Here is a 50575-nt window from a genome sequence, read left to right as displayed (position 1 = left end):
GGTTGCTCACGTGTTACTCACCCGTTCGCCGCTCGAGTACCCCGAAGGGCCTTTCCGCTCGACTTGCATGTGTTAAGCACGCCGCCAGCGTTCGTCCTGAGCCAGGATCAAACTCTCCAAACAATGTCTTGTCCGGAAAACAAATCCGAGCTATCCGTCAAAAAGACGGGGTCATGCATGTATCTCATGCACTGGCTTTTAACACACTGTTGAGTTCTCAAGAAACGGACGCGTACATCTTCGCTCAGGCCTTCTGGCTTTCGCTCGGAGGCGTACCGTTCGTTTTCCTAAAATTTACCGAGTTTGCCGTTTCCTGTCAAATCCGAGGATTTGCTGGGAGCCGGTCATACCTGGCTAGGATGGTGCACCCCGTTTCCGGGGCAACCCTCTCAACTTACCGTGTCATCCAGAGCGTGTCGAATCAACCGATTTTCCGGTGGGTTCAACGCACCCGACGACGACCTCATGCGAGAGCATGCCGAAGCAGCTCCGCCGAGTGGCTCGTCATTTCAAGGGGCTTGCGCGGGGGCCCGTCCGCCTGAGTGGCGTCCGGCTCGCTCCCGGCGCGAACTGAAAGACTAGGTCGCGATCCGCGCCACGTCAAATCGCCTCGCCAAGCGGGCTGTCATCACCCGGCGGAGCAAGGCTTGCCACCGCTCAGCCAGGCGGGCTCGTCACCGCCCGGCCAGGCGGGTCCGCCACCGCCCGGCCGGACAGGCTCGTCACAGTTGCTGGGCGGCGCGGGCGATGGCCTCACCGCACCGAGCCAACAGGTCCCGCAGAGTCTTGCGCTCCTCGGCGCTGAACTCGGCCGCGATCGCCCGCTCGACCACCACGGCCCGCTCGTCCGCCGCCTCCAGCGCCGCGCGCCCAGCCTCGGCCAGCCGGGTCTCCAGGACATTGCGGTGCCAAGGGTGGGGCGAGCGCTCGATGAGTCCGCGCTCCTCCAGGTTCTTCAGCACAACGGTCATGGCCTGGGGCGTCACCAGGCACGCTCGTGCCAGCGCGGCGCCCGAGATTCCGGGGTTGTCGGCCAGCGTGAACAGGGCAGCGTACTGGGGAACGGTCAGCCCCGCAGGCCGGATGGCGGCCTGCTTTGCGGCGATCAGTGCCTGCTCGGCGCGCTTGATGTCCAGTCCGAGGCGTTCGTCCGCATGCATTCCCATGCCAGGAATGGTACAACATTGATGGTTATCAAAGCTTTGATAGCCACCCCACAACGATGCCTGAGAAAGAGGCGTGATGATTCCCGAGAGCCACCTGGACCTGCTGCACCGGCCGTTGTTCGCCCATCTGGCGACGATCGGGCCCGACGGGGCGCCCAACGTGAATCCGGTCTGGACGATCTGGGACGGAGAGCACTTGCGGTTCACGACCACGATGGACCGCCGCAAGTATCGGAACGTCATGGAACATCCGCAGGTAGCGGTCTCCATCAACGATCCGGAGAAGCCGTACCGCTATGTGGAGATCCGTGGCGTGGTCGAGCGGGTCGAGCCCGATCCGTCGGGCGACTTCTTCGACGTGCTGGCCAACCGCTACGGCCTGGAGTACGAGCGCCCGGTCGGCGATGCCGAGCGACGAGTGGTGATTGTTATGAAGCCGACACGCACGACCCAGCAATAGCCGGCCGAACGCGTATCCTGCCCCGGTGACCACAGCCGCCACACTCGCTCCCCCCACCCGCCCCGCCGAACGGCTCCGCACGTCCACCCCATGGTGGATGGCATTGCTCGCCGGGGCCGCGGCATTCACCGGGACGGGCTCCGCCACCCTGAACGGCGACGAACTGGCCACCATCAGCGCCGCTTCCCGGTCGCTGCCGGGCATGTGGGAGCTGGCTCGCCACATCGACGGGCACTTCCTCCCGTACTACCTGTTCATGCACCTCTGGGCGAAGGCCGGCACGGCGGAGCTGTGGTTGCGGTTGCCGTCGGCGGTGGGGATCGGCGTGGCGGCCTGGTTCCTGGTCGACCTGGGCAGGCGGCTGCACAGCGCACGAGCGGGGGTGACCGCGGCCGCCGTCTTCGCGATCCTGCCCTCGGTGTCCTACTTCGGGGCCTTCGCCAGGCCGTACGCGCTCGCCGCGGCCGCCGTCGTGTTCTCGTTCTGGGCGCTGCACCGGGCGATCGAGCGGCCGGGCGGAAGGCGGTGGGTGCTGTACGGGATCGCGGTCGCGCTCGTGTGCTGCACCCATCTGTTCGCGGTGCTCGTGTTCCCCGCTCAGCTGGCACTGGCGCGCCGGAGCTGGGTGGTGCGCATGCTGGCGGCGCTGTCGCTCGGTTGTCTGCCTGCTGTCGTGCTGGGGTTGGTCGGGTTCGGGGAGCGGCACGCGATCAGCTGGATTCCACAGCGCGGGCCGGAGGTGTGGCTGAAGTTCCCGAAGATGGCGGCGGGGGCGAACGGGCTCGGGGTGATGTTGTTCGCGATGGCGCTGGCCGGTGCGGTGCTGCTGTGGAGAGCCTCGCGCGGGCCTCGGACCGCGGCCCCGCGAACGGGCGGCCTGCCGGCGGAGGCGCGGGTGACTGAGCGGGCGCGGGTCACCGACCAGGCATGGATGGCTGACAGGGCGCAGGTCACCGACCAGGCGTGGATGGCTGACAGGGCGCGGGTGACTGGCCGGGCGTGGGTGTTCGCGCTGGTCGGCTGGCTGGTCCTCCCTCCCGTGCTGCTGCTCGCCGTCTCGCAGCTCGTGACGCCCGTCTATGTGGATCGGTATCTCTTCGTGACCGCGCCCGCGCTGGCGCTGCTGGCCGGGCTCGCCGTGGCGTCCCTTCCCCGGCTCCACGTGGTTGCCGCCGCGGTGGTCGTGCTGCTGGGGTGCGCGCTGTCGTTCCAGGAGCATGTGACGGTACGCGAGGAGAACGGGCGGTTCGAGAACATCCCGTGGGCGCTGCGCGTCATCAAGGCCGAGCCCGATGACGCGATCGTCTACGGGCAGAGCCAGCTCCGCACCGGTTTCGAGTACTACGCCGACTCCGCGATGCCCGTGGACGTGCTCAAGGCCGGCGACGTGCCCTCGCCGGACGGATTCGGGTATCCCGAGCGGTCCGACGTGGACGCCGCCTTGCAGGGGCGGGACCGGGTCTGGGTGGTCTGGCGCGGAAGCAAACAGTCGGCGATTCCACGGGTGGCGGAAGTGCAGAAGGCGGGGTTCCGGCTGAGCCTGGCCAAGCACTCCGCTGATCTGCCGGGGCTGACGGTGGCGCTGTTCACCCGCCGGTGAACGCGAAAGCGGGCCCTTCCACTTCGGAAAGGCCCGCTTCTGTGCAAGAGCTAGGAGCCGGCGACCTCGACGCCGCCGATCGACTTCTTGCCGCGCCGGAGCACCATGAACCGCCCGTGCAGCAGGTCGTCCGAGATCGGCACGTACGCCTCATCGGTGATCTTGACGTTGTTGAGGTACGCCCCGCCCTCCTTCACGGCACGCCGGGCCGCCGACTTCGACTCCACCAGCCCGCTGTCGGCGAGCAGGTCCACGAACGGCACCCCGAGGGCGGGAATCTCCGCCCTGGGCACCTCGGCCAGCGCGCCTTGCAGGGTGGCGGCCGACAATTCCTCGAGCGCCCCCTGACCGAACAGGGCCTTGGAGGCGGCCACCACCGCGGCCAGCTCCTCCTCCCCGTGCACCAACGTCGTCAGGTCCTCGGCCAGCGTGCGCTGTGCCTCCCTGGCGAACGGGCGGTCGGCGACGGCCTTCTCCAGCTCGTCGATCTCCTCACGCGAGCGGAACGTGAACACCCTCAGGAAACGGATCACGTCGCGGTCGTCGGCGTTCAGCCAGTACTGGTAGAACGCGTAGGGAGAGGTCAGCGCCGGGTCGAGCCATACGGCGCCGCCCGCGGTCTTGCCGAACTTGGTGCCGTCGGCCTTGGTGATCAGCTTGCCGGTCAGGGCGTGGACGTGAGCGCCTTCGACGCGCCTGATCAGGTCGACGCCGGCGGTGATGTTGCCCCACTGGTCGCTGCCGCCCACCTGGAGCTCGCAGCCGTTGCGCCGGTAGAGCTCCAGGTAGTCGTTGGCCTGCAGGATCTGGTAGCTGAACTCGGTGTAGCTGAGCCCCTCGCCGCCGAGCCTGGCCGCGACGGACTCGCGAGCGAGCATGCGGTTGACCGGGAAGTGCTTGCCGACGTCGCGCAGGAAGTCGATGGCCGACAGCCCGCCCGTCCAGTCGAGGTTGCTGACCAGCGTCGCGGCGTTGGGAGCCGGCTCGAAGGACAGGAACTTCTCCACCTGGACCCGGATGCGCGACACCCACTCAGCCACCACCTCGGCGGTGTTGAGCACCCGCTCGGTGCTCTTGCCGCTGGGGTCGCCGATCAGACCTGTCGCGCCGCCGACCAGGCCGATGGGCTTGTGACCCGCCCGCTGGAAGCGCGTGAGGATCAGCAGCGTGGCCAGGTTGCCGACGTGCAGCGAAGGTGCGGTCGGGTCGAAGCCCGCATAGACCGTGATCGGACCTTTCGACAGCACGTCGCGCAGGGCGTCGATGTCGGTGGTCTGCGCGAGGACGTCGCGCCATTCGAGTTCATCGAGAATGTCGGTCACGGTGCCGGCTTTCCATTGAGACGTTGGACATTAAGTATGACAAGCGTGCCCGATCGCCTGGGTTGACCGCCACTTGGATACGCTCTGTCTCCATGTGGAGGGTCCGTCGCGAGCTGGCCGTTTTCAAGATCTTAGGGGCTCTGGCGTGTGCCGGGCTCGCCGTCTACTGGTGGTTCCAGGGCGACGTGCGCGGCGTGATCCTGGCCGTTCCCGCGGCCGTGCTGATCGGCGGGATGGGGCTGCGCGACCTGCTCGTCCCCGTACGGCTGGCCGCCGACGAGAGCGGGATCACCGTGGTGCACGGGTTCGCAGGCAAGCGGCACGTGCCCTGGGAGGCGATCTGGGAGATCAAGGTCGACGTACGCAGGCGGTGGGGGCTGCGGAGCGAGATGCTCGAGATCGACACCGGCGACAACCTGCACATCTTCAGTTCTCACGAGCTGGGCACCTCTCCCACGGAGGTGGCCGCGGCGTTGCGGCGGCGCGGCACGTGAGGGCGGTACGGCGACACGGTCGGGTCGCCGTCGATCCAGAACCGCCACGGGGTGTCCTTGGCGGTCGAGATGCCGGTGCGCGGGCCTGACCTGATCGAGGCCGGGTCGGCCGGGCGGCCCTCCAGCACGGCCGCCGCTCCGTGGGGCACGCCGGTCAGCCGGTGGCCGGAGGCGAAGGGGGCCTCGCCGGGAAGCGCCCGCGAGGCGTCCCCGATCGCGTCGAGGCCGTTGTGCTCGCGGAGCAGGCCGAGCACGACGGCCAGCCTGGCGGGGCCGCGCGCCAGGTCCCGATCGGGGATCGTCCTGCCGCGTGCCGCTGCGCCGTCGCCCCTGGAAGAGCGGCCGTTGCCCGTGGCGGAGCGCCGGGCGCGGGCCTCCTCGATGCCTGCCACCACCTCGCCCGCCCGCAGCAGCACGGCCGAGCCGAAGCCGTCGGGCAGGCACACGAGGTTCGCGCAGAAGTGCATGCCGTACGTGAAGTACACGTACAGGTGGCCCGGGGGGCCGAACATGACGGCGTTGCGCGGCGTCTTGCCCCGGTAGGTGTGGGCGGCCGGATCCTCGCCGGGGCCGCCGTACGCCTCGACCTCGGTCAGGCGGACAGCGACGATGCCATCCACACTGCCGTGCACGAGCACGCGCCCGAGCAGGTCGGGCGCCACCTCGTGCGACGGCCTGTCGAAGAAGCTCCGCGGCAGCGCGGCGGGGCTCAGCTCCCCGCTGCCCATGCCGCCTGCGCGTCGACCGCCTCCCTGAGCGCGATGAGCTGGTCGCGTACGCGGTCAGGGGCGGTGCCTCCGTGGGCCTTGCGGGCGGCCAGGGCGCCGGGCACGTTGAGCACGTCGCGCACGTCGGGCGTCAGGTGCGGCGACACCTTGACCAGTTCGTCGTCCGTGAGCTCGCCCAGGTCCTTGTCGTTGACCTGGCACCACACCACGAGATGGCCGACCGCCTCGTGGGCCTCGCGGAACGGGACCCCGCGGCGTACGAGCAGCTCGGCCAGGTCGGTGGCCAGCGCGAAGCCGTCGGGGGCCGAGGACTCCAGCCGGGCGGTGTTGACGCGCATGGTCGCGACCAGCCCGGCCACCGCGGGCAGGACCAGCAGCAGGGTGTCGACCGCGTCGAAGACGGGCTCCTTGTCCTCCTGCAGGTCGCGGTTGTAGGTCAGCGGCAGGCCCTTGAGCGTGGTCAGCAGCGACATCAGGTTGCCGATCAGGCGTCCGGACTTGCCGCGGGCCAGCTCGGCGACGTCGGGGTTCTTCTTCTGGGGCATGATCGACGAGCCGGTGGAGTAGGCGTCGTCCATCTCGATCCAGCGGAACTCCTGCGAGGCCCACAGGACGATCTCCTCGCCCAGCCGCGACAGGTGCACGCCGATCATGGCCGCGTCGAACAGGAACTCCGCCGCGAAGTCGCGGTCGGCGACGGCGTCCATCGAGTTGGGCGCGGCGGCCGAGAAGCCCAGCTCCTCCGCCACGGCCTGCGGGTCGAGCGGCAGCGACGAGCCCGCCAGCGCCCCCGCGCCGAGCGGGGAGATCGCGGCGCGCCTGTCCCAGTCGGTCAGCCGGTCGATGTCGCGGGCGAAGGCGTGCACATGGGCCAGCAGCTGGTGACCGAACGACACCGGCTGCGCGTGCTGCAGGTGCGTCATGCCGGGCGCGGCCGTCTCGGCATGCTGCTCTGCCTGGGCCATGAGCGCGGTTTCCAGCTCGACCAGGCGCGAGACGACCGTGCGGGCGTGGTCACGCAGATAGAGGCGCAGGTCGGTGGCGATCTGGTCGTTGCGTGAGCGCCCGGCGCGCAGCTTGCCGCCGAGCGAGCCGAGCCGCTCGAGCAGGCCGCGCTCCAGCGCGGTGTGCACGTCCTCGTCGGCGACCGTCGGCCGGAACTCGCCCGCCTTGCAGGCGCGCTCCAGGTCGTCGAGCGCGCCGATCATGCGCTCGAGCTCGTCGTCGCTCAGCAGCCCCGCCCTGTGCAGCACGCGCGCGTGCGCCCTGGACGCGGCCAGGTCGTACGGCACGAGCCGCCAGTCGAAGTGCACGCTCACCGACAGCCGGGCCAGCGCGTCGGACGGGCCGCTCTCGAAGCGCCCACCCCACAGCCGCATCGGCTTGCCATCACTCACCGTCATCTCCTTCGTGTCCCCCCGGACCATAGTGCAAGTCACCCCTTCTTTGCGTCTCGCGCGGCGGCGATCTTAGAGGTACGGGGTGGCGGCCGAGGTATCCGGGCCGCCGGAACACGCCAGTACCGCTCTTTCCGGCATTTCACTTTCTCCAGGTACAAGTCTCGATGCTTGGCGCTCAGCCGCGCCGGTCGGCCATCTTCAGCAGCGCGTCCGCGACCGCCTGGCCGCCTGTCGGATCGCGGCTGATGACGAGGATCGTGTCGTCGCCGGCGACCGTGCCGAGGATCGACTCCCAGTCGGCGTGGTCGATGGCGGAGGCCAGGAACTGGGCCGCGCCCGGCGGGGTTCGCGCGATGACCAAGTTGGCCGAGGCCTCGGCACTGACCAGCAGCTCCTCGGCGATGCGGTGCAGCCGCGCGGCCGGGGACTCGCCGGTGCCCAGCCTGGTGAGCGGGATCCGGCCGCCGCCCTCGCCGGGCAGGGCGTACACCAGGGAGCCGTCGTCGGCGCGCAGCTTGAGCGCGCCGAGCTCGTCGAGGTCACGCGAGAGCGTGGCCTGGGTGACCTCGACGCCGCTCTCGGCGAGCAGCTTGGCGAGCTCCGGCTGGGAGCGCACGGCCTTCCGCTGCAGCAGGTCAGTGATCTTCGCCTGCCTGGCCGCCTTGGTCATCGGGATCGTCATGAGTCCTTCGGCCTCATGACGGAGTCGCTGTGCTTACTGGTGCCCTCGCTCCGCGAGGTCACATGTGTCACCAACCAGTGGAGGAGTGCCTTCTGGGCGTGCAGCCGGTTCTCCGCCTGGTCCCACACGGCGCTCTTCGGGCCTTCGAGCACCTCTTCGGTGATCTCGTAGCCGCGGTAGGCCGGCAGGCAGTGCAGCACGATCGCGTCCGGCGCGGCGTGCTCGAGCAGCTCGGAGTTCACCTGGTACGGCTTGAGCACGGCCACCCGCTGCTCCTTGCCGTCCTGGCCCATCGACACCCACGTGTCGGTGGCGATCACGTGCGCCCCCTGGACGGCGGCCACCGGGTCGGACAGCGAGATCACCGAGCCGCCCGTCCTGGCCGCGATGGCGGCCGCCTGGTCGAGGATGACCGCGTCCGGCTGGTAGCCGGACGGGGCGCCGATCCTCACGTGCATGCCCGCGGTGGCGCCGCCGAGCAGGTAGGAGTGGGCCATGTTGTTGGCGCCGTCACCCAGGTACGTGAGCGTGACCCCGGCGGTCCTGCCCAGCTTCTCCTGGACCGTCTGCAGGTCGGCGAGGATCTGGCAGGGGTGGAACTCGTCGGTGAGCGCGTTCACGACGGGCACCCGGGAGTGGGCGGCCATCTCGTCGATGAGCTCCTGACCGGTGGTCCGCCAGACGATGGCGGCGACCTGCCGGTCGAGCACCCTGGCGAGGTCGGCGGTGGGCTCGCCGCGGCCCATGAGGACGGAGACGTTGTCCACGACCAGCGGCAGCCCGCCGAGCTCGCCGATGCCGGTGTGGAAGGAGACGCGGGTGCGGGCCGACGGCTTGTCGAACAGGACCGCGACGGTCTGCGGGCCCTCGAACGGGCGGTAGCCGAACCGGTCCTTCTTCATGGCCGCGGCGAGCTCCAGCACCTGGGCCTGCTCGGCGGGCGTGAGGTCGTCGTCTCGCAGGAAGTGTCTGATGTGCGCCGAGTCCGCGCCGTGCCTGATGCTCATTTGGCCGCCTCCGCGAGGATCGCCGGGTACGCGCCCACGAACGTGTCGATCTCCTCCGCCGTGACCACCAGCGGCGGCGCGATGCGTACGGCGTCGGGCTGGAGCGCGTTGACCAGGAAGCCGGCGCTCTGGGCGGCCTTCTGGACCTCGGCCGAGCGGGGCTCGCTCAGCACGGTCGCCAGCCACAGGCCGCGCCCGCGCACGCCCTTCAGCAGCGGGTGGCGGATCGACTCAAGGCCGTTGCGCAGCCGCGCGGAGGCCGACTTGACGTGGTCGAGGTCGAGGTTGTCGAGCACGGCCAGCGCCGCGGCGCACGCGACCGGGTTGCCGCCGAACGTCGAGCCGTGGTCGCCCTTGGCGAACAGCTTGCCGGCGTCGCCGAACCCGATGCACGCGCCGATCGGCAGCCCGCCGCCCAGCCCCTTGGCCAGGGTCAGGATGTCGGGGGTGACGCCGTCGGCCTGGTGGGCGAACCAGTGGCCGGTGCGGCCGATCGCGGACTGGATCTCGTCGGCCACCAGCAGGGCGCCGGTCGAGTCGCAGATCTCGCGGGCCGCCTCGAAGTAGCCCTCGGGCGGCGGCACGACGCCGGCCTCGCCCTGCGTGGGCTCCAGGAACACCGCGATGCAGTCGCCGGTCACGGCCTCCTTGAGCGCGCCGGCGTCGCCGTACGGGACGAAGCGCACGTCGATCGGGAACGGGCCGAACTGGTCGCGGATCGACGCCTTGCCGGTCAGCGACAGTGCGCCGATCGTGCGGCCGTGGAAGCCGTTCTCGGCGGCGACGAAGTAGGAGCGGCCCTCGCGCTTGCCGTACTTGACCGCGAGCTTGTACGCGGCCTCGTTGGCCTCGGTGCCGGAGTTGGCGAAGAAGACCTTGGCCGGGGCGTTCAGCAGGCCGAGGAGCTTCTCGGCGAGCAGCACCTCCGGCTCGTGCAGGAACAGGTTGCTGGTGTGCGCGATCTTGGCGACCTGCGCGGACACGGCCTCAACCAGGGCGGGGTGGGCGTGACCGAGCGAGCTGGTCGCGATGCCGCCGATGAAGTCGAGGTATTCCTCGCCGTCCACGTCCCAGACGCGGGTGCCCTCACCTCGTGCCAGCGCGACCGGCGGGACGCCGTAGTTGGGCATAAAGGCCTGTTCGAACCTCTGACGCAGGTTCATCAGGGCATCACCATCGTTCCGATTCCCTCATTGGTGAAAATCTCCAGCAGCAGTGAGTGTGGCACGCGGCCGTCGAGCACGTGGGCGTGCGGGACGCCGCCCTTGACCGCGGTCAGGCAGGCCTCCATCTTTGGGACCATGCCGCTGGACAGCGTGGGCATGAGCGTCTCCAGCTCGTCGGCGTTCAGCTGGTCGATCACGTCGGTGTCGTCGGGCCAGTTGGCGTACAGGCCCTCGACGTCGGTGAGGACGATCAGCTTCTCCGCCTGGAGCGCCACGGCCAGCGCGGCGGCGGCGGTGTCGGCGTTCACGTTGTAGATCTCCCCGTCGTCTCCGCGCGCCACGCTGGAGATGACCGGGATGCGCCCGTCGTCGATCAGGGCGCGCACGGCGCCCGGCTCCACCTTGATGATCTCACCGACCTGGCCGAGGTCCACGGGCTCGCCGTTCACGATCGCGTGCTTGCGCACGGCCGTGAACAGGTGGGCGTCCTCGCCGGACATGCCGACGGCGAACGGGCCGTGCCGGTTGACCAGGCCCACGATGTCGCGGTTGACCTGGCCGACCAGGACCATTCTGACGACCTGCATGGCCTCCGGCGTGGTGACCCGCAGCCCGGCGGTGAACGTGGACTCGATGCCCAGCTTGTCGAGCGCGCTGCTGATCTGCGGGCCGCCGCCGTGCACGACGACCGGGCGCAGGCCCGCGTGCTGCAGGAAGACGACGTCCTCGGCGAAGCCCTCCTTGAGCGACTCGTCGGTCATGGCGTTGCCGCCGTACTTGATGACGACGGTCGCGCCGTGGAAGCGGGTCAGCCAGGGCAGCGCCTCGATCAGCGTCTCGGCCTTGGTCTGCACGGTGGTGGCCCTCATGAGGAGTACGCCGAGTTCTCGTGCACGTACTCGGCCGTCAGGTCCGTGGTGTGCACGGTCGCGGTGTGCGGGCCGGCCGACAGGTCGATGGTGATCGTCACGTCCCTGGGGCGCATGTCGACCTTGGAGCGGTCGTCGCCGACCGCGCCGCCCCGGCAGATCCAGATGCCGTTGATGGCCACGTTGAGGCGGTCGGGCTCGAACACCGCGTCGGTGGTGCCGATGGCGGCCAGGACGCGGCCCCAGTTGGGGTCCTCGCCGTGGATGGCGCACTTGAGCAGGTTGGAACGGGAGACCGCGCGGCCGACCTTGACCGCGTCCGCCTCCGAGTCGGCGCCGACGACCTCGATGGCGATGGCCTTGGAGGCGCCCTCGGCGTCCACCAGGAGCTGCCTGGCCAGGTCCGCGCAGACCTCAAGCACCTTCTGCTCGAACTCGGCGAGGTCCGGCTTGACCCCGGAGGCGCCGCTGGCCAGCAGGAGCACCGTGTCGTTGGTCGACATGCAGCCGTCGGTGTCGAGGCGGTCGAACGTCTTGGCCGTGGCCTTGCGCAGCGTGGCGTCGAGCTCCTCGCTGGTCAGGTCGGCGTCCGTGGTGATCACGCAGAGCATGGTGGCCAGGGCCGGGGCGAGCATGCCCGCGCCCTTCGCCATGCCCCCGACCATGTAGCCGCTCCCCCGCCGGAACGAGATCTTGGAGACGGTGTCCGTGGTGCGGATGGCGTCCGCGGCGGCCAGGCCGCCGTCGCGGGAGAGCTGGGTCGAGGCGGTCTCGACACCGGACAGCAGCGCGTCCATCGGCAGCCGCTCGCCGATCAGGCCGGTCGAGCAGACCGCGACCTCGCCCGCGGAGTCCTCGAGCACCTCGGCCACCTTCTCGGCGGTGGCGTGGGTGTCCTGGAAGCCCTCGGGGCCGGTGCAGGCGTTGGCGCCGCCGGAGTTGAGCATCACGGCTCGCAGCCGCCCGCCCGACAGCACCTGCTGCGACCACAGCACGGGGGCGGCCTTCACGCGGTTGGCGGTGAAGACGCCCGCGGCGGCCCTGCTGGGCCCGTCGTTGACGACGAGGGCGAGGTCGCGGGCGCCGCCGGACTTGATCCCGGCGGCGATACCCGCGGCTCTGAAACCGAGTGGAGCAGTAACACTCACGGAGAGACTCCTGTCAGGGGAAGGCCCAGCTCTTCCGGCAGGCCGAGTGCGAGGTTCACGCTCTGGACCGCGCCTCCGGCCGTGCCCTTGGTGAGGTTGTCGATGGCGATGACGGCGACCACGCGGCCCGCGCGCTCGTCGAGCGTCACCTGCAGGGCGGCGGTGTTGGCGCCGTAGGTCATGGACGTGGCCGGCCAGACGCCCTCCGGCAGGAGCTTGACGAACGGCTCCGCCTTCAGCGCGACCTCGTACGCCGTCCGCAGCGACTCCTTGGTGACGCCGGGCGCGGCGGGAGCGGTGCAGGTGGCGAGGATGCCGCGGCTCATGGGGGCCAGCGTCGGGGTGAACGAGACCCGCACCGGGGTCCCGGCGACGGCCGACAGGCCCTGCTCCATCTCGGGGGTGTGCCGGTGCACGCCGCCCACGCCGTACGCGCTGACCGAGCCCATGACCTCGCTGCCGAGGAGGTTGGGCTTGAGCGACTTGCCCGCGCCGCTGGTGCCGCTGGCGGCCACCACGACCACGTCCGGCTGGGCCAGCCCCGCGGCGAAGGCGGGCGACAGGGCGAGCAGGACGGAGGTCGGGTAGCAACCGGGGACCGCGATGCGGGTGGCCGACTTGAGGATCTCCCGCTGGCCGGGCAGCTCGGGCAGGCCGTAGGGCCAGGAGCCGGCGTGCTCGCCGCCGTAGAACTCCTGCCAGGCGGCGGGGTCGGTGAGCCGGTGGTCGGCGCCGCAGTCGACCACCACCGTCTCCTCGCCCAGCTGGGCGGCGACGGCGGCCGAGTGGCCGTGTGGCAGGGCCAGGAAGACGACGTCGTGGCCGGCCAGCGTGTCAGCGGAGGTGTCCTCGATGACGCGGTCGGCCAGTTGCGGCAGGTGGGGCTGATGGGCGCCGAGGCGGCTGCCCGCGCTGGACGCCGCGGTGAGCGCGCCGATCTCGAACTCGGGGTGGCCGAGCAGGATGCGCAGCAGCTCCCCGCCCGCGTAGCCGCTGGCTCCCGCGATCGCTGCCCTCATCAGAACCCCTCCTGCATGTTCATGCATAACACCTCATGACCTTGCTGTTGAAGATAATGCACTGCAGAGGATGAATATGCAAGCTGGGGTGCACAGCCGCAGTCCGTTGCAAGTGAGCGGCAGATGGGCTGGGAGACGATCGGCGCATGACCGAGTACTTGCCCGATCTTTCCTTCGCGACCCCTGCGAAAAGTGGGCGCTGTTCGACGCTGGAAGATCTTGCTCGGGCTGCTGCGACTCAGCCATGGAGTCCGGATGACACTTCGTACGCGATCCGTCAGGCTGAGCACGGCGGAACGGACCACGCACGGGATGCGTGTCGCCGCCCGGGTGCGAAAGCCAGGGACCAGCGCCTAAGACCGTTCGGGGCGCGCCGGTGCGCGGACTCGCTCACTGCGAAGGAACGGCGTGATCATGGAAGGGCGTGCGCAGGGGACAGCGGGCCGCCGTGGCCGGGGGATTCCTGGTCACGGCGGCCGGAGCCGCGCTGGCGATGATCGAGATGGTGGCTGAGCTGTCAGCGCAGGAAGGCCGCGGCCACGCCCGCGTCCACCGGGATGTGCAGGCCCGTGGTGTGGGTCAGGTCGTTGCCGGTGAGGGCGAAGACGGCGGCGGCCACGTGCTCGGGCAGGACCTCGCGCTTGAGCAGGGTGCGCTGCGCGTAGAACTCGCCGAGCTTCTCCTCCTCCACCCCGTAGACGGCCGCCCGGTTGGCGCCCCAGCCGGAGGCGAAGATGCCGGAGCCGCGTACCACGCCGTCGGGGTTGATGCCGTTGACGCGGATGCCGTGCGCGCCCAGCTCGGCCGCCAGCAGCCGCACCTGGTGCGCCTGGTCGGCCTTGGCGGCGCCGTACGCGACGTTGTTCGGGCCGGCGAAGACGGCGTTCTTGGAGGAGATGTAGACGATGTCGCCGCCCATGGCCTGGTTGATCAGGACCCGGGCGGTCTCGCGGGCGACCAGGAACGAGCCCCTGGCCATCACGTCGTGCTGGAGGTCCCAGTCGTCCAGCGTGGTCTCGAGCAGCGAGCGGGACAGCGACAGGCCGGCGTTGTTGACGACCAGGTCGACGCCGCCGAACGCCAGCACCGCCGCGCGTACCGCCTCGGCGATCTGCTCCTCCGAGGTGACGTCCACCGCGACCGCCACCGCGACGTCGGACACCCGGTAGGCGGCCGCGCCGAGCTCGGCGGCGACCTTCTCCGCGGCGGCCAGGTCGCGGTCGGCGACCACCACGCAGGCGCCCTCCGCGGCCAGGCGGCGGGCGGTGGCCGCGCCGATGCCCGAGCCGCCGCCGGTGACCAGCGCTACGCGGGTCGCCAGGGGCTTCGGCTTGGGCATGCGGCGGAGCTTGGCCTCCTCCAGCTCCCAGTACTCGATGCGGAACTTCTCCGACTCGGGGATGGGGGCGTAGGTGGAGACGGACTCGGCGCCGCGCATGACGTTGATGGCGTTGACGTAGAACTCGCCGGCCACGCGCGCGGTCTGCTTGTCCTTGCCGAACGAGAACATGCCGACGCCCGGCACCAGCACGATCGCCGGGTCGGCGCCCCTGATGGCCGGGGAGTCGGGGGTGGCGTGCCGGTTGTAGTAGGCGGTGTAGTCGTCGCGGTAGGCGGCGTGCAGCTCGCGCAGCCGTTCGACGGCCTGCTCGAGGGGCGCGTCCGGCGGCAGGTCGAGCACCAGCGGCGCGACCTTGGTCCGCAGGAAGTGGTCGGGGCAGGACGTGCCAAGCGCGGCCAGGCGCGGGTGCTCGGCGCGGGAGACGAAGTCCAGCACCTCGGGCGTGTCGGTGTAGTGGCCGACGACGCGGACGTCCATGGAGGCCAGGCCCCTGATGTAGGGGAACAGGGCGGCGGCGCGCTCGTGGCGCTCCGCCTCGGGCAGGGTGTCGTAGATCACCGAGCCGAACGGGTCGGGGCGGCCGTGCTCGGCCAGGTACGCCTCGGCGGTGCGGATGATCTCCAGCGAGCGCGACTCGCACTCCTGCGACGTCTCGCCCCAGGCGGTGATGCCGTGGCCGCCGAGGATGCAGCCGATGGCCTGCGGGTTGGCCTCCTTGATGGCGGCGATGTCCAGGCCGAGCTGGAACCCGGGCCGCCGCCACGGCACCCACACCACCCGGTCGCCGAAGACGCGCCTGGTCAGCTCCTCGCCGTCGGCGGCGGTCGCGAGCGCGATGCCGGCGTCCGGGTGCAGGTGGTCGACGTGCCCGGCCTCGACCAGGCCGTGCATGGCGGTGTCGATCGACGGCGCGGCCCCGCCCTTGCCGTGCAGGCAGTAGTCGAACGCGGCGACCATCTCGTCCTCGCGCTCCACGCCCGGGTAGACGCCCTTGAGCGCGCGCAGCCGGTCGAGGCGGAGCACGGCGAGCCCGGCCTGCTTCAGCGTGCCGAGGTCGCCGCCGGAGCCCTTGACCCAGAGCAGCTCGACCTCCTCACCGGTGACCGGGTCGGGCGCGGCGCCCTTGGCCGAGGTGTTGCCGCCCGCGTAGTTGGTGTTGCGCGGGTCGGCGCCCAGGCGGTGAGAGCGTTCCAGCAGTTCTTTCACGACATCCATGATTGCTCAGGCCCCCCAGCCGGCCTGGGTACCGCCGACGCGCTCGGCGGCGATCTTCTCGAAATATCCGGACTTGGCGTACGCGGCCATCGGGTCGGGCGCCAGCCCCGACTCCTCCCGCAGCTCGGCGAGCAGCGGCCGCACGTCGGTGTTGTAGGCGTCCATGAACACGGCGTTCGCGCCCAGCACGTCGCCCTCGGACTGCGCGGCGGCCAGCGCCTCGCGGTCCACCAGCAGGGCCTTGGCGGTGGCCTCCTGGACGTTCATCACCGAGCGGATCTGGCCCGGGATCTTGGGCTCGATGTTGTGGCACTGGTCCAGCATGAACGCCACGCCGGCCTCGGGGTCGAGGCCGCCGCCGCGGACCACCTCGAACATGATGCGGAAGAGCTGGAACGGGTCCGCCGCCCCCACCATGAGGTCGTCGTCGGCGTAGAAGCGGGAGTTGAAGTCGAACCCGCCCAGCTTGCCCTCGCGCAGCAGGAACGCCACGATGAACTCGATGTTGGTGCCCGGCGCGTGGTGGCCGGTGTCCACCACGACCTGCGCCTTGGGGCCGAGCTTGACGCAGTGGGCGTACGCGGTGCCCCAGTCGGGCACGTCTGTGGCGTAGAAGGCGGGCTCGAACAGCTTGTACTCCAGCAGGAAGCGCTGCCCCTCGCCGAGCCGGTCGTACACCTCGGCCAGGGACTCGGCCAGGCGGTCCTGGCGGGCCCTGATGTCGTCCTGGCCCGGGTAGTTGATGCCGTCAGAGAACCACAGCTTGAGCGTGTCGGAGCCGGTGGCGTCCATGATGTCCACGCACTCCAGCAGGTGGTCGGTCGCCTTGCGGCGCACCCGCGCGGCGGGGTTGGTGACGCTGCCGAGCATGTAGTCGTCGTCCTGGAAGACGTTGGAGTTGATGGCTCCGATGCCCACTCCCAGGTCACGGGCGTGCCTGGCCAGGTCGGCGTAGTCGTCCACCTTGTCCCACGGGATGTGCAGGGCGACCGTGGGGGCGACACCGGTGTAGGCGTGCACCTGGGCGGCGTCGGCCAGCTTCTCGTACGGGTCGCGCGGCACCCCCTGCTGCGCGAACACCTTGAACCTCGTGCCGCTGTTGCCGTACGCCCAGGACGGCGTCTCGATGTGCTGCGCCCGCAGCGCGGCCTTGATGTCAGTCATTACTCCCCGATCAGTCCAGGTGGAACACTTCGGTCAGCGGCGCCATGCCCTCGTCGGGGCGGCCGTCGAGGTCCTCGAAGAACGGCGCCATCTCGGCCTGCCAGCGGGCGTTGACCTCAGTCTCGGCCATGGCCTTCTTGGCGGCCTCGAAGTCCTCGGTCTCCAGGTAGCCCACCAGCAGGCCGTCGTCTCTGAGGAAGAGCGAGTAGTTGTGCCAGCCGGTGCGCGCGAGCGCCTCTCGCATCTCCGGCCAGACGTCCCGGTGGCGTTCGCGGTACTCCGCCAGCCGCTCTGGGCGGACTTTCAGCAGGAAGCAGACGCGTTGCAACTGACGCTCCTCTTCTGGTGGGTGCTTCAAAACGTTTTAATCCTTCGTGCAGGAAACTATGATTCCTGGTGCTCGCTGTCAATGCGCCCCCGGCCCCGGCCCCGGCGGGCTGCCGGGACCGGGATGATGACACGTTTTAATCTGGACCTTCGTGGCTCATGTGACGAGCTTGTCGCCGACCAGGGCGAGGTTCTGGATGGCGGCCAGGCCGTACAGGGCCGTGGTGTTGGTGGAGACCCAGGAGGCCTCGTCCGTCGGGTTGAGCGTCGTCGCGACCTTCTCCGACTTCCACGGCAGGCCGGGCGCGTAGCCGTCCCCCTTGGCGAACTCCGTCCACGCCCGGGCCGCGAGGTCGTCGCGCTTGAGCCGGACCGCCGCGTACGCCGTGAGCCGGGAGTGCCCCTGCTTGAGGATGAGGTTGCCGAAGTTCGCGCCCGTCTCGGCGGCCTGCTCGGCCTTGGTGGCGTTGAACAGGCGGCAGTACTGGAGCCAGGCCCGCTCGAAGTCGGGCATGTCCACGAGGTCGATGAGCTCGGCGCAGATCTCGACCTGTCCGAACATCGCCGAGAGGTGCGACACCGCGACCTTCTTCGCGGCGGGGGCGAACTCGCCGGTGTTGATGTTGTAGAGGCCCTCCCCGGTGACGAAGCCGTTGGGCATCGCGGCGATGGTGCGCATGGTGGCCTTGAGCTTCTTCTCCGCCACCGGGTCCCCGCCGCGTTCCCACTCGGTCAGCCAGGCGGCGGCCAGGCCGCTCCAGTCGGTGCCCAGCCCGATCGCGAGAGCCGTGGGGTCCGGCGTGTACGGCTCCGTGCGGATCTTGCGTAGCGGGTCGATGGCCAGGAACGTCTTGTCGGAGTCCACCAGCGCCCGCATGAGGTCACCGGTGCGCTCGTCGGCGGTCAGGAAGTAGAAGATGCGCCGGTAGACGGCGGTCGAGATGCGCTGCTGCTTGGCGCTGCACCCCCAGTGCTGCACGTTGTGCCTGGTGCCGAGCCCGGCCCACGGCCCGAGGTGGTAGACGTCCACCTCGCCGGTGTGCCGGGTCATCGCCTCCGCGAACCTGAAGATGTCGGAGCGCCCCGAGCGCAGGTACGCGTACCAGAGCCACAGGTCGGGCGAGAGCTCCGAGTTGTCCCAGGCGTAGCCGCCGACGTCGTAGCGCCACACATGCCGGTCCTCGTCGAAGGTGTGCATGATGTCGCCGTAGTCCCAGAAGCCGTACCAGTGACGCTGCTCGACCTGCTTCGTGTAGTAGCCGAAGAGGAAGTCGAGATGGTCCTCGATGGTCTTCTTCTGCGGCGTCGACCGGTCGACCGGGCTGAACAGGCCGCCGAACACCTTGGCCGCCGCCAGGTGCGCGGGCGGCGCGACGATCAGCGGCGGCGTCCGCACCGTGTCCGCCATCGCCCCGAGCCGGGCGGCGTCGGGGGTGGCGGCCAGCGCCCAGAACGTCAGCTCTGTCGTGCGCGCGATGCCGAGGGGCGTGCCGAAGCCCGGCTCGTAGTCCTCGTAGGTGATGTTGAGGCCCTCGATCTGCTCCGGGTACGTGTCCTGCCCCATGCCGTCGTGGTAGAAGCGGGTGTCCATCGGCCCGGCCTCCGGCGACCAGAGCCAGACGGTGACCTCGGCCTCGTCCGAGGCGGCTCCCCTGATGTCGAGCTGGGTGGGGTGCCGCTGCCAGAAGTCGCGCATGCCGAACGCGAGGCCGCCGCTCGTCCCGCCGACGTACCCGAAGCCCGAGGCCCGCTTGCCCTGGTCGACGGCGACCCAGCCGTACCCCTTCTTGGTGCGCTTCTTGAGCGTGAAGCCCTCCGAGGAGAGCTGGGCGAGGGTGTAGTCGCCCCAGTCGGGGATGAGGTGGACGCGGCTGCTGACGCGGGTGTCCCAGGTGGCGATGTCCGGCAGCCGCTGCCCGGCCACCTGCGCCTTGCGCACGGCCGCGCCCGGGTCGCGGCGCAACCCCGTGATGCCCTTGACGGCCTCGGCGAGCTGGCCGTGCCCGTCACCGACGAACCGGATGTGCCGGTTGTACGGCTCGTCCCGCATCGGCACGTGGAAGCGCGCGCCCAGCCCGGCGACGAAGTCGTGCTGCCCGTCGCGGTCGAACACGAACGTGTGGACCATCCGGACGGTCTCCGCCCCGGCGTAGAAGTAGAGCCGGATCGTGAACGGCAGCCACGACTTGCCCTTCTTCGAGGTGTGGCGGCCCTCGATCCGGACGACCGCGCGCACCGGCCCCGACTGCTCGACCTCCACCTTGGAGATGTCGCTGAGGTAGGAGTCGACCTCGACGGTCCGGTCGTCGCCGTCGTCGATCTTGCCCTGCCTGAGGCTGACGAGCTGCCCCTTGCGGGCGATCTCGGTCTCGCCGCGCCAGATCTGGCTGATCAGCTCGCTGCCGCTCTTGCGTACGCGGGCGCGGATCACGCCGGTGTCCACGTCCACGTACTGCTTCTCGTCCTTGACCGTGACCGGCTTGGCGGAGGCGGCCGCGGCGCCCGGCCGCAGCGTGTACGTCTCCGCCGCGGGCGCCTCGGGACCGAGCGCGTGGGCCGTCCACTTCAGCGTCCCGTCCGGCCAGTACGCCAGCGGCCACGTCTGCACCGGCACGGCCGTGCCGTCGGCCGCCGTGAGCGCGAACGCCTGCTCCTTGGCCACCGCGCCCTTCGGCCACGGCACGCCCCAGGTGGTGCCGGGGACCTCGGCGGGCTTGTCCTCGAGCCAGCGCAGGGTGACGTCGGGGACGGCCAATGCGGCCCCGGTGGCCGACAGGGCCGGCGAGTCCAGCACCGAGGCCAGCGGGACGGCGGCTCCGGCCGCAGCTAACCCCTTCAACGCATCGCGTCGTGAAATTTCGGACATGGTGTGCTGTACCTCCGTGCGGTAACTGGGGGGTGATGAGGTGGTGCCGCTTCCTCGGAGGGAAGCGTGCTCCGCCGGCTCAGGGCGTCAGGCGGGAACGACGCGGACGTCGCCCGCCGCCACCGTGACGGGCTCTCCCGCGGGCGGCGTCACGACCGCGTCCTCGCTGGTGTGGTTGATGGCGAACAGGTAGGAGCGGCCGTCGGCGTGCGAGCGCCGTACCACCTCGACCCCCGCGGGGGCGTCGGCGGCGGGAGCGGCCCCGGCCTCGGCCACGACGGCGGCGATGACCTCGGCCAGGCCGCCGTCGTCGAGCCTGGTGGTGAGGTAGTGCGCGAATCCCTCGCCCCACTCGTTGCGGGTCCAGGCGGGCTCGCCGGTGACGTACGTGTCGAGCACCTTCGCGCCCGTCGCCTGCGCCACCTCGCTCCAGACGCTCCCCGACCACCCGGAGGCCAGCTGCAGCGGCCCGTCCAGGGGGAAGAACTCCTCGACGGTCACCCCCAGGAGGTCACGCCACGCCCCCGGATAGCCCCCGAGCCGCACCCGGTCGTGCTCGTCCACGATCCCGCTGTACGGGCCGACGAGCGCGACGCCGCCCCGTTCCACGAACCGGGCGAGATTGGCCGCCCCGGCGTCGCTCACCAGGTAGAGCGCGGGCACCAGCACCAGGCGGTAGCCGGTCAGGTCGCCCTCGGGGTGGGCCACGTCGCAGGTGACGCCGGCCCGCCAGAGCGCGGCGTGCCAGCGCTTGACCTCCTCCACCGGGTCCAGGTCGGAGGTGGGCTGGGCGGGGTGGTCCTGGGCCCACACGCTGGAGTGGTCGAGGAGGATCGCGACGTCGGCCTCGACCGTGCTGCCCGCCACCTCGGCGAGCTCGTCCAGCTCGGCGCCGAGCGCGACGACCTCACGGAAGATCTTCGAGTTGACGCCCGCGTGCGGCAGCATCGCCGAGTGCCACTTCTCCGCGCCCGCGCTGGAGGCCCGCCACTGGAAGAACATGATCCCGTCCGCGCCCCTGGCCAGGTGGGACAGGGAGTTGCGGCGCAGCTCGCCGGGCTTCTTGGCGAGGTTGCGCGGCTGCCAGTTGACCGCGCTGGTCGAGTGCTCCATCAGCAGCCAGGGCCGGCCGCCGTTGAGCGAGCGGGCGTAGTCGGCGGCGAAGGCCAGGTCGATGTGCGGCTCCGCGCGGGCGCCGATCAGGTAGTGGTCGGTGGAGACCACGTCCATCTCGGCGGCGAAGGCCCAGCAGTCCATGTCCCAGTGCGCGCCCGCCATCAGGTTGGTGGTCGCGGGCACGTCGGGGGTGATCTTCTTGAGCAGGTCGCGCTCTGCTGTGTAGAGCTCGACCAGCGCGTCGGAGCTGAAGCGGCGGAAGTCGAGCTGCTGGCCGGGGTTCGGGAAGGTGGGAGTGGCGCGCGGCGGCAGGATCTGGGACCACTCGCTGTAGCGCTGGGACCAGAACGCGGAGCCCCACGCGTCGTTGAGCGCGTCGAGCGAGGAGTAGTGCGAGCGCAGCCAGGCGCGGAAGGCCGCGGCCGAGGTGTCGCAGTAGCAGCGCGCGTTGTGGCAGCCGTACTCGTTGTGCACGTGCCACAGGGCCAGCGCCGGGTGGTCGCGGTAACGCGTGGCCACCTGCTCGGCGATGCGCAGCGCCTTCTCGCGGTAGATCGGCGAGCTGGGGCAGAAGCCCTGCCTGCTGCCGTGGTGCAGCCGCCGCCCGTCGGCGTCCACCGGCAGCGCCTCCGGGTAGGCGTCTCCGAACCAGGGCGGCGGGGCGGCGGTCGGCGTGGCCAGGTTGGCCTTGATCCCGTTCGCGGCCAGCAGGTCCATCACGCGGTCGAACCAGCCGAACTCGAACACGCCCTCCACCGGCTCGAGCAGCGACCAGGAGAAGATGCCGACGCTGACCCGGTTGACGCCGGCCTCGCGCATCAGCGCGACATCCTGCTCCCACGTCTCCTCGGGCCACTGCTCTGGGTTCCAGTCCCCGCCGTAGGCGATGACGTCCGGCACTGAAGCCTGCCTTTCGAATAACTGTTAGCGCTCACAGCGTGTTACGCCTGCGTTTACGGGGGATTAAAACGTTCCTCAACGGCGTCGCACAAGGCCTCTCGTGGCGCCGCGAGCGGGTTCTCGCTGATCAACATGGGCGATTGCCCAGGCAGGCGGGGCGAATCCGGGCGTGACCCGTGATGCTGGCGTTACTTGAACGTTATGAAATCAGGGGACCGGCGCACCCGTGCGCTCCGCGATACAAACGTTTTACGCGAGGAACGTCGCACCGGGGCTCCATGCCGGGGGCAAATCGTGCTCTGACTGGCACAAAGCGGTTTTGTACGTTTTAATAGATCCTCATGGCCCTGGTCAGCATCAAGGACGTCGCCGCACACGCCGGCGTCTCCCCAGGCACGGTCTCCAACGTACTGAACCGGCCCGAAAAAGTCGCACCCGCCACCCGGGAGCGCGTGGAGGCGGCGATCAGCGAGCTGGGGTTCGTCCGCCACGGCTCGGCCTCGACGCTGCGCGCCGGGCACAGCAGGACGATCGGTCTGAGCGTGATCGACATAGGCAACCCGTTCTTCACCGAGGTCGCGGCCGGGGTCGAGGACGTGGTCAGCGAGCTCGGCTACGCGGTGATCCTGGGCAACTCGGCGGGCTCGCCGGACAAGGAGGACCGCAACCTGCGGGTGCTGGCCGAGCACCGGGTGCGCGGCGTGCTGATCACCCCGTCCGGCGAGGACCCCGGCAGGCTCGACCGGCTGCGCGAGCGCGGCATCAGCGTGGTGCTGGTCGACCATCCGGCGCACCGGCCCGACCAGTGCGCGGTCGCCGTCGACGACGTCGCGGGCGGCCGGGCCGCGGTCACGCACCTGCTGGCGAAGGGCGCACGCAGCGTCGCCTACGTGACGGGGCCGCTGACGATCAGGCAGTGCGTGGAGCGCCGGGAGGGCGCGAAGGCCGCGATGCGGACCGCCGGGCTCGACCCAGACGACCTGAAGGTCGCCGAGGCCGGCACGATGACGGCCCGCGCGGGCGAGAAGGCCGCCGCCGATCTGATCGCGGGCGGCCTGCCCGAGGCCGTGTTCTGCGCCAACGACCTGCTCGCGCTCGGCGTGCTGCGCGCGCTGCTGCGGGCCGGGGTGCGGGTGCCGGAGGACGTGGCCCTGATCGGGTACGACGACATCGACTTCGCCGCCGCCTCCACCGTGTCGCTCAGCTCGATGCGTCAGCCGACCTACCAGCTCGGCCGGATCGCCACCGAGCTGCTGCTGGACGAGTGTGACAATCCGGACACGCACGCGCACCAGCACATCATGTTCCAGCCGGAGCTCGTCGCCAGGGAGTCCACCCAATGAGCCGCCGTTTCGCCGCCGTCGACCTCGGTGCCTCCAGCGGCCGGGTGATGCTGGCCGATCTGTCGGACGGCCTGGAGCTGACCGAGGCCCACCGCTTCCCCAACGGCCCGGTACGCGTGGCGGACCGGCTCCACTGGGACGTCCTCGGCCTCTACCGGGAGATCCTCACCGGCCTGCACAACGCGGGCCCGGTGTCGTCCATCGGCGTGGACTCGTGGGCTGTGGACTACGGGCTGCTCGACGAGTCGGGCGCGCTGCTCGGCAACCCCGTGCACTACCGCGATGACCGCACACGTGGCGTGGCCGAGCGGGTGGCCGAGTCGGTCGGGGCGGAGACGCTGTACGAGGTGTCCGGGCTGCAGGTGCTGCCCTTCAACACCATCTACCAGCTGCTGGCCGACCGGCTCGACGGGGCGGCGACGATGCTGCTGATCCCCGACCTGATCGGCTACTGGCTCACCGGCGAGTTGGGCGCCGAGGTGACCAACGCCTCGACGACGGGGCTGCTCGACGTACGCACCAGGTCATGGGCGGCACCGCTGATCAAACAGCTCGGCCTGCCCGCGGAGCTGTTCCCGCCGCTGCGGCAGCCGGGCGAGGCGGTCGGCGGGCTGCGGCGGCACGTGGCCGCGGAGATCGGCTGGTCGGCTCCCGTCATGGCGGTGGGCTCGCACGACACCGCCTCGGCCGTGGCCGCCGTGCCCGCCTCCGGGCCGGCGTTCGCCTACATCTCGTGCGGCACGTGGTCGCTGGCCGGCGTGGAGCTGCCGGAGCCGGTGCTGACGCCCGAGAGCCGGGCCGCGAACTTCACCAACGAGGCGGGCATCGACGGCACCGTCCGCTACCTGCGCAACGTCATGGGGCTGTGGCTGCTGCAGGAGTGCCTGCGGGCCTGGCCGGGCTCCGACCTGGGCGAGCTGCTGAAGGCGGCGGCGGGCGAGCGGCCGTTCGCGGCCGTGGTGAACCCGGACGAGCCGGTGTTCCTGCCGCCGGGCGACATGCCGGCCAGGATCGCCGCCGAGTGCCGCCGCACGGGCCAGCGGCCCCCGTCGTCCCCGGCCGGGTACGTGCGGTGCGTGCTGGAGAGCCTGGCGCTCGGGCACCGGCTGGCGGTGCGGCAGGCGATGGAGCTGTCGGGGCGCGACGTCGAGGTCGTCCACCTGGTGGGCGGCGGGTCGCGCAACGAGCTGCTGTGCCGGCTGACCGCCGACGCCTGCGGCCTGCCGGTGGTGGCCGGGCCAGCCGAGGCGACCGCGCTCGGCAACGTGCTGGTGCAGGCACGGGCGGCGGGGCTCGTCTCGGACCTGGCGGAGATGCGGTCGCTGGTCGCCTCCTCGCAACCGCTGCGCCGCTACGAGCCCTCGGGCGACGCCCACGCGTGGGACGAGGTCGCCGCGCGCCTCTTCTGACCCCCCTCGACCTGCGGGTTTTCGCCTCCCGGCGGCAGGGCAGGAACCCGGCCAGGGGTTCGGGGGGACGTCATGCGATTGAGGTGGCCGCTGCTGCGGCAGCTGACCGGCGAGGACCGCACGGGGCGGGGCGCGGCCGTGAGGTCGGCCAGGACGGCGGTGCTGCGGGCGCGCACGGCCACGGCCGATCGGGTCGTCAAGTCGGTGTGCCCCTACTGCGCGGTGGGCTGCGCCCAGAACGTCTACGTACGGGATGAGAAGGTCGTCCAGATCGAGGGCGACCCCGACTCCCCCGTCAGCCGCGGCCGGCTGTGCCCCAAGGGCGCGGCCAGCCTCCAGCTCACCACCGCCTCCAACCGCCAGTACAAGGCCCTCCACCGGCCGCCGGGCGCGGCCGACTGGCAGGAGATCGACCTCGCCACCGCCATGGACATGGTGGCCGACCGGATCATCGCCACCCGTCGCCAGACCTGGGAGTGGGAGAAGGACGGCAAGCGCACCGCCAGGACCATGGGCATCGCCAGCCTGGGCGGCGCCACGCTGGACAACGAGGAGAACTACCTCATCAAGAAGCTCCTGACGGCGCTCGGCGTGGTGCAGATCGAGAACCAGGCCCGGGTGTGCCACAGCTCGACCGTGGTCGGGCTCGGCACGTCGTTCGGCCGGGGCGGCGCCACCACGTTCATGCAGGACCTGCAGCACTCCGACTGCGTGGTCATCCAGGGCGCGAACTTCGCCGAGGCGCACCCGGTGGGCTTCCAGTGGGTGATGGAGGCCAAGGCGCGCGGCGCCGTGATCATCCACGTCGACCCGCGCTTCACCCGCACGAGCGCGCTGGCCGACCTGCATGTGCCCATCCGCGCGGGCTCCGACGTGGCCTTCCTCGGCGGGATCATCAACCACGTGCTGGAGAACGACCTGTACTTCCACGAGTACGTGGTCAACTACACCAACGCGGCCACCATCCTCAGGGAGGACTACCGCGACGCCGAGGACCTCGACGGCGTGTTCTCCGGCTTCGACCCGCGTACCCGCACCTATGACCACGAGACCTGGCAGTACGAGGGCATGTCGATCCTCGCGGCGGCCGGCGAGCGCGACCGGCCGGTGGGCCCGATGCCGCCGGGCCGCGCCGAGATGCTCGGCGGCGCCGGCGTCCCGATGGGCGGCACGCCGGAGCGCGACGAGACGCTGCGCCACCCGCGCTGCGTCATGCAGGTGCTGCGCCGCCACTTCGCCCGCTACACGCCGGAGCTGGTCGAGCGGGTGTGCGGGGTGCCGCGCGAGCTGTTCCTGCAGGTGTGCCGGCATCTGACGGAGAACTCGGGGCCCGAGAGGACCTCGGAGTTCGTGTACGCGGTCGGCTGGACGCAGCACAGCGACGGCTCGCAGTTCATCAGGACGGCGAGCATCCTGCAGCTGCTGCTCGGCAACATCGGCCGCCCGGGCGGCGGCATCCAGGCGCTGCGCGGGCATGCCAGCATCCAGGGCTCCAGCGACGTGCCGACGCTGTTCAACCTGCTGCCGGGCTACATCCCGATGCCGCACGCGCACGAGGACCTGAGCCTGCGCACGTTCATGCTGGCCGACGCGCCGCACCGGGGCTGCTGGGCGAACATGCCCGCCTACCTGGTCAGCCTGCTCAAGGCGTGGTGGGGCGAGTCCGCCCAGCCGGACAACGACTTCAGGTTCGGCTATCTGCCCAGGCTGACGGGGTCGCACAGCACGTACGACACAGTGCTGGCGCAGCTGGACGGCACGTGCAGGGGCTACCTCCTGCTCGGCGAGAACCCCGCGGTGGGCTCGGCCAACGCCAGGATGCAGCGCCTGGGCATGGCCAGGCTCGACTGGCTGGTCGTCCGCGACCTCAACCTGATCGAGAGCGCCACCTGGTGGAAGGACGGCCCGGAGATCGAGACGGGCGAGCTGGCCACCGCGGACATCGGCACGGAGGTGTTCTTCTTCCCCGCGGCCTGTCACACGGAGAAGAGCGGCACCTTCACCAACACCAACCGGCTGCTCCAGTGGCACCACCAGGCGGTCGAGCCGGCCGGGGACGCGCGCAGCGACCTGTGGTTCATGTACCACCTGGGGCGGATCATCAAGGAGAAGCTGGCGGGCTCGACGGACCGGATGGACGCGCCGGTGCTCGAGCTCACCTGGGACTACCCGGTCGAGGGCGCCATGGAGGAGCCGTCCGCCGAGGCGGTGCTGGCCGAGATCAACGGCTGGGACGCCGACCGGCGCCCGCTGTCGGGCTACCACGAGCTCAAGGACGACGGCTCCACCGTGTGCGGCTGCTGGATCTACTGCGGCGTGTACGCCGGCGGCGTCAACCAGGCCGCCCGCCGCAAGCCGCACACCGAGCAGGACTGGATAGCCGCCGAATGGGCCTGGGCCTGGCCGGCGAACCGGCGCATCCTCTACAACCGGGCCTCGGCCAGGCCGGACGGCAGCCCGTGGAGCGAGGCCAAGAAGCTGGTCTGGTGGGACGCGCAGGCAGGCAGGTGGGCCGGCTTCGACGTGCCGGACTTCGAGGTGGACAAGAACCCCGGCTACCGGCCGCCGCCGGACGCGCGGGGCGGGGCCGCGCTGTCGGGGATCGACCCGTTCATCATGCAGGCCGACGGGAAGGGCTGGCTGTTCGCGCCGTCAGGGGTGGTGGACGGGCCGCTGCCGGCGCACTACGAGCCGCAGGACTCGCCGGTGGCCAACCCGCTCTACGGTCACCAGCGCAACCCGGCGCGCAAGGTCTACCCGCACGAGGACAACCGCTACCAGCCGAGCGGCGACGAGCCGGGCGCGTCGGTCTATCCGTACGTGGTGACGACGTACCGGCTGACCGAGCACTTCACGGCGGGCGGCATGAGCCGGCACACGCCGTACCTGGCGGAGCTGCAGCCGGAGCTGTTCTGCGAGGTGTCGCCCGAGCTGGCCGCCGAGCGCGGGCTCGTGCACGGCGACTGGGCCACGATCGTCACCGCGCGCAACGCCATCGAGGCCCGGGTCATGGTCACCGACCGGATGCCGTCGCTGCGCCTGGACGGCCGGGTGCTGCACCAGATCGGGCTGCCGTTCCACTTCGGGCCCAACGGCCTGGCCAGGGGCGACGCGGCCAACGAGCTGTCGGCGATCTCGCTGGACCCCAACTCCCACATCCAGGAGGTCAAGGCCCTGGCGGCGGACATCCGGCCGGGGCGGCGCCCGCGCGGCCCGGCGCTGCCGGAGCTGGTCAGGTCCTACCAGCGGCGGGCCGGCGTCACGGCCGGCACGGGAACGGAGACGTGATGGGCCGCGTGGGGTTCTTCACCGACACCAGCATCTGCATCGGCTGCAAGGCGTGCGAGGTCGCCTGCAAGGAGTGGAACGCCGTCCCCGACGACGGCCTGGCCTTCACCGGCATGTCGTACGACAACACCGTGGGGCTGGGCGCCGACAGCTGGCGGCACGTGGCCTTCATCGAGCAGCGGCGCCCGCTCGGCCATCAGGAGCCCGGGGTCGGCGACATGGACTTCCGCTGGCTGATGGCCTCAGACGTGTGCAAGCACTGCACGGAGGCGGCCTGCCTGGACGTGTGCCCGACGGGGTCGCTGTTCCGCACCGAGCACGGCACGGTCGTGGTGCAGGAGGACGTCTGCAACGGGTGCGGCTACTGCGTGCCCGCCTGCCCGTTCGGGGTGATCGGCGTGCGGGAGAGCACGGGCCTCGCGGCCAAGTGCACGATGTGCTACGACCGCCTGGGCGACGGGCAGGAGCCGGCGTGCGCCAAGACGTGCCCGACGGACTCGATCCAGTTCGGGGACCTGGACGAGCTGCGCGAGCGGGCCGAGCGCCGGCTCGGCCAGGTGCGCGAGCAGGGCGTCACGTCCGCCCGCCTGTACGGGCACGACACCGGCGACGGGGTGGGCGGCATGGGCGCGTTCTTCCTGCTGCTGGACGAGCCTGAGGTGTACGGCCTGCCGCCCGGCCCCGTGGCGACCACCAGGGACCTGCCGTCGATGTGGCGGCACGCGGGGGTCGCGGCGCTCGCCCTGCTGGCCGGCGTGGCGGCGACAGCGCTGCCGGTGTGGAGGAGGCGGGGATGACCAGTCAGACCGACGTGCGCCTGGACGGCTCGGCCGAGCTGCGTACCGAGCGGGAGGCCACGCCGGGCTCGGCGGGCCACAGGCGCGAGCGGCTCAGGCCGTCACAGGCGAACTTCGACTCCTACTACGGGCTGCCGGTGCTGAACGAGCCGACCTGGCAGGCGCACGACATCGCCGGCTACCTCTTCCTCGGCGGCCTGGCCGGCGCGTCGTCCACGCTGGCGGCCGCCGCCGAGCTGACCGGCAGGCCGCGGCTGGCCAGGGCGGGCAAGGTGGCGGCTCTGTGCGCGCTGGGCGGGTCGCTCTACTCGCTGATCCACGACCTGGGGCGGCCGGAGCGGTTCCTCAACATGCTGCGGGTGTTCAAGGTGACCTCGCCCATGAGCGTCGGCACCTGGATTCTCACGGCGTACGGGCCGCAGGCCGGGTGCGCGGCGGCCGCCGACCTGGCCGGGCGCCTGCCTCGCCTGGGCCGGGCCGCCACGATCGGGGCGGGGCTGGCCGGGCCCGCGGTGGCCACCTACACCGCCGCGCTGATCTGCGACACCGCCGTGCCCGCCTGGCACGAGGGGTTCAGGGAGATGCCGTTCCTGTTCGCGGGCTCGGCCACGGCCGCGGCGGGCGGGCTGGGGATGCTGGCCGCGCCGCCGTCGGAGGCGGGGCCGGCCCGGCGGGCGGCGCTGCTGGGCGCGGTCGCCGAGTGCGTGGCCGCCGTCCGGATGGAACGGCGGCTCGGGCCGCTGGCGGAGCCGCTCAAGCGGAGCAGGCTGCTGCGGGCGGGCGAGGTGCTGGTGCTGGCGGGCGCGCTGGCCGGGGTGACCGCGGGCCGCCGCAGCAGGATCGCGGCCGTGGCGGCGGGCGCCGCCCTGCTGGCGGGTTCGGCGTGCACCCGGTTCGGGATCTTCCACGCCGGCAGGGAGTCCGCGAACGACCCCAAGTACACCGTCCAGGCGCAGCGCAGGCGGCTGGCGAGGGAGATCACATGAAGCGGAAAATCATCGCGTACCTGCCGTTCTTCGGCATCGTGCTCTTGACTTGTGTCGTGTCCTGGCTCGCGGGCAGAACCGTTCCCGGGCGGGAGTCCCGGGAAAGTACGATCGGCAGATGACCGAAAAGACCGAAACCACGCCTGGATGGCTCTCCCCCGAAGAACTCGAATCGGTGCGGGGCCAGCTGCCGATACTCTACGTCGACGCCGTACCGGTGCGGGTCGACGACACCGGCGTGGTCACCCGCGTCGGCCTGCTGCTGCGCATCTTGTCAGACGGCACGGTCAGCCGGGCGCTGGTCTCGGGGCGGGTGCTCCACCACGAGCGGATCCGCGACGCGCTCCTGCGGCATCTGGAGAAGGATCTCGGACCCGTGGCGCTCCCCCGCATCCCCGCCTCGCCGCAGCCGTTCACCGTGGCCGAGTACTTCCCCACGCCCGGCATCACCCAGTACCACGATCCGCGGCAGCACGCGGTCTCGCTTGCCTACATCGTCCCGGTCGCGGGTGACTGCCGGCCCCGGCAGGACGCCCTTGACTTTGAGTGGTTCACGCCTGAGGACGCCGCGTCTCCGGGGGTGCAGCAGGAGATGAGCGGCGGGCACGGCGTGCTGCTGAAGCAGGCGCTCGCCCACGTGGGCCGCCTGCCCTGACGCGGAAGTGATGCGAGCGGCCGTCGGCCGTGAACCGGGCGCGGGCCGTGATCAGGTCCGCGCCCGGGAGCGGGAAGCCCACGGTGATCGCCGTGCCCGGGTCCACCAGCGGTACGGGGTGGGCCCGGACGCCGTTCAGGCTCAGCCGGACCTTGCGCCACGGCACCGACGAGCCGTTGTGCAGGGTCACCAGGACCTGGCCGCCGATGAGCTCGGTCTTCAGCCCGTACGGGATGCGCGGGTCGGGGCCGATGGAGTCGTCGAGCAGGGCCGTCAGCTCGCCGGCCAGTTCGGCCCTGGTGGCGGCCAGGTCGTGACGCTCCCCCGGGTCGGCGGCCAGGTCGTACAGCTCGATCCGGCCCTCGGGCCCGGCGCCCGCGATGTGCGGGGCGAACCGGAGCAGTTTCCACCGGCCCCGGCGGATCGCCTGAATCTTGCGTGGCCGGTTCCACACGAAGTGGTCGTGCTCGGGCGCGCCGTCGCCGTTGAGCAGGTCGCGCAGGGACAGGCCGTCGAGGTGGGCGGGCACCGGCACCCCGGCCAGGTCGGCCAGCGTCGGCAGCACGTCCCACGACGCCACCGGCTGCTCGACCACGCGCGGGCGTAGCCGCGGCGACCAGGCAATCAGCGGCACGCGGATGCCGCCCTCATACAGGTTGCGCTTGACGCCGCGTAAGGGCCCGTTGGAGTCGAACAGCTCCGGCGTCACGCCCTTCTCGTGGTGGGGGCCGTTGTCGCTGGTGAAGAGCACGAGCGTGCGCTCGGCGACGCCCGCCTCGCGCAGCGCGCGCACCAGCGCGGCCACGTCGGAGTCGAGCCGGGCCACCTGCGCCGCGTGCCGCCGGTTGGGGCCGCTCCACGGCCGCCGCTCGTACGGCCCCGCGTCGCCGGGGACGACGCTCGGCGAGTGCGGCAGGGTGGTCGGGAAGTAGAGCAGGAACGGGTCGTCGCCGGCCTGCCCGATGAACTCGACCGCCCGCCGGCGGAACAGGTCCGGCGCGTACGACCTGCCGTCGAGCTACACCTTGGCGCCGTTGTGCCACAGGTACTGGGGGAAGTACTGGTGGGCGTGGGCGTGCCCGATGTAGCCGAAGAACTCCTCGAAGCCGCGCTCGTTCGGATGGGACGCCTGCCCCGGCCGCTCGGGGCCGAAGCCCCACTTGCCGATGCAGGCCGTGCGGTAGCCGGTCAGCCGCAGCAGCTCGGCGAAGGTGAGGTCGGCCGCGGTGAGCGAGTGCTGCGGCCCGCCCTCCGGGTTCTCGCGTACGGTGCCGTGGCCGGCGTGCAGCCCGGTGAGCAGGGCGCAGCGCGACGGGGCGCAGAGCGGCGCCCCCGAGTACGCGGTCTCGAAGCGCACGCCCTCGGCCGCCAGCCGGTCCAGGTTCGGCGTGCTGATCAGGCGCTGCCCCTGGCTGCCGATCTCGCCCCAGCCGAGGTCGTCGGCCAGGATCACGACGACGTTCGGGCGCGTGGGCAGACCTGCCAACGCCTGGGCGGCAGGTGCGGGCAGGGCGAGGCCGGCGAGGGTTCCGGCGAGCATGGTACGGCGCGAGGGCCCGTCGATCACGAACCGCAACCTATCGGAGACTGCCCTGAATGACGGGCAAACGACCGGCGAACTATCAGTAGTCCCACAGGCGGCACATCTCGCGCAGCTCGTCCGGCACCTCGTCCGCCGCCGGGAGGGGACGGCCCTCGACGACCGTGCCGGCGCGGATCTTGTCGCGCCAGTCGCCGATGCCCTTGACGAAGGCGCCGTGGTCCTTCGCGCCGTAGTTAAGCATGGCCGGCTCGAACTCCAGCCCCAGAAAGAGGCAGAGCCGCCGCAGCTCGCGCTCGGGCTCGGCGACCAGCTCCTCGTAGCGCATGGTCAGCCCGTCGAGGTGGATGCGGGCCTCCTCCAGGTAGGTCATGTAGCTCAGCGTGCGCGGCACGGCCTCCTCCATGGGCCTCTTGTCCGGGTCGGCCTCGTGCCAGGACTGCACGATGGACATGGGGTGGCGCAGCAGGAAGACGAAGCGCGCGTCCGGCCAGCAGGCCGAGATGCGCCGCCAGATGAACACGTTGCTGGGCGTCTTCTCGGCCAGGATCGGCTTGCCGCTGCGGGTCAGCTCGCGGTGCAGCAGCCGGTCGTGCGCGGGATCGACGGGCGGCCGCACCACGTCGCCGGGCAGCCGCTGGAGCACCAGCGGCGGCGGGGGCGGCGGCTTCGGCGGCTCCTTCCGCGGCCGCCGCGTCAAGGTGTATCCCGTCAGGCCCTCCAGCGTCGTGTTGGCCCGGTACCTCCAGCTCATGGGCCTAGAAGGTAGAGACGGCCCGTGAACCCCAGGTGAATCCCGCCTGTGAACCTCTACCCGCGCTTGTGGACGACTCGGGCGTGCACGACCGCGTACGTGTTGCGCAGCGCCGCCATCGACTCGTCGTAGGACGCCTGCGCGACCCCCGTGAACAGGCAGTCGACCACCATGAGCTGCGCGATGCGGCTGCCCAGCGCGCCCGAGCGGAACTTCGTCTCCCTGGCGGCCGTCGTCAGCGTAACGTCGGCCGCGCGGGCCAGCGGCGAGTCGTGGAAGTTCGTGATCGCCACGGTGGCGGCGCCCGACTTGCGGGCGATGGACAGGAACTCGACCGTGTCCACGGTGGCGCCCGTGTGCGACACGGCCACCGCCACGCAGCCGGAGTCCAGCGTGGCCGCCGACGTCCAGGCCGAGTGCGAGTCGTGCCAGTTGATCGCGGTACGCCCGATGCGCGACAGCTTCTGCTGCAGGTCGAGCCCCACGAGAGAGCTCGCGCCCACGCCGAAGCTGTCGATCCTGCGGGCGGCCAGCAGCAGCGACACAGCGGCGCCGAGCGCCTCCATGTCCAGCGAGCGGGCCGTGTCGGCGATGGACAGCGTCTCGTTCATCGCCACCTTGGAGACGATGCCTTCCAGGCTGTCGTTGCGGTCGATGTCGCCGGACGCCTCCGGCAGGCTCGACGTGGTCAGCTCCTCGCGCGCCACCGCCCTGGCCAGGTCGATCCTGAGGTCCTTGTAGTGCGCGTACCCCATGCGCTGGTAGAAGCGCACCACCGAGGTCGTCGAGGTCCCGCAGCGGGCGGCCAGCTCGGCGATGGACAGGTTGGCCGCGCCCGCGGGGTCGCCGACGAACTCCTCCGCGATCCGCCGCTCCGACGGCCGCAGCGCGGGCATGGCGGCCCGGATGCGGATCAGTACGGTCCCGTCGTCCTCGGCCATCTCTCTCATCCCCACAAAGAAAAGAAAATACCTCAGTGGTAAGGTCTGCGTAATTTTATGACCCACCCCCTGAGGAGGCCACATGCCGCGTGGCACCGTCTCCGCGGTCGGCATCGCCGCTGCGCTGTCCATCGCCCTCACCAGTTGCTCCGCATCCTCGGGGCCCGCCCCGAGCACCGGCGGCGCCGCCTCCGGCAAGACCCTCGTGGTCGGCGTGACCTCCGACCCGGACACGCTCTTCCCCTGGAAGGCCACCCAGTTCCAGGCCGTGAACGTGCTGCAGAACCTGTACGGGACGCTCACCGAGTTCGACAAGGACCTGACCGTGGTGCCCGGTCTGGCCGAGTCGTGGCAGGCCGCGGACGACGGCAAGAAGCTCACCCTCAAGCTCAGACAGGGCGTCACGTTCGCCGACGGCAGCACGTTCGACTCCAAGGACGTCAAGTCGTCCCTGGACAAGATCATGGACGAGAAGACGGCGGCCGTGGCCAGGGCGTCGCTGTCGTCGGTGAAGTCGGTCGAGGCGCCCGACGCGAGCACCGTGGTGCTGGAGCTGACCGGGCCCGACGCGGCGCTGCCCGCCAACCTGGCCACGGTCAACCTGGCGATGCTCTCCTCCGACGACACCGAGGAGAAGCTCAACACGACCCCGAACGGCACGGGTCCGTTCAAGCTCAAGACCCGCGCGGCGAGCCAGTCGATCACACTGGCCAGGAACGACGCGTACTGGGGCGACAAGCCGAAGGTGCCGGCGGTCGAGTTCCGGGTCATCCCCGACGAGTCGTCCATCGTGTCGGCCATGCAGTCGGGCAACGTGCAGCTGGCGGTCTTCAACGACCCGCTCGTCGCGCAGACGGCGCAGGGCGGCGGCACGATCACCGTGGCCAAGACGCCGCAGCTCAACTACCACGTGCTGCAGCTCAACGCGCAGCACGGCGACCTCAAGGACGTCAACGTGCGGCTGGCGATCCAGTGCGCGATCGACCGCAAGCAGGTGCTCGACACCGCCGCGCTGGGCGAGGGCGAGGTGACCGGGCCGATCACCGCCCCGCTGTTCAAGTCGGACCCGAACAAGCGCCCCTGCCCGGCCCGTGACCTCACCAAGGCGGCGGAGTACCTGGGCAAGGCGGGCAAGTCCGGCGGCGTGACGGTCAAGACCATCGTCTCCCAGGGCGAGTACGCGACCTCGGTCAACGAGGCCCAGAACCTCAAGGCGCAGCTCGCCGAGGCCAAGATCAACCTGGAGCTGGAGGTGCTGGAGTCGGGCGCATTCGTGGACCGCTGGGTGGCCGCCGACTTCGACGCGGCCGTCGCGCTCAACGGCGGCCGTCCCGACCCCGACGGCTCCTACGGCCGCTACTTCACCAGCAAGGGCAACCTGAACAAGGTCGCCGGCTACAGCTCGCCCGAGCTGGACAAGCTGTTCGCCGAGGGCAAGGCGTCGACCGACCAGGCCGCCCGCAAGGCGATCTACGACCAGGTCTCGGCCGAGCTGGAGGAGAACGCCCCCTGGATCTGGCTGTTCTCCGGCTACACCTACACCGCCACGACGGCCGGCGTGCAGGGGTTCGTGCCGATGGCCAGCGGCTCGCTGCAGTTCCTGCGGACCACCTCCGTCAGCTGATGAGGCGTATGCGCAACCGCGTCATCAGCACGGTGGGGACCCTGTTCGGGGTGGCCGTGCTCGTGTTCGTCATGCTCCGGGCGATCCCCGGCAACCAGATCACGGCGGGGCTCGGCACCGAGGCCGCGGCGCTCACCCCTGCCCAGAAGCAGGCACTTGAGCAGTACTACGGGCTCGACCAGCCGCTTTTCACGCAGTTCTTCTCGTGGCTTGGCAACATGCTCACCGGGAACTTCGGCTACTCGGCCCGCCAGCAGCAGAGCGTGCTCGACCTGACCCTGCACTCGCTGCCGGTGACGTTCGAGCTGGCGGTGCTCTCGATCGTGCTGGCGCTGCTGATCGGGGTGCCGCTCGGCATGCTGGCGGCGTCCAGGAGGAACTCGCCCAGGGACGCGCTCGGCCAGGTCGTGAGCCTGGCGGGGCTGTCGGTTCCGGCGTTCCTGCTGGCCACCACGCTGCTGTCGATCTTCGCGGCGTCGTTCGGCTTCAACCCCAACGGGCAGGGCTTTGCCACGCTCTTCGACGACCCGCTGCTCAACCTGCAGCAGATGGTCCTGCCCGCGCTGGTGCTGGGCTTCGGCATCGCGGCGCCGATCCTGCGCACCACCCGCACGGCGGTGCTGGAGGTCCGCTCGGACGACTTCGTCCGCACCGCCCGCGCCAAGGGCGTGCCCGAGCGGCGGCTGCAGGTCAAGCACGTGCTCGGCAACGCGCTCGTGCCGATCGTGACCATGACGGGACTGCAGTTCGGCTACCTGCTGGGCGGCGCGGTCGTGGTTGAGCAGATCTTCTCCGTGCCGGGCGTCGGCAGACAGGTGCTGCTGGGTATCCAGCAGAAGGAGTACGCGGTCGTGCAGAGCACGGTGCTGGTGATCGCGCTGGCGTTCGTGCTGGTGAACCTGCTGACGGACGTGCTCTATCGGATCATCGACCCGCGGGTGAGGGCCTCGTGAAGCGGAGTCCGTCCATGCTGGCAGGGTCGGCGGTCCTGGTGCTGCTGGCCGTCGTGGCGGCGCTCTCGTATGCCGGGCTGCTGCCGTACGACCCGATCGCGCAGCACCCGCCGTCGCGGTTCACGGCGCCGTCGGGTGCGCACCTGTTCGGCACCGACCAGTTCGGGCGGGACGTGTTCTCGCGAGTGGCGGCCGGGGTGGGCAACTCGGCGCTCATCGCGGTCGTCGCGGTGGCGTTCGCGACCGTGGTGGGCACGCTGGGCGGGCTCGTGTCCGGCTTCTACCGCGGCTTCGCCGACGGCGCGATCGGCGGGGTGACGAACGTGCTGTTCGCGTTCCCGCCGCTGCTGCTGGCGCTGTCGCTGGCGTCGGTGCTGGACCGCAACTGGTTCACGATCGCCGTGGCGATCGCCATCGTGTACGTGCCCATCTTCATCCGCGTCACCCGGGGCCCGGTGCTGTCGCTCAGGGAGATCGAGTACGTCAGGGCGGCCGTCTCGACCGGCATGAGCCGCTGGCAGATCATGCTCCGTCACGTCCTGCCGAACATCACCTCGATCGTCGTCATCCAGATCGCGCTGTCGCTGTCCTGGGCGGTGCTGACGGAGGCGTCGCTGAGCTTCCTCGGCCTGGGCACGCCGCCGCCCGCGCCGTCACTGGGCTCGATGATCTTCGAGGCGCGCAGCCTGGTCTTCGTGGCCCCCTGGACGCTGATCGCGCCGGGCGCGGTCGTCGTCCTGCTGGTCGTGGGGCTTAACCTGCTCGGCGACGGCCTGCGTGACACTCTGGACCTGCGAGGAGAACGGTGAGAATTCTAGGGATGATCTCCGGCACGTCGCACGACGGGATCGACGTGGCCGTGGTGGACTTCCGTCTCGTCGGCGGCCTGCTCGAAGGCCGGGTCGGCTACACGGCGAGCACGCCGTACCCGGCGGACCTGCGGGCCCGGCTGATCGCGGCGCTGCCGCCCGCGCAGACGACGCTGGCCGAGGTGTGCGTGCTCGACACGCTCATCGGGCAGAGCTTCGCCGGCGCCGCGGCCTCGGCCATCGCGCTGGGCGGGCCCGTCGACCTGATCGTCTCGCACGGGCAGACCGTCTACCACTGGGTGGAGGGCACGCACGCGCTCGGCACGCTGCAGATCGGGCAGCCCGCGTGGATCGCCGAGCGGACCGGCGTACCCGTGCTGTCCGATGTGCGCATCAGGGACATCACGGCCGGCGGGCACGGGGCGCCGCTGGTGTCGGTGCTGGACGGGCTGCTGTTCGGCGCGCACGAGGGCGGGGCGGGAGCGCTCAACCTGGGCGGCATCGCCAACATGACCGTGGTGCGCGGGGGCGAGCTGTACGCCTACGACATCGGGCCCGCGAACGCGCTGATCGACGCGGTGGTGACGAGCAGAGGGCTGAACGAGCGCGGCTTCGACGAGGACGGCAGGATCGCGGCCTCCGGACGGGTGGACGAACGGCTGCTGGAGGTGCTGCTTGACGAGCCCTACTACGGGCTGGCCGCGCCGAAGAGCACCGGCAAGGAGCTGTTCCACCTGGGGTACGTGGAGGCCGCCCTGTCTCTTGTGGGGTCCAGGGCGGGGCGCGAGGTCGGGGACGCCGACCTGGTCGCCACGCTCACCGAGCTGACCGTGCGCACGGTCGCCGGGGACGTGCGGGCCGCCGGGGTGGGCGCGCTGGTCGTCTCCGGCGGCGGCTGCCGCAACCCCGTGATCATGGACGGTCTGCGGGCGGCGCTGCCCGGCGTTGACGTGGCCCCGTCCGACGACTACGGCGCCCCCTCCGACGACAAGGAGGCCATCGCGTTCGCCCTGATCGGCTGGCTGACCGCGCACGGGCTGCCAGGCACCGTGCCGGGCGGGACGGGCGCCCGGTCCGCCCGCATCCTCGGCACGCTGACGCCGGGCGCGGGCCCGCTCGTGCTGCCCGCGCCGGTGGCCGAGCCGCCGCGCTCGCTGGTGCTCACGCGATGAACACGCCCGCGGGGGTGGTCATGGCCGCGCGGACGCCGTGGTTCGACCTCACCGAGTGCACCGGCCACCGGACCGTGCGCTGGGCGGACGGCGAACGTGTCGGCGAGGCGCCGATGACCGTGGACACCTTCCACGACCTCGCCTCGGTCACGAAGGTCGTCGCCACCACGACGGCGCTCATCCGGCTGGTGTCCGACCGGCTCGTGGACCTGGACGCGCCGCTGAGCACGTACCTGGCGCGCTCGTACGAGGCGATCACCGTGCGGGACCTGCTGCTGCACCGGGGCGGGCTGTGGGAGTGGTGGCCGCTCTACATCCAGCCGGAGCCCCCGCCGCCGCGGTACCGGCCCGGGCGCGCACGCCACTACTCCGACCTGGGATTCGTCCTGCTCGGCCGGATCGTCGCGGCCGTCACCGGGCTGAGCCTGGACCGGGCCGTGGCCGAGCTGGTCACCGAGCCGCTCGGCCTCAGCGCCACCACGTACGCCCGCCCGGCGGGTCCCGAGGTGGCCATGAGCGCCCTGGACGACCGGATCGAGATGGACATGCTCGACACCGGCCGGCCGTACCCCGTGCCGTACCGCAGCTCCGACTTCGCGTACTGGCGGCGCGAGCCCGTGCTCGGCGAGGTGGCCGACGGCAACGCCCACCACGCCTTCGGCGGGGTCTCCGGGCACGCCGGGCTCTTCTCGACCGTGCCGGACCTGCTCGCGTACGGCCTGGCGATGTCCCGGGTCGAGGAGCACGACGGGCTGTGGCGGCCCGAGATCGCGCGGGAGTTCTTCACCACGGGGCCGGACGCCGGGCAGGCGCTCGGGTTCCGTACGTACGAGCTGGAGCTGTGGGACGAGACCGTCACCGTGCTCGGCCACCCCGGCTACGTGGGCTGCGCGGTCGGCTTCGTCCCCGGCCGCGACATCGCCCTGGCCCTGGCCAGCAACCGCCTGCTCGTCCAGGGCGAGCCCACCCCCACCGACGCCCTCTGGGCCGACCTGCTGCAGGCCACCACGCAACGATCGAGGACAGCATGACCCCGCTCCTGGAGATCCGTGACCTCTCGGTCGCCTTCCGCACCCGCAAGCAGGACGTCACGGTCGTCAAGAACGTCTCGATGGAGATCCTGCCCGGCCAGACCGTCGCGGTCGTCGGCGAGTCCGGCTCCGGCAAGTCCACCACCGCGGCCGCGGTCAACCGGCTGCTGCCCGGCAACGGCCGCATCACCGGCGGCCAGGTGCTGTTCGACGGCCGGGACCTGGCCCGGGCGAGTGAGCGCGAGATGACCGCGATCCGCGGCGCGGGCATCGGCCTGGTCCCCCAGGACCCCATGTCGAACCTCAACCCGCTCATGCGCATCGGCGACCAGATCGCCGAGGCGCTCGAGGTGCACGGCGTCGCCACCGGCAAGGCGGCCAGGACGCGCGTGCTCGAGCTGCTCGACCTCGTCGGTATCCCCGACCCGGCGCGGCGGATCGGGCAGTACCCGCACGAGTTCTCCGGCGGCATGCGGCAGCGCGCGCTGATCGCCATGGGGCTGGCCTGCCGGCCGAAGCTGCTCATCGCCGACGAGCCCACCTCCGCGCTGGACGTGACCGTGCAGCGGCGCATCCTCGACCAGCTGGAGCAGCTCACCGCCGAGATGGGCACGGCCGTCCTGCTCATCACGCACGACCTGGCGCTGGCGGCGGAGCGGGCCGACGTGGTGGCCGTCATGCACGACGGCCGGATCGTGGAGACCGGGCGGGCGGCGGAGATCCTGGCCGAGCCGGGGCACGAGTACACCAGGCGGCTGCTCAAGGCCGTGCCGAGCCTGTCGTCCGTGCGCGTCACCGCACCTCCGCAGGAGGCCGGGGACCTGGTGGTCGTGGCGGGGCTGCGCAAGGTGTTCCCGATCAGGGGCACCGGCGAGCAGCTGACCGCCGTGGACGGGGTCTCGTTCAGCATCCCGCGCGGCCGTACCGTGTCGATCGTGGGCGAGTCGGGCTCGGGCAAGTCGACCACCGCCAACCTGCTGCTCGGCCTCGACGACGTCACCGCCGGCAGCATCCGCTTCGACGGCACGGACCTGGCGGGGCTCGGCAGGCGGGAGCTGTTCGCGTTCCGCAGGCGGGTGCAGCCCGTCTTCCAGAACCCGTACGCCTCGCTCGACCCCCGCTACCCGGTCGGCAAGTCGATCGTCGAGCCGCTGCGCGTGCACCGCGTCGGCAGCGCGGCCGAGCGCAGGAAGGCCGCGGCCGAGCTGCTGGAGAAGGTGTCGCTGCCCGCCTCCATGGCCGAGCGGCTGCCGCACGAGCTGTCCGGCGGCCAGCGCCAGCGGGTGGCCATCGCCAGGGCGCTGGCCCTCTCCCCTGACCTGGTGGTGCTGGACGAGGCGGTCTCCGCGCTGGACGTGCTGGTGCAGGCGCAGATCCTGGAGCTGCTCGCCGAGCTGCAGCGGGAGCTGGGGCTCAGTTACCTGTTCATCAGCCACGACCTGGCCGTGGTGCGGATGATCTCGCATGCCGTGCACGTCATGCGCGACGGCCGGATCGTGGAGAGCGGCACCGCCGAGGACATCTTCGACCACCCCGCGGCGGACTACACCCGCGAGCTGCTCGCGGCGATCCCCGGCAACAGGTAAGTTGGAAATCCGGACGCTCTCGGAGGTTGGGATGCCCAGGGAATGCTCGATCGCCAACGCGCTGGCGGTCGTCGGCGAGCGGTGGAGCCTGCTGGCCATCCGGGAGATCACTCTGGGCGTGCGCCGCTTCGACCAGATCGCCCGCAACACCGGCGCCAGCCGCGACATCCTCACCGCCCGGCTGCGCAGGCTGGAGGAGGTCGGGCTGCTGGAGCGCGAGCTGTACGAGGAGCATCCGCCGCGCTACGAGTACGTGCTGACCGAGGCCGGCCAGGCGCTGCACACGGTGCTGCTCTCGCTCATGGACTGGGGCGACCGCCACGTCACGCGGGGCGAGCCGCCGACGGTGTGGCGGCACAGCTGCGGCGAGCCGCTGGAGCCGGTCATGGTCTGCGCGCACTGCCGCGAACCCGTGCGCCAGGAGGACATGGCCGTCATCCGCCTGCACCAGCCACAGTAGAGATGTGAAGATCCTCCTGGTTCAGCCCCCGCATTGGTCCCCCGACGGCCTCGCCAACTTCGACGCGATCGAGGCGTTCGTCCCCGCGCACGCGGGTGACGTGCTGCTGCTGCCCGAACTGGTGGGTGGCAGCCTGGCCCGGGCCAACTACCTGACCAGGGTGCGCGACCTTGCCACGGGGACGGGCATGGCGGTGGTCGGCGGGTCGCACTACGACGGGCCGGCTGCCCGGCCGCCCGAGCGCGGGCTTCGAGCTGCACGGCCGCCGCCTGCACGTGCTGCTCTGCGCCGACCTGTGGTACTCGGCGAGCCTGGCGGGGCGGGACGGCCTCGACGCGGTGCTGGTGCCCGCCTTCTCGGTCACCCGCTGGGACGGCCCCGCCCCGGCGCGCGAGCTGTGGCGGCACATGAGCGTGGCGCGGGCGTACGAGCGCGGACCGCGGCTTCCGATAGGGCTTGCCCCGCACAGTCATCGGGACGGGGCGGCGGCGCCTGGGGTGAGGGCGTCGGCGACCTGCCTGGTGACGCGGCGGCCGATCAGGGCCAGGAGCTTGCGGGGGCGGCGCGGCATCAGGTGGGCGAGGCCGAGGTTGCCGCGGCCCGGCACCACGTAGCCGCGGTCGCGGTCGAGGGCGCGCAGGGCGGCGGTGACGACCAGCTCGGGCGCGACCGGCTTGGCGCCGAGGGCCGCCTCCCTGGTGCCGATCTTGTCGAAGAACGGCGTCTCCACCGGCCCGGGCGTGACCGCGAGCACCTTGACGCCGCTGCCGCGCAGCTCGCTCCAGAGCGCGAGGCTGAAGTTGAGCACGAACGCCTTGGACGAGGCGTAGGTCGCGAAGTACGGGGCGACGTTGAAGCCGGCCGTGGACCCCACGTTCACCACCGCGCCCGAACCCCTCGCGAGCATCCCCGGCAGGAACGCGTGCGTCAGCCCCACCAGCGCGACCACGTTGACCATGAGCTCCTCGTGCTCGCGCTCCGGCGCGATCTGCGCGAAGTGGCCGGCCGTGCCGAACCCGGCGTTGTTGACCAGCAGCTCGACGGCGATCCCGCGGGCGGCGACCTCCTCGGCGACCCGCGTGGCCGCGTCGGGGGCGGACAGGTCCTGGACGAGCACCTCGGCCCGCACCCCGTGGGCCTGGTGCAACGAGTCGGCGAGCGTTTCGAGTGCGGGCCGGGACCTGGCGACCAGGACCAGGTCGTGCCCGCGGGCGGCAAGCCGGCGCGCGAACTCCGCGCCGATCCCGGAGGAGGCTCCGGTGACAAGAGCGTATGACATGCATAGGAAAGTAGCAGATTCCACCGTATCTGCGGCAAATAGTCTCAGCTTTAGGCGGTAACGTCTCCTCCATGGGAAGACTGCGGGCCGACGCCGAGCGCAGCATGCGTGCGATCATGGCGGCGGCGGAAGAGGTGCTCAGCGCCAACCCGGTGGCCACGATGGAGCAGATCGCCGAGAGCGCGGGCGTGGCCAGGGCCACCGTCCATCGCAGGTTCGCCAGCCGGGAGGCGCTGATCGAGGCCATGGAGGTGGCCGCCTGGCGGGAGATCCAGGAGGCCGTGCACGCCGCCCGCCCGCACACCGCGCCCGCCCTGGTGGCGCTGCACCAGGCCACGGCCAACATCCTGCAGATCAAGCCGGGCTGGCGGTTCACCCTGGCCCGCGAGGTGCCGCTCAGCCACGAGGCGCAGGCGGTGCGGGCCGAGGTCATGGAGCTGTGCGAGTCGGTGTTCGGGAAGCTGCTCGGCCCCGGTGCCGACATCGTCTGGGCGCGGCAGGCCTATCTCGCGTTGCTGGGGGAGGCCGCGCACGGCTCTCCCCCAGGCTTCGACGCGGACGCGCTGGCCACGAGGGTGCTCGACACCCTCATGTACGGCGTTCAGCGCACCGCGTAGGCGCGGATCACCTCCTGCGCCAGGGTGTTGCCGTTGACGTCGGAGGCGTTCAGCCGCAGCGAGACGAATCCGGACGGCGACCGGGCGAGCGTGGTCTCGTAGGTCCGCTCGCCCTTGTCACGCAGGCGGGCCTTCGTCCAGGTGGCGCCGTCGTCGTACGACACCTCCAGCGAGACGTCCTTGACCGCGCTCTGCGCCGCGCCCTCCTGCTGGCGGAGGGACAAGCCGAGCCGGCGGGAGCCGGCCTGGTTCCGCAGGTCCACGGGCGCGTCGAACGAGGCCAGCAGCAGCGGCACCACCGTCGTGCCCGTGGCCCGCTCCGAGCCGAACGTCCACACCGCCTTCGAGCGGGTGGACAGCTTCGCCCATGCGGCCTCGTTGGCCACCGCGTACTCGATCCGGTACGTGGCCTTCTCCGGCGAGAGCGTCCCCGAGCCCGAGGGCAGGTAGTTCGTCTGCCACAGCAGCGTGTCGCCCTGGTACAGCCGGAAGTCGGTCTTCAGGCCGTGCTCGAACTGGCTGGTGTAGGCGTCGCCGTAGTTCCGGTCGGCGTCCACGAACCCCTGCATCGAGACGCGCAGCCGGTCGCCCTCCCTGCGCAGCGGGTTGCGCGGGTTGACCCCGGGCAGCAGCGGCTGCTTGAACAGCGTCCGGCTGACCCGCTCCCCCGCCTCGTACGGGCGGAACTCCGGCGACGACATCGAGACGCGCGGCGTGTCCGGGTGCGGCCACATGTTGTTGTAGGACCGCTCGGGGGTGCCCGCCGACGAGCTCCACCGCAGCTCGGGGTCGGGGGTGACGTAGTCGGTACGGGTGCGCGGCGTCTTGGCCATGGGATGGTTCGTGGAGATGGACGAGGTGTCCCACGGCTCGAAGACGAACCTGGCCTCGTTCACCGTCACGTCGTCGGACAGCTGGCTGTGGTAGCCGGTCTCGATCCTGGCCAGCGACTTCGACCTCACCGTGTACGTGAGCGAGTCGCGTACCCGGCCCTTCTCCCGCAGGTACAGGTTGTAGATGTACGGGCTGGCGACGATGCCCTTGGCCAGCATCGGCACCGGCAGGCGGCGCAGCCGCTCGACCAGCTTCAGCCCTTCCTCGTGCGTCAGCCGCACGGTCGGGACGGCGAGCTTGACCTTGTTGCCGCCGGTGGTGACGTCGGCGCCCGGCTGGTCACTGTAGACGGCGACCAGCTTTGCCCCGGCGGCCGCGGCCGCGTTGGACTGGGCGGAGACGGGCACGCCGTCGGTGCGCCGGATGACGGCCAGCTTGCCGCGCAGGTCACGCGCCTTGATCTCCTCGGCGCTGCCCCGGCCCACGTCCACGGCCATGAGGAGCCGGGTGCCGTCCAGGCGCGGGTACTCGGTGGAGAAGTCGCTGAACTGGACGGGGTCGACGTACTGCGGGTCGAGGTCCAGGCCGGGCGTGGAGAGGGTGATCTCGGGGGCGGTCAGCCGCCAGCGGGTGGCGACGGTGAAGGTGCCCTTGGTGACCTTCCTGGTGGGCTGGACGAACAGCCGCTCCTCGATCTGGGCGCCGGGCGAGATCGTGGTGCCGCCGCGCAGCGCGGTGCCCGTCTTGCTCGAGCGGTACCACATGAGGGCGGCGGCGGCCCCGGTGTTCCGCTTGGTCTTGTGGTCGGGCGTCTCGACCTTGACCTCCACGGCCTTGCGGGCGTCCAGCACGACCTCGGTGTTCCCGGTGATCTCCATTTCCGGGTCGCCGACGAGGCTCTCGTTGAGCGGCTTTCCGCCGGTGGTGCTGTCCTGCGTGGCGGGCATGGTGAAGAGGTGGCCGAGCACGGAGTAGGTGCCGGGCTTGACGAGCAGGCAGGTGCCGCTGCCGTACTTCTGGTCGGTGCAGGGCTGGGCCGGGTCGCCGGGGAGCAGGCGGCCGACCAGGGTGCCCTCGTCCAGGTTGAGCACGGTGAAGCCGCCGCGGGCGGTGCGGCCGTCCCTGGCGATGCCGCGTACGCGTAGCTCGACCCGCTTCTCGTCGACGCTGCCCGTCAGCAGCGTGCGCACCGTGCCGCCGCCCGCGACGGCAGCGGTCAGCTCCTGGCGCAGCAGCCCGGCCTTGGTCGCGTTGGCCGTGACCTTCGCCTCGGCCGTCCCTCCGGCGGGCACGGTGAGCTTCGACGGCTCGACGGTGAACGCGTCGCCGGCAGACAGGCTCAGCTCGGCCGGGGCCTGGCCGAGGTTGCGGTAGCCGACGGTGAGGCTCTTCTGCTCGCCCGTGGTGAGCTTGCCGAAGCCGGCCGAGCCCGTCGAGGCCGCCACCGTGCCCTTGAGCGCGGCGGCCACGTCGATGCGGCCCGTGCCCTGGGCGTCCACGTCGATGCCCTGGCCCGGCTTGGCGCCGGCCATGAGCAGCGACTTCAGCTCGTTGCCCGCGATCCCCGGGCGGGCCTGCCGCAGCAGCGCCGCCGCGCCCGCCACGTGCGGGGTCGCCATCGAGGTGCCGGAGATCGTGAGGCTGCCGCCGCCGGCCTTGGCGGCGGTGATGTCCACGCCGGGGGCGGTGACGTCGGGCTTGACGGCCAGGTCGGCGATGATCGGGCCCCTGCTGGAGAAGGGCGCCAGCTTGTCCTGCTTGTCCACCGCGCCGACGGTCAGCGCCTCGGGGGCGTCGCCCGGCGCGCCCACGCACTGGTCGCAGCCGTCGTTGCCGGCCGCCACCACGAACAGCGTGCCGTACTGCTTGCTGAGCCGCGTCACGGCCGAGGTGAGCGGGCCGCCCGGCGCGCGGCTGCCGAGGCTCATGTTGACGATCTCGGCGTGCTTCTCACCGGCCGCCCACTCCATGCCGTCGATGATCCAGGACAGCTGGCCGTAGCCGTCGGCGTCGAGCACGCGGCCGTTGAGCAGCTGCGCGCCGGGGGCGAGGCCCTTGCCGATGCCGCCCGTCCCCGTGCCCGCGATGGTGCTCGCCACGTGGGTGCCGTGCCCGTGGGGGTCGCCCGTGGCGCTCTGGCCGGTGAAGTCGCGCTGGTCGGCGACCTTGCCCGCCAGGTCGGGGTGCGTGGCGTCCACGCCGGTGTCGAGGACGGCCACGGTCGTGCCGGTGCCGTCGTACCCGGCGGCCCACGCCTCGGGCGCGCCGATCTGCGGCACGCTCTGCTCCAGCGCCGGCTTCATCTTGCGGTCGAGCCAGATCTTCTGCACGCCTGCCAGCGGCCCGGCCGCGCGCGACGCCGGGGCCGCCCGCAGCTCGGCGAGCTCCGCCCCGAACTGCGCCGCGTCCCGCGTGGCCACCTGGACGGCCGCGCCGCCGATGCTCTCCAGCGTCCTGACCTGCTTCGCGGCGGGGATCGCGGCCTTGGTGGTGTTGCCCGCGTAGGTGAGGATGAGCGGGATCGCGGCGCCGTACCCCTGTTCGGCTAACTCGGTCACGTTGAACAGCGCGGTGTCGAGCCGTTCGGGGACCAGGGCCGCGACGTCGTCGGGAATGACGGTCACGCCGTCGTCCGACTCCAGCACCTGGAACGTCGGCACGGACCCGTCCGCCCGCGGCGCGGGGGTGACGGTCACCGCGCGGTGCTCGCCGTCCACGGCCCGCACCTGCACCTGGTCGCCGGTGATCAGCGTGATCTCGTCACTCGCCGGGGCGCTCGTGAACGCCGCGCGCGGCGACGCGGTGACCGCGTGCGCGCCGGGAGCCGCGAGCACCGACGCGACCATGACCATGGAGACGGCCGCAGCCCCCCATCGCCCCATGGACGACCTCCAGAGAATCGGTAAGCACGAATACCGCATTCCTAGTCATCCGGATAGGACGGTGTCTATGAGATAGGTGTGGCTACTTCCTGACTTGTCGGGAATCCGCCATCCGGCCCGGCTCAGCCGCCCCGCCGGGCGCGCGCCGAGGTGATCAGGCGGCGGCCGAGCAGCACCAGGTAGAGCACCCACCCGGCGGCCACGAGGGCGAGCGTGGCGACGGGCTGCCAGCCGGGCAGTTCCGCGACGGAGCGCCGTACCACCGCGACCGTGATCGGCACCGTGTAGAGGGCGAAGAAGCCCAGCCCGAGCACCCGCCCCGCCACCAGGAACCACGCGTAGAGGCGGACGCTGCGGCGGGCCTGCCCCGCCTTGCCCGCGAGCGCGGCGCGCAGGTACGCCTGCGCGTCCGCCATGAGGTTCTTGTTCCCGCTGGCGTTGGCGAAGGCGTAGTAGACGTCGGTACGCATGAAGAACAGGAACTGCCAGACGATCTGCGACAGGCAGATGACCATGACCAGCCGCACGACGGCGAGGTCGGCGACGTACAGGAGGCACGCCCCCGCGCAGACGAGGAACCAGTCGACCCGCATCCCCGCCAGATACGCCCGGTAGCGGGCCCTTCTCGGCACCCCCCAGATGCCGGTCATCCTGGTCTGCACGACCAGGAACTGCAGCCGCGTGCCGAGCGACTGCTCGGCACGCACGTTCAGGGACCTCGCGGCGGCGACGTGGCCGAGCTCGTGCACCAGCACGAGGAGCCACGAGCCGGCCGCGAAGGCCACCGTGAACGTGAGGCTGTTGGACCACACCAGCGACGACAGGCCGGGCAGGATCCCCGGCTCGGCGACGGCGGCGGCCAGCGCGGCCACCGTCAGCAGCGCGAGCACGGCGTGGGCCGGTCCGGAGAAGAGCCAGGCCACGTGATGGGGCCGGATCCGGTCCCAGAGGTTCGGCGGGCGGCGCGGCCGGCTGAGCAGGCCCGCGCCTTCGAGCCCGGTGACGAACTCGGCCACGTCCACGTCCACGCCGTGCTCGGCCAGCACCCGGGCGCGCGCTTCCGCGGCCGTCCGGCTGCCGTCGAGCGCCGCGATCACGGCCGCCGCCACTCCCGGCACGTTGACGAACGTCTCGCCGTTGCCGATCACGTAGTCGTCCGGCCCGTCGGCGACGACGGTCAGGAACGACAGATCGGTCCTCACGCGCAGACCTCGCAGTCGTCCAGCCGGTCGAAGTCCCTGGCGGTGGTGGTGAGCGTGAGCAGGTCCAGCCAGACGCTCCTGCCCTCGATCGCGGGCGCGCCGGTCCCGGTCAGGTGGCGGATCACCTCCGAGGCGAGCATCCCCGACACGATCCCGCACAGGGGCCCGAACGACGGGATCGTCCGCCCGGGGTTGTCGCTGACCGGCAACGTGGCGGCGCCGTAGCGTCCGGCGAGCGCGCGTTCCTGACAGGCCAGGCAGCCGGTCTTGCCGGGCACGACGAGCGGCCCGAGCAGGCCGACGTGCTGGTTGAAGCCGCCGGTGACGAACGGCGTGCCCGCCTCGACACAGGCCTGGTTGACCCAGTGGCGGATGTGCGGCTGCGGCGTGTCCACGGTGTTCACCACGAGGTCGGCGTCGGTGACGACGTCCCCCGGCCCGGCGATGCGCCGTTCGACCTGCCTGACCTCCAGCTCCGGGCAGTGCTCGAGCAGGGTGCGCGCGGCGGCGGCCGTCTTGGCTTCGCCGAGGTCGCGGACGGTGTAGAGGTGCTGGCGGTGCAGGTTGCTGAGCTCCACCCGGTCGTCGTCCAGGAGCGTCAGCCGGCCCACGCCCGAGGTGGCGAGCTGGAGCGCGACATGCCCGCCGATGGCGCCCGCGCCGAGCACCGCGACGTGCCTGCGCGACAGGTCCGCGATCGCCGCGGCGGCCCGCTCCGCCGGGTGGAACATGGACAGCCACAGCCCGAACCGGGACGACCTGGCGTCACCGGCCAGCGTGTCGAGCTCGGCGTCGGTGACGAGGATCCGCGCGGCCCGAAGCTGCTCGACCGCCGCGTCGATGTCCCGAGGATCGACGTCGTCGATGAGGGTGTGCAATTCGCTCTGCTCGACGGGCGACTCCGCGCAGAGCCGGATCAGGCGGCGAAGCGGCGGCGGAGCGGGATCCACTATTTGGCCGGTCGGCGGGAAATCGCCGAGCCGAATCCGCTCGTGTGCCTCATCGACGAAAAGGGGAAAAGCCGGATTCACTTGAATCCTTGGCATGGAGGCGTCTCCAGGGCAGGTCGGAGGCGGGCCTCCCGCGGACGGGGGCCTCCGCAGGAGGCCACGCAGACGGTCAGCAGCTGTTGCTGTTGCCCGTCGTCTCGACTTCTTCGACCTTCTTGATCTCGATCGTCATGCGCGATCCCTCCGTCGATCTCGATTGGTCGCTGTGATCGTAAATAAAACGCAAGAGAAAGGGGAGACCCAATTTGCAGAAATCGCGTTATGTCCGGCCGAGAAACGCGAGCGACCGCTTCCACATGAGCGCCGCCGACTCTTCGGAGTAGCCGGGCAGGCCGGGATCGGCGAACAGGTGACCGTCACCCGGATAGACGAAGCACTCGAATGCCGCCCCCACCGCCGCCCCGAGCTGAGCGATCTCCTCCTTGTCCAGCCACGGATCGTGCTCGGCGTAGTGCACCTGTACGGGCACCCCGTCCGGCCACTCCCCCTCGACGGCCACCCCGCCATGGAACAGCAGGGCGCCCCGCGCCATCGGGTGCGTCGCGGCGAGCAGCTGCGCCCCGTACGCCCCCAGTGAGAACCCGGCGAACACCGTGGGAGCCGCCACCTCGTCGCCGATCCGGCGGAAGCGGCGGTCGAGCTCGTCAGGGCCGAGCGCGTCACGCTTACGCAGACCCCGCTCGATGTCGGCGAAGAACTCGCCGTCGTAGTAGTCGGGCGTGCGCACGACGTGCCCGCCCGACCGCAGAACCTCCGCCGCCACGCCCACCCCCGGGCGCAGGCCCTGTGCGGAGTGCAAGAGGACGATCTCTGCCATGACGACTGTGTACCACCGGGGCGCGAGGTGGACCAGCGCGCGCCCGTTGCTTAACTTGCTAAGGGCTGATTCATCACCTTTTTTGTGGGGAGCCGCCCGATATGCACGATGACCGCAAGCTGGTCGAGGCCCGTCTGAAGCGGGTGCTCGGCGAGCGCATCCGCCCGGCCGTCCACCCCGAGTCCGTGCCGCTGGACGTGGCCGTCTGGCACGCGCCGGGCGAACCGGTACCGGTCGGGGAGGGGCTGGCGGCGACCCCCGAGCCGATCGCGCCGGGCGCCGCGTGGGGCGCGCCGTGGGGCACGAGCTGGTTCACAATCACCGGCACCGTGCCGGCAGAGTGGGCGGGCAGGACCGTCGAGGCCCTCCTCGACCCTCGAGTGGTTCCCCGACGCCAAGCTCGGCATCTCCCTCGACGGCGCCTGGGCCAGCTCGGCCTGGAAGCCGGCCGGCACCAAACCGTGGGCCGAGTGGACGCAGAAGATCGGCTGGACGCCCATGCCGACGCAGAACGGCGAGGCGCCGGGCGCGGTCAGCATGTCGGGCGGCTGGGTCGTGGCGATGAGCGCGTACACCAAGCACAAGCAGGAGGCGT

At 71.2% G+C, this 50575-nt stretch carries 40 protein-coding genes, 1 rRNA gene and 2 pseudogenes (1 of these 43 running past the window's edge); 19 read left to right on the top strand and 24 right to left on the bottom strand.

Going from position 1 to position 50575, the window contains the following annotated elements:
* Together ABN273_RS23900 and ABN273_RS23895 are read right to left on the bottom strand one after the other, a co-directional pair.
* Positions 1–123: ribosomal RNA gene (locus ABN273_RS23900) — 16S ribosomal RNA — on the bottom strand; the annotation flags it as partial.
* A gap of 599 nt (positions 124–722) precedes the next feature.
* Positions 723–1166: a MarR family winged helix-turn-helix transcriptional regulator gene (locus ABN273_RS23895; protein ID WP_349451187.1), complete on the bottom strand. Its 444-nt coding sequence runs from the start codon at positions 1164–1166 to the stop codon at positions 723–725.
* A 76-nt stretch (positions 1167–1242) separates the two neighbouring features.
* Here ABN273_RS23895 and ABN273_RS23890 point away from each other — a divergent pair, with 76 nt between their 5' ends.
* Positions 1243–1626 carry a PPOX class F420-dependent oxidoreductase gene (locus tag ABN273_RS23890; protein WP_349451186.1) on the top strand — a complete coding sequence of 128 codons (384 nt, stop codon included), beginning with the start codon at positions 1243–1245 and terminating at the stop codon, positions 1624–1626.
* A 25-nt stretch (positions 1627–1651) separates the two neighbouring features.
* Complete coding sequence (locus ABN273_RS23885) at positions 1652–3226, top strand: glycosyltransferase family 39 protein (protein ID WP_349451185.1); 1575 nt, start codon at positions 1652–1654, stop codon at positions 3224–3226.
* Between the two features lie 50 nt (positions 3227–3276).
* Here the strand turns inward: ABN273_RS23885 and tyrS are convergent, their stop codons facing one another.
* A complete protein-coding gene (gene tyrS, locus ABN273_RS23880) occupies positions 3277–4548 on the bottom strand; it encodes a tyrosine--tRNA ligase (RefSeq protein ID WP_349451184.1) in 1272 nt (423 codons plus the stop codon).
* Positions 4549–4640: 92 nt separating this feature from the next.
* On the opposite strand from tyrS, the gene ABN273_RS23875 reads away from it, so the two are divergent.
* Positions 4641–5042: a PH domain-containing protein gene (locus ABN273_RS23875; RefSeq protein WP_349451182.1), complete on the top strand. Its 402-nt coding sequence runs from the start codon at positions 4641–4643 to the stop codon at positions 5040–5042.
* Here the strand turns inward: ABN273_RS23875 and ABN273_RS23870 are convergent.
* From ABN273_RS23870 to ABN273_RS23810, 13 genes are all read right to left on the bottom strand, one after another.
* Entirely contained in the window at positions 4982–5770 is a 789-nt protein-coding gene (locus ABN273_RS23870; protein WP_349451181.1) for a DNA-3-methyladenine glycosylase, read from the bottom strand. The two genes, ABN273_RS23875 and ABN273_RS23870, sit on opposite strands and share 61 nt — an antisense overlap.
* Complete coding sequence (argH, locus tag ABN273_RS23865; protein WP_349451180.1) at positions 5752–7173, bottom strand: argininosuccinate lyase; 1422 nt, start codon at positions 7171–7173, stop codon at positions 5752–5754. The genes ABN273_RS23870 and argH overlap by 19 nt, the downstream gene beginning before the upstream one ends.
* 172 nt (positions 7174–7345) lie before the next feature.
* Positions 7346–7852, bottom strand: coding sequence for an arginine repressor (locus ABN273_RS23860; protein WP_349451179.1), 507 nt, complete (start codon positions 7850–7852; stop codon positions 7346–7348).
* Positions 7849–8859: an ornithine carbamoyltransferase gene (gene argF / locus ABN273_RS23855; protein ID WP_349451178.1), complete on the bottom strand. Its 1011-nt coding sequence runs from the start codon at positions 8857–8859 to the stop codon at positions 7849–7851. The genes ABN273_RS23860 and argF overlap by 4 nt, the downstream gene beginning before the upstream one ends.
* A complete protein-coding gene (locus ABN273_RS23850; protein WP_349451177.1) occupies positions 8856–10022 on the bottom strand; it encodes an acetylornithine transaminase in 1167 nt (388 codons plus the stop codon). Before ABN273_RS23850 ends, argF begins: the two co-directional genes overlap by 4 nt.
* On the bottom strand, positions 10022–10894 hold the full coding sequence (gene argB, locus ABN273_RS23845; protein WP_349451175.1) for an acetylglutamate kinase: 873 nt from the start codon (positions 10892–10894) through the stop codon (positions 10022–10024). Before argB ends, ABN273_RS23850 begins: the two co-directional genes overlap by 1 nt.
* Positions 10891–12042, bottom strand: a complete 1152-nt coding sequence (gene argJ, locus ABN273_RS23840; protein ID WP_349451174.1) for a bifunctional glutamate N-acetyltransferase/amino-acid acetyltransferase ArgJ — start codon at positions 12040–12042, stop codon at positions 10891–10893. Before argJ ends, argB begins: the two co-directional genes overlap by 4 nt.
* Positions 12039–13061: an N-acetyl-gamma-glutamyl-phosphate reductase gene (gene argC, locus ABN273_RS23835; RefSeq protein ID WP_349451173.1), complete on the bottom strand. Its 1023-nt coding sequence runs from the start codon at positions 13059–13061 to the stop codon at positions 12039–12041. Before argC ends, argJ begins: the two co-directional genes overlap by 4 nt.
* A gap of 517 nt (positions 13062–13578) precedes the next feature.
* Positions 13579–15618, bottom strand: a complete 2040-nt coding sequence (locus ABN273_RS23830; RefSeq protein ID WP_349451172.1) for a bifunctional aldolase/short-chain dehydrogenase — start codon at positions 15616–15618, stop codon at positions 13579–13581.
* 6 nt (positions 15619–15624) lie between these two features.
* Positions 15625–16782, bottom strand: a complete 1158-nt coding sequence (rhaI, locus tag ABN273_RS23825; RefSeq protein WP_349451171.1) for an L-rhamnose isomerase — start codon at positions 16780–16782, stop codon at positions 15625–15627.
* A 10-nt stretch (positions 16783–16792) separates the two neighbouring features.
* On the bottom strand, positions 16793–17110 hold the full coding sequence (locus tag ABN273_RS23820; protein ID WP_349451170.1) for an L-rhamnose mutarotase: 318 nt from the start codon (positions 17108–17110) through the stop codon (positions 16793–16795).
* Between the two features lie 156 nt (positions 17111–17266).
* A complete protein-coding gene (locus ABN273_RS23815) occupies positions 17267–19975 on the bottom strand; it encodes an exo-rhamnogalacturonan lyase family protein (RefSeq protein ID WP_349451169.1) in 2709 nt (902 codons plus the stop codon).
* An 87-nt stretch (positions 19976–20062) separates the two neighbouring features.
* The gene (locus ABN273_RS23810) at positions 20063–21991 is read right to left on the bottom strand and encodes a beta-galactosidase (RefSeq protein ID WP_349451168.1); all 1929 of its coding nucleotides are present in this window, start codon (positions 21989–21991) and stop codon (positions 20063–20065) included.
* A 341-nt stretch (positions 21992–22332) separates the two neighbouring features.
* Between ABN273_RS23810 and ABN273_RS23805 the strand changes: the two genes are divergently transcribed.
* From ABN273_RS23805 to ABN273_RS23780, 6 genes are all read left to right on the top strand, one after another.
* Positions 22333–23334 (top strand): LacI family DNA-binding transcriptional regulator, encoded by a 1002-nt coding sequence (locus ABN273_RS23805; protein ID WP_349451167.1) that lies wholly within the window; start codon positions 22333–22335, stop codon positions 23332–23334.
* Positions 23331–24743, top strand: coding sequence for a rhamnulokinase (locus ABN273_RS23800; RefSeq protein ID WP_349451166.1), 1413 nt, complete (start codon positions 23331–23333; stop codon positions 24741–24743). Before ABN273_RS23805 ends, ABN273_RS23800 begins: the two co-directional genes overlap by 4 nt.
* Positions 24744–24815: 72 nt before the next feature.
* Positions 24816–28031, top strand: coding sequence for a formate dehydrogenase (fdh, locus tag ABN273_RS23795; RefSeq protein WP_349451165.1), 3216 nt, complete (start codon positions 24816–24818; stop codon positions 28029–28031).
* Positions 28031–28828, top strand: a complete 798-nt coding sequence (locus ABN273_RS23790; protein ID WP_349451164.1) for a 4Fe-4S dicluster domain-containing protein — start codon at positions 28031–28033, stop codon at positions 28826–28828. The genes fdh and ABN273_RS23790 overlap by 1 nt, the downstream gene beginning before the upstream one ends.
* The gene (gene nrfD, locus ABN273_RS23785) at positions 28825–29814 is read left to right on the top strand and encodes an NrfD/PsrC family molybdoenzyme membrane anchor subunit (protein WP_349451162.1); all 990 of its coding nucleotides are present in this window, start codon (positions 28825–28827) and stop codon (positions 29812–29814) included. The genes ABN273_RS23790 and nrfD overlap by 4 nt, the downstream gene beginning before the upstream one ends.
* A 118-nt stretch (positions 29815–29932) precedes the next feature.
* Positions 29933–30469: an NUDIX hydrolase family protein gene (locus ABN273_RS23780; protein WP_349451161.1), complete on the top strand. Its 537-nt coding sequence runs from the start codon at positions 29933–29935 to the stop codon at positions 30467–30469.
* On the opposite strand, the pseudogene ABN273_RS23775 reads toward ABN273_RS23780, so the two are convergent.
* The 3 genes and pseudogenes from ABN273_RS23775 to ABN273_RS23765 all read right to left on the bottom strand — a co-directional run bounded on the left by ABN273_RS23775 (position 30366) and on the right by ABN273_RS23765 (position 33713).
* Positions 30366–32009, bottom strand: a pseudogene (locus ABN273_RS23775) (arylsulfatase). The gene ABN273_RS23780 and the pseudogene ABN273_RS23775 sit on opposite strands and share 104 nt — an antisense overlap.
* A gap of 82 nt (positions 32010–32091) precedes the next feature.
* The gene (locus ABN273_RS23770; RefSeq protein WP_349451160.1) at positions 32092–32763 is read right to left on the bottom strand and encodes a sulfotransferase family protein; all 672 of its coding nucleotides are present in this window, start codon (positions 32761–32763) and stop codon (positions 32092–32094) included.
* 56 nt (positions 32764–32819) lie between these two features.
* Positions 32820–33713 carry a MurR/RpiR family transcriptional regulator gene (locus ABN273_RS23765; protein ID WP_349451159.1) on the bottom strand — a complete coding sequence of 298 codons (894 nt, stop codon included), beginning with the start codon at positions 33711–33713 and terminating at the stop codon, positions 32820–32822.
* Between the two features lie 73 nt (positions 33714–33786).
* Between ABN273_RS23765 and ABN273_RS23760 the strand changes: the two genes are divergently transcribed.
* Genes ABN273_RS23760 through ABN273_RS23730 form a run of 7 tightly spaced genes read left to right on the top strand, consistent with a single transcriptional unit; the run spans position 33787 to position 41339 of the window.
* The gene (locus ABN273_RS23760) at positions 33787–35328 is read left to right on the top strand and encodes an ABC transporter substrate-binding protein (RefSeq protein WP_349451158.1); all 1542 of its coding nucleotides are present in this window, start codon (positions 33787–33789) and stop codon (positions 35326–35328) included.
* Positions 35329–35336: 8 nt separating this feature from the next.
* A complete protein-coding gene (locus ABN273_RS23755; RefSeq protein ID WP_349451157.1) occupies positions 35337–36281 on the top strand; it encodes an ABC transporter permease in 945 nt (314 codons plus the stop codon).
* 14 nt (positions 36282–36295) lie between these two features.
* Positions 36296–37090, top strand: coding sequence for an ABC transporter permease (locus tag ABN273_RS23750; protein WP_349451155.1), 795 nt, complete (start codon positions 36296–36298; stop codon positions 37088–37090).
* A complete protein-coding gene (locus ABN273_RS23745; RefSeq protein WP_349451154.1) occupies positions 37087–38262 on the top strand; it encodes an anhydro-N-acetylmuramic acid kinase in 1176 nt (391 codons plus the stop codon). Before ABN273_RS23750 ends, ABN273_RS23745 begins: the two co-directional genes overlap by 4 nt.
* A complete protein-coding gene (locus ABN273_RS23740; RefSeq protein WP_349451153.1) occupies positions 38259–39293 on the top strand; it encodes a serine hydrolase domain-containing protein in 1035 nt (344 codons plus the stop codon). The genes ABN273_RS23745 and ABN273_RS23740 overlap by 4 nt, the downstream gene beginning before the upstream one ends.
* On the top strand, positions 39290–40879 hold the full coding sequence (locus tag ABN273_RS23735; RefSeq protein WP_349451152.1) for an ABC transporter ATP-binding protein: 1590 nt from the start codon (positions 39290–39292) through the stop codon (positions 40877–40879). The genes ABN273_RS23740 and ABN273_RS23735 overlap by 4 nt, the downstream gene beginning before the upstream one ends.
* Before the next feature lie 31 nt (positions 40880–40910).
* Positions 40911–41339: a winged helix-turn-helix transcriptional regulator gene (locus ABN273_RS23730; RefSeq protein WP_349451151.1), complete on the top strand. Its 429-nt coding sequence runs from the start codon at positions 40911–40913 to the stop codon at positions 41337–41339.
* A 469-nt stretch (positions 41340–41808) separates the two neighbouring features.
* On the opposite strand, the gene ABN273_RS23725 is transcribed toward ABN273_RS23730, so the two are convergent.
* The gene (locus tag ABN273_RS23725; RefSeq protein ID WP_349451150.1) at positions 41809–42618 is read right to left on the bottom strand and encodes an SDR family NAD(P)-dependent oxidoreductase; all 810 of its coding nucleotides are present in this window, start codon (positions 42616–42618) and stop codon (positions 41809–41811) included.
* Positions 42619–42689: 71 nt separating this feature from the next.
* On the opposite strand from ABN273_RS23725, the gene ABN273_RS23720 reads away from it, so the two are divergent.
* Positions 42690–43235 (top strand): TetR/AcrR family transcriptional regulator, encoded by a 546-nt coding sequence (locus ABN273_RS23720; RefSeq protein WP_349451149.1) that lies wholly within the window; start codon positions 42690–42692, stop codon positions 43233–43235.
* On the opposite strand, the gene ABN273_RS23715 is transcribed toward ABN273_RS23720, so the two are convergent.
* From ABN273_RS23715 to ABN273_RS23700, 4 genes are all read right to left on the bottom strand, one after another.
* Complete coding sequence (locus ABN273_RS23715; protein WP_349451148.1) at positions 43220–46951, bottom strand: S8 family peptidase; 3732 nt, start codon at positions 46949–46951, stop codon at positions 43220–43222. The two genes, ABN273_RS23720 and ABN273_RS23715, sit on opposite strands and share 16 nt — an antisense overlap.
* 122 nt (positions 46952–47073) lie before the next feature.
* On the bottom strand, positions 47074–48153 hold the full coding sequence (locus ABN273_RS23710) for a PqqD family protein (RefSeq protein ID WP_349451147.1): 1080 nt from the start codon (positions 48151–48153) through the stop codon (positions 47074–47076).
* Entirely contained in the window at positions 48150–49103 is a 954-nt protein-coding gene (locus ABN273_RS23705; protein ID WP_349451146.1) for a ThiF family adenylyltransferase, read from the bottom strand. The genes ABN273_RS23710 and ABN273_RS23705 overlap by 4 nt, the downstream gene beginning before the upstream one ends.
* A gap of 319 nt (positions 49104–49422) precedes the next feature.
* On the bottom strand, positions 49423–49980 hold the full coding sequence (locus ABN273_RS23700) for a dienelactone hydrolase family protein (protein WP_349451145.1): 558 nt from the start codon (positions 49978–49980) through the stop codon (positions 49423–49425).
* Between the two features lie 101 nt (positions 49981–50081).
* Here ABN273_RS23700 and ABN273_RS59565 point away from each other — a divergent pair.
* Both ABN273_RS59565 and ABN273_RS23695 read left to right on the top strand, forming a co-directional pair.
* Positions 50082–50345: pseudogene (locus tag ABN273_RS59565) on the top strand (hypothetical protein); the annotation flags it as partial.
* A gap of 40 nt (positions 50346–50385) precedes the next feature.
* On the top strand, positions 50386–50575 hold the 5' end (the start) of the coding sequence (locus ABN273_RS23695) for an extracellular solute-binding protein (protein ID WP_349451199.1). Its footprint extends 320 nt past the window's final position; the window shows 190 of its 510 coding nt (coding positions 1–190); it begins with the start codon at positions 50386–50388; the stop codon falls past the right edge of the window.

It is taken from the genome of Nonomuraea sp. B19D2, from assembly GCF_040137845.1.
GTDB lineage: Bacteria > Actinomycetota > Actinomycetes > Streptosporangiales > Streptosporangiaceae > Nonomuraea.
Note: the sequence above shows the minus strand (reverse complement) of the source record. Positions and strands in the feature narration are given on the sequence as shown.

Coding starts and splice junctions, on each gene's coding strand:
- ABN273_RS23830 (WP_349451172.1), bottom strand. CDS start 15,618: ATGGATGTCGTGAAAGAACTGCTGGAACGCTCTCACCGCCTGGGCGCC.
- argC (WP_349451173.1), bottom strand. CDS start 13,061: ATGAGGGCAGCGATCGCGGGAGCCAGCGGCTACGCGGGCGGGGAGCTG.
- ABN273_RS23700 (WP_349451145.1), bottom strand. CDS start 49,980: ATGGCAGAGATCGTCCTCTTGCACTCCGCACAGGGCCTGCGCCCGGGG.
- ABN273_RS23725 (WP_349451150.1), bottom strand. CDS start 42,618: ATGTCATACGCTCTTGTCACCGGAGCCTCCTCCGGGATCGGCGCGGAG.
- ABN273_RS23750 (WP_349451155.1), top strand. CDS start 36,296: ATGCTGGCAGGGTCGGCGGTCCTGGTGCTGCTGGCCGTCGTGGCGGCG.
- ABN273_RS23895 (WP_349451187.1), bottom strand. CDS start 1,166: ATGGGAATGCATGCGGACGAACGCCTCGGACTGGACATCAAGCGCGCC.
- ABN273_RS23780 (WP_349451161.1), top strand. CDS start 29,933: ATGACCGAAAAGACCGAAACCACGCCTGGATGGCTCTCCCCCGAAGAA.
- nrfD (WP_349451162.1), top strand. CDS start 28,825: ATGACCAGTCAGACCGACGTGCGCCTGGACGGCTCGGCCGAGCTGCGT.
- ABN273_RS23715 (WP_349451148.1), bottom strand. CDS start 46,951: ATGGGGCGATGGGGGGCTGCGGCCGTCTCCATGGTCATGGTCGCGTCG.
- ABN273_RS23815 (WP_349451169.1), bottom strand. CDS start 19,975: ATGTCCGAAATTTCACGACGCGATGCGTTGAAGGGGTTAGCTGCGGCC.
- ABN273_RS23860 (WP_349451179.1), bottom strand. CDS start 7,852: ATGACGATCCCGATGACCAAGGCGGCCAGGCAGGCGAAGATCACTGAC.
- argH (WP_349451180.1), bottom strand. CDS start 7,173: ATGACGGTGAGTGATGGCAAGCCGATGCGGCTGTGGGGTGGGCGCTTC.
- ABN273_RS23875 (WP_349451182.1), top strand. CDS start 4,641: ATGTGGAGGGTCCGTCGCGAGCTGGCCGTTTTCAAGATCTTAGGGGCT.
- ABN273_RS23730 (WP_349451151.1), top strand. CDS start 40,911: ATGCCCAGGGAATGCTCGATCGCCAACGCGCTGGCGGTCGTCGGCGAG.
- ABN273_RS23760 (WP_349451158.1), top strand. CDS start 33,787: ATGCCGCGTGGCACCGTCTCCGCGGTCGGCATCGCCGCTGCGCTGTCC.
- ABN273_RS23790 (WP_349451164.1), top strand. CDS start 28,031: ATGGGCCGCGTGGGGTTCTTCACCGACACCAGCATCTGCATCGGCTGC.
- ABN273_RS23800 (WP_349451166.1), top strand. CDS start 23,331: ATGAGCCGCCGTTTCGCCGCCGTCGACCTCGGTGCCTCCAGCGGCCGG.
- ABN273_RS23890 (WP_349451186.1), top strand. CDS start 1,243: ATGATTCCCGAGAGCCACCTGGACCTGCTGCACCGGCCGTTGTTCGCC.
- fdh (WP_349451165.1), top strand. CDS start 24,816: ATGCGATTGAGGTGGCCGCTGCTGCGGCAGCTGACCGGCGAGGACCGC.
- ABN273_RS23770 (WP_349451160.1), bottom strand. CDS start 32,763: ATGAGCTGGAGGTACCGGGCCAACACGACGCTGGAGGGCCTGACGGGA.
- ABN273_RS23720 (WP_349451149.1), top strand. CDS start 42,690: ATGGGAAGACTGCGGGCCGACGCCGAGCGCAGCATGCGTGCGATCATG.
- ABN273_RS23755 (WP_349451157.1), top strand. CDS start 35,337: ATGCGCAACCGCGTCATCAGCACGGTGGGGACCCTGTTCGGGGTGGCC.
- ABN273_RS23850 (WP_349451177.1), bottom strand. CDS start 10,022: ATGAACCTGCGTCAGAGGTTCGAACAGGCCTTTATGCCCAACTACGGC.
- argF (WP_349451178.1), bottom strand. CDS start 8,859: ATGAGCATCAGGCACGGCGCGGACTCGGCGCACATCAGACACTTCCTG.
- argB (WP_349451175.1), bottom strand. CDS start 10,894: ATGAGGGCCACCACCGTGCAGACCAAGGCCGAGACGCTGATCGAGGCG.
- rhaI (WP_349451171.1), bottom strand. CDS start 16,782: ATGACTGACATCAAGGCCGCGCTGCGGGCGCAGCACATCGAGACGCCG.
- ABN273_RS23735 (WP_349451152.1), top strand. CDS start 39,290: ATGACCCCGCTCCTGGAGATCCGTGACCTCTCGGTCGCCTTCCGCACC.
- ABN273_RS23870 (WP_349451181.1), bottom strand. CDS start 5,770: ATGGGCAGCGGGGAGCTGAGCCCCGCCGCGCTGCCGCGGAGCTTCTTC.
- ABN273_RS23805 (WP_349451167.1), top strand. CDS start 22,333: ATGGCCCTGGTCAGCATCAAGGACGTCGCCGCACACGCCGGCGTCTCC.
- ABN273_RS23740 (WP_349451153.1), top strand. CDS start 38,259: ATGAACACGCCCGCGGGGGTGGTCATGGCCGCGCGGACGCCGTGGTTC.
- ABN273_RS23765 (WP_349451159.1), bottom strand. CDS start 33,713: ATGAGAGAGATGGCCGAGGACGACGGGACCGTACTGATCCGCATCCGG.